Source organism: Telmatospirillum sp. J64-1 (genome assembly GCF_006980715.1).
In the GTDB taxonomy this organism is placed as follows: domain Bacteria; phylum Pseudomonadota; class Alphaproteobacteria; order Rhodospirillales; family Magnetospirillaceae; genus Oleiliquidispirillum; species Oleiliquidispirillum nitrogeniifigens.
This window is the reverse complement of record NZ_SBHN01000010.1, coordinates 54,064-111,220: the sequence shown is the minus strand read 5'-3', so window position 1 is coordinate 111,220 and position 57,157 is coordinate 54,064. Positions and strand designations below refer to the sequence as shown.

Genomic DNA, 57,157 nt, shown 5'->3' with positions numbered 1-57,157 from the left:
AACGGCACCACCATGCCGTCCGCCCCCACCAGCTCCCGCCGCGCCGCATCGAAGCGCCATTGGGCGAAGCAATAGGGGCGGCCGGTCCCGCCCTTGTCCTCGGGCCGCGCCGGAACGCCCTGCGCGCGGCGCAGGACGGCCTTGATGCGCGCCAGCAATTCGCGCGGATTGAAGGGCTTGGGCACGTAATCGTCGGCGCCCATCTCCAGCCCGACGATGCGGTCGGTTTCGTCGCCCATCGCCGTCAGCATGACGATGGGTATCTGGGAGGTGGCGCGCAGCCAGCGGCACAGGCTGAGGCCGTCCTCGCCCGGCAGCATCAGGTCGAGCACCACGAGGTCGAAGCGGCCGGTCTCCAGGGCACGGCGCATGGCCCTGCCGTCCTGGGCGCTGCTGACCCGCAGGCCGTGCTTGACCAGGAAGCGGCCCAGCAGGTCGCGGATCTCTCGATTATCGTCTACGACGAGGATATGCGGCGAAGTCTCCATGGGCCGATTTTACGCAGGCCGCCGTCGAGGCCATCATGAAAAGCGTGACAGAATGTTGCGCTGCGCGATCCTGACATACTTTGTCACACTTTTCCGTCCGGCAGACGCAACCCCGTGACATTTCTCCTGTCCCATGCGGCGCATCACGACGTCACGAAACTGGAGAAGTCCCGATGAAGACCCTGCTGTCCGCCCTGGCCCTGTCGTCGATGATGGCCCTGTCCCCCGCCGTCTTCGCCCAGTCGGCGCATCATCATGGCGGCGGTCATGCCGGTCACGGCACCGCCGCGACCCAGGACCAGGACGCCTCTCCCGCGGTCCGGGCCTACAAGGAAGCCAACGACCGGATGCATGCGGGCATGGATATCGTCTATAGCGGCGATGCCGACATCGATTTCGTGCGCGGCATGATCGCCCATCACCAGGGCGCCATCGACATGGCGCGCATCGCCCTGGAGCATGGCAGCGACCCGGAAATCCGCAAGCTTGCCGAAGAAATCGTCGCCGCCCAGGAAGGCGAGATCGCCTTCATGAAGGCGTGGCTGCAACGCAAAGGGCTGTAGGGCCGAACCATCCTCCGGACACGGTGTTTGCTGGCGAAACCGCCGCACCACCCACTTTCCGGAGGATGATATGTCCGTAGCCAAGATGATCGCGACGCATCCCGACGTGAAGGGCAGCACCAACGACGCCCTGATCCGCTGCATCGAGGAATGCGCCGCCTGCGCGCTGACCTGCGCGTCCTGCGCCGATGCCTGCCTGGCCGAGGAAAGGGTCGCCGACCTGCGCCAGTGCATCCGCCTGGACCTCGACTGCGCCGATCTCTGCACCCTCACCGCCGCGCTGGCCCTGCGCCGGACGGGATCGAACGAGGAAGTGATCCGCCGCACCATCGAGGCCTGCCGGACCGCCTGCCGTCTTTGCGCCGAGGAATGCGACAAGCATGCCGGAATGCACGAGCATTGCCGCATCTGCGCCGAAGCCTGCCGCCGCTGCGAACAGGTCTGCCAGGAGGCCTTGCAGAGCATGGGAGGCTGAAAAAACTTTCCTCTTTCTCCGCTCCCTTTCAAAGCCCTCGCCGTCGTTGCGAGGGCTTTTTGCATCGCAAAAACCTTTCTCTGCCTTGCCCCCACATCCCAGGGCGGAACCGCAGTCCCCTGCCCTTTATCCCGGCGAAAAGCAGCGTGACGCGGCGCAGCGAAAGCGGCACCGCCTCTATTTTCCATAGGAAAATGCCACTTAAGACTCGCCTATGACCATTGGCAGTAGTGTCATGAAAAGCACTTTCAGGATGTTGACAGGCTCCGCCGACGGGGACTAGGCTGAGAACTATCAGAAAACGCTTTTCACACTGTGAAAACGAGGTGACGATGGCAAAGGGGCAAACCAAGGCAACGGCTCAGACCGCCGATGTCCAGCCCGTCGGGGCCGCTCTCCCCGCCGGCCCCGAAGAAGGCGCCAAGCGCCAGCCCAACAAGGGCATCCAGTCGGTGGACCGCGCGCTGGACATCCTGGAAGCCCTGGCCAGCAGCCGCAATGCCGTCGCGCTGACCGAGCTAGCGGCCAAGACCGGCCTGAACTTCTCGACCTGCCATCACCTTCTCGCCACCCTGGCACGGCGCGGCTATGCCACGCAAGAACCCGAGACCCGCCGCTACCTTTTGGGCAACCGGGTCTTCGAATTGGCGGAGGGACGGTCCCGCCAGCTTCATCTGGTCACCTTCGCCATGCCCGCGCTGGAGGAACTGAACCGCGTCACCAGCGAATCGGTGCATCTGGCGGTGATCGAGGCCTTCGACCTGGTGACCCTGGCCAAGCTGCCCTCGCTGCACGCGGTCAAGGTGGACAGCGACGTGATGGGCAAGTCCAAGGCCGCCCATGCCACCGCCACCGGCAAGGCGATCCTGGCCCATATGAGCGAGAACGTGCTGGCCGAATTGCTGGCCCGCCACGGCCTGCAGCGCTTCACCGACCACACCATTTGCTCGGTCGAGGAGCTGAAGCGCGAACTGGCCAAGGTGCGCGAACAGGGCTGGTCCGAGGATTGGGAGGAGTTCCAGCCGGGCGTTGTCTGCATCGGCGCCCCGATCTACGACCGCACCGGCAAGGTGGTGGCGTCGGTCAGTTCCTCGACCCCCACCATGCGCGCCACCGACGAGGCCCTGGCCCGGACCCGCAGCAAGGTCGCCGAATGCGCGGCCACCATTTCCCGGCAACTCGGCTGGGCGAACGCCGCCTAGCCCCATGAACACGGCGCTGGCCTGCGGCTTTTTCACCGCAACGCGCCGAAAACAATTTTCATAATGCGAAAACAGGAGGAGTCCGTCAGATGGACGATTTGGTACTCAACAAGGACACGGCGCAGACCAAGACCTTCGAGATCCCCACCAAGATGAAGGCCTGGCAGTTGGGCAAGCCCGACGAACTGACCCTGGTGGAAAAGCCGGTGCCGCAGCCGGGCAAGGGTGAGGTGCTGGTCCGCATTGATGCCGTGGCCGTCTGCGCCACCGACCTGGAAATCATCTCCCACGGCCTGCCGGCCCAGATCCAGGGCGGTTCCCCCTTCGAGAAGGGCTTCACGCCGGGCCATGAATACATGGGCACCGTGGTCAAGCTGGGCCGTGGCGTCGACGAGTTCAAAATCGGCGACCGCGTCGCGGTGGAAATCCATGCCGGTTGCGGCCAGTGCGAACGCTGCCGCGAAGGCATGTATACCTCCTGCCTGAACTACGGCAAAAACTACGGCGACCAGGACAAGGGCCACCGCGCCAACGGCTTCACCACCGATGGCGGCTTCGCCGAATATGCCGTGAACCACATCAACACCCTGGTCCATGTCCCCGACCATATCTCGGATGCCGAGGCGACCCTGATCGTCACCGCCGGCACCGCCATGTACGGCCTGGACGCGCTGGGCGGCCTGATCGCCGGCCAGGCCCTGGTCGTCACCGGCCCCGGCCCGATCGGCCTGATGGGCGTCGCCGTCGGCAAGGCCCTGGGCGCCGACCCGGTGATCCTGACCGGCACCCGCGATTCTCGTCTGGAAATCGGCCGCAAGCTGGGCGCCGACCACACCATCAACGTGCGCAACGAGAATGCCGTTGAAGCGGTGCGCCGCATCACCGGCGGCATTGGCGCGCATTACGTCCTCGAATGCTCGGGCGCCCCGGCCGCGCTGAACGAAGCGGCCAGCATGGTCCGTCGCGGCGGCAAGATCTGCCTCGCCGCCTTCCCCGGCAAGCCCGTCGAGGTCGATGTCGCCGCCCTGGTGCGCAACAACATCTACCTCTACGGCATCCGCGGCGAAGGAAAGAGCGCCGTGCATCGCGCCGGTGCGCTGATGGCCATGGGCCGCTTCGACGCCAAGCTGCTGCACACCCACACCTTCCCGCTGGAGGAAGTGCCCACCGCCCTGCGCTATGCCCGCGAGCGCATCGACGATGCCATCAAGGTCGTCGTCACGATGAATCATTAATCCGGAACGCGGCAGGGAGAGGGCGATATGCTTCGCTGTGACGATTACTACCTGCCGGCGACGCTGGACGAAGCGTTCGATCTGATCGAACGCTTCCCCGGCGAACACCGGATCATCGCGGGAGGAACCGACCTCCTTCCGTGGGCGCGCGAAGGGCGGGCGGGGGATGTCCACATCCCCGTCCTCATCGACATCTCCCGCGTCGCCGAGATGCGCGGGCAGAAGGCGCAGGACGGCCGCATCCGCCTCGGCGCGAACACCACTTTCGCCGAATTCCTGAAGGACCCCTTCCTGAAGCGGCATCTGCCGGTGATGGCGCATGCCGCCATCTGGTTCGCCGACGACCAGCTGCGCGCCGCCGCCACGCTGGCGGGCAATCTGGTCAACGGCTCGCCCGCCGGTGACGGCATCCCGCCGATGGTGGCGATGGAAGGTTCGGTGGTGCTGGAAAGCCGCAAGGACGGCAAGCGCCACACCCGGACCGTTCCGGTGGCCGACTTCATCCAGGGTCCCGGCAAGACGCTGCTGGAACCGGGCGAATTGATGACCGCCATCGAATGCGACGACATGGAAGGCTGGGGCAGCGCCTTCGAGAAGGTGGGCCACCGCCGCTCGCTGGTGATCTCCACCTGCTGCGTCGCCGCCCTGGTCAAGGTCGATTGGGCCACCCGCCGCTTCGCCGATGTGCGCCTCGCCATCGGCGCTGTGGGGCCGGTGCCCTGCCGGGCGAAGGAACTGGAACAGTCGCTGATCGGCCAGCCGGTCACGGCCGAGACCATCCGCAGCCTGTCCGACCGCACCGCCGGCTTCGTCCGCTCGCGCAGCCGTCAGGAATACCGCCGCAAGGTCCTGGCCAGCTTCGTCGAACGTGCCTTGGGCGATGCCCTGGACGAACTCGGCATCGCCCCCGTCAGCCAACCCGTACACGGGGAGGAAAGGCTCCATGCCTAAGATCACCATCCAGACGACCGTCAACGGTCGTTCCGTCAGCAAGGACGTCGACCCGTCCCTGCGCCTGCTCGACTTCCTGCGCGAGGAACTCTACCTGACCGGCGCCAAGGAAGGCTGCGGCGCCGGTGAATGCGGCACCTGCTCCGTCTTCGTCGACGGCGTGCTGATGAAAAGCTGCCTGATGCCCGCCGGCAAGGCCCAGGGCACCACCATCGAAACCGTCGAGGGCTTGGCGGAACGCAACCGCCTGACCGTGCTGCAGCAGGCCTTCCACAAGACCGGCGCCAGCCAGTGCGGCTATTGCATTCCCGGCATGGTCATGGCCGCCACTTCCTGCCTGCGCGGCAACCCCCATGCCAGCCTCGACGAGATCAAGGAACATCTGGGCGGCAACATCTGCCGCTGCACCGGCTATTCCAAGATCTTTGAAGCGGTGGAACTGGCCCGCGATGTTCTGAACGGCTCCGTCCCGGCCACCGCCCTGCAGGAAGACGCCTTCAAGGACAGCTTCCTGGGCGCCAATGTGCGCCGCCTCGACGCCCCCAGCAAGGTCACCGGCGCGCTGAAATATGCCGGGGACATGACCATGCCCGGCATGCTGCACCTCCAGGTGCTGCGCAGCCCGCACGCCCATGCCCGCATCGTCAGCCTGGACACCTCCGAGGCCGAGCGCATGCCTGGCGTCGAAGCGGTGGTGACCAGCGCGGACGTGCCCGGCGTGGACGGCTATGGCGTGTTCATCCATGACCAGCCGGTCCTGGCCCGCGGCAAGGTGCGTTTCGTCGGCGATGCCGTCGCCGCCATCGCCGCCGAGACCGTCGCCCAGGCCCGCGACGCCCTCGAAAAGATCAAGGTGGTCTACGAGGAACTGCCCGCCGTCTTCGATGCCGAAGAGGCCATGAAGCCGGGCGCGCCGCTGGTCCATGAAGGCAATACCGACAATATCTGCCAGCACATCCCGATCCGTAAGGGCAATATCGAGGACGGCTTCGCCAAGGCCGACGTGATCCTGGAGGAAACCTTCCGCACCCAGCGCGTCGAGCATGCCTATCTGGAGCCCGAGGCGGGGCTGGCCTATGTCGAGCCCGACGGCACGGTGACCATCCACTCGCCCAGCCAGAACATCACCCACCACCGCCACATGCTGGCCCATATCCTGGCCATGCCGATCAACAAGGTCCGCATGATCATGAGCCCGGTCGGCGGCGGCTTCGGCGGCAAGGAAGACATGATCTACCAGGGCATCCTGGCCCTGGCGGCGATCAAGTCGCGCCGTCCGGTGCGCTATGTCTTCACCCGTGAGGAATCGATCCTGGTTTCGGCCAAGCGCCATCCCTTCGTGATGCGCCTGCGCATGGGCCTGACCAAGGACGGCCGCATCACCGCCACCCACATGCATTCGATCTCCGACGGCGGCGCCTATGCCCTGTCCACCCCGGGCGTGATGCGCAAGCATTGCATCCTGGGTGCCGGTCCCTACGAGATCGACAATGTCCGCATCGATGCCTACGGCATCTACACCAACAACACCCCGTCCGGCGCCTTCCGCACCTTCGGCGCCATGCAGAGCCTGTTCGCCACCGAATCCATGATGGACATGGCGGCCGAGAAGCTGGGCCTCGATCCCTTCGAGATCCGCCGCATCAACGCCATGCGCGACGGTGCCGTCACCCATACCCAGCAGAAGCTGGGCTCGGTGAGCATGCTCCAGGTGCTCGACACCCTGGAGAAGGGATCGCGCTGGCAGCCCGGCGTGCCCAACGGCCGGGGCGCCACCCGCGACGACCTTGGCGGTCCCGGCACCCGTGCCCCCTGCACCCTGGGCGTGCGGCTGCGCGACACCTCGGATGTGGCGGCGGAATAGGGAGAGAAAAAATGTATGACGACGGACGCAAGAAGCGGGGACGCGGCATGGCAGCCGGCTGGTACGGGATCGCCCGTACCGCCGCCATCGACCGGGCCGGTGCCTGGGCCGAACTGGACGATGGCGGCACCGCCAAGGTCGTCACCGGCGTGACCGAGATCGGCGAAGGCATCCTGACCGTACTGGCCCAGATCGCCGCCGAGGAGATGGGCATCCGCCCCGAGGACGTGACCATCGGCGATAACGACACCGCCCGCGCCCCGGAAGCCGCCCATGCCGGTGCCACCCGCCAGACCTATATGATCGGCAATGCCGTGGCCCTGGCCGCGCGCGAGGCCCGCAACCGCCTGGTCAGCGTGATCGCCGAGAAGTGGCAGGTTCCGGCCGAAAGCATCCAGACCCGCAACGGCGAGATGTGGGCGCCGGGCACCAATCTGCGCCTGACCATGGAAGAGGCCGTGGCGCAGTGCAAGGGCGTCGGCGTGGTGCCGGTGGGCAGCGCCTCCTTCACCGCCGACCATACCGCGCTCGACCCCGTCGACGGCAGCGGCCGCCCCTGGCAGGCCTATGTCTTCGGCGCCCAGGTCGCCGAGGTCGAGGTCGACACCGCCACCGGCGAGGTGCAGGTGCTGGGCATCTGGGCCGCCCACGATGTCGGCCGCGCCATCAATCCGCGCGGCGTCGAAGGCCAGATCGAAGGGGCCGTGGTGATGGGCGTCGGCCAGGCGCTGATGGAGGATTACCAGCTCGACGACCAGGGCCGCACCACCACGCCCGGCTTCGCCAAGTACATCCTGCCGACCGCGCTCGACGTGCCGCAGGTCACCTCCTTCATCGTCGAGGACCCCGATCCCTTGAGCCCGCTGGGCGCCAAGGGCATCGGCGAACCGGCCATGGTGCAGACCGCCCCGGCCATCCTGAACGCCATCTACGATGCCATCGGCGTGCGGATCACCACGCTTCCGGCGACGCCGGAACGGGTGCTCGAAGCGCTTGCCAGCAAGCGGGAGAAAGCCGCCTAGCACGAGACCCAGAGAAAAAAACTTCTTCAAAAAACTAAAAAAGAAGAAGAAAAAAGTAGGAGGCAACACGTGAATAACAAAAAGCGGCCCGCTTTTTGGCACCGGAACAAGCCATAACAAACGGTGCATTCAGGCGAAGCCGCCGGTCCCCACAAGGACCGTCAGCTTCGCCCTCTCGCAAGAGAGACGTATCTCGGCCTGAAACGAATCATTCGTTGACCAGCCGGCGAAGCCCAAAAAGAGCCGCCGGTAACCGGGAGGAAAGCATGAATATCAAGAAGACCCTGTCCGCCTTCGGTCTGTTCGCCGGAGCCCTGACTCTGTCTCTGCCTGCCACGGCGGCCGACAATTATCCCAGCCGTCCCATCGAGATGACCGTGCTGTTCGGTGCCGGCAGCTCCGCCGACCTGGCCGCCCGCGCCCTGGCCGACGGCCTGAGCAAGGAACTGGGTGTTCCGGTGCCGGTGGTGAACCGTCCCGGCGGCGGCGGTGCCGTGGGCTACAGCTATGTCCGCGACCAGCCCGCCGACGGCTATCACATCGTCTGGAATTCCAACTCCATCAGCACCGTCCACCACCAGGGCAACCTGCCCTTCGGCTACGAGGAATTCGATGCCGTCGCCCAGGTCAGCACCGAAAAGCCGGTCCTGGCGGTGCGCGAGAACGCCCCGTGGCAAACGCTTTCCGAATTCATGGAAGAAGCCCGTGAAGCCCCCGGCCGCATGAAGGTCAGCGTCTCGGGCCTGGGCAGCTTCACCCATATCGCCGGCGCCGCCATGTTCAATGCCGGCGAGGCGACCATGACGCCGGTTCCCTTCCCCGGCAACGAAGCCGTGCTGAACCTGCTGGGCGGGCGCGTCGACGCCACCGTGCAGCTTCCCGCCGCGCTGGTGCCTCATGTCAAGAGCGGCAAGGTCCGCATCCTCGGCGTCTCCAGCGACAGCCGCCTCGACCTGTTCCCCGACGCCCCGACCACCATCGAGCAGGGCGTGAACAGCAACATGGAAATGTGGCGCGGCATCGCCGTCAAGAAGGGTACGCCGCAAGAGGCCATCGCCCGCCTGGACGCCGCCATCAAGAAGGTCACCGAAAGCGAGGACTTCCAGAAGGTCGCCGACAACCTGGCTTTCAGCGTCTCGTACCTTCCCCATGACCAGTTCGCCCAGGTGATCGCCGAGGACGATGCACGCATCGCCGAATTGATGGCCCAGATGGCCAGCTCGAACTAAGGGGGCGACATCATGAATGCCGGCAAATTCAGTCGCGGGCTCGGCATCGTCCTGACGCTGTTCGCTGCCGGCTGGGTCGCAACAGTGCTTTATACGATACCGGAAAGCCATATTCCGGGTACTCCCGGTCCTCGGACTTTCCCGCTGCTGCTGGGCACCATCCTCGGCTTTCTCGGCCTTGTGCTGGTGTTCAGCCCGGCGAAGCTGTGCTTGGACGTTCCCTCCGCCATCACCAACCGCGAGGTCAAGGTGGTGGGGGGAACCTTCCTGGTCCTGTTCGGCTATGCCTTTCTCCTTGGCAAGATCGGCTTCGTCCTGGCGACCCCGCTGGTGGTCATCCTCGTCTTCAAGGTGATGATGGGGATCCGCTCATGGACCAAAACACTGGCGACGGCCATCATCATCCCGGCCGTGTGCTGGCTGATCTTCGTTCAGGGCTTCGAGGCGAACCTGCCTCGCGGCACCTGGCTTAATTTGCTCTGAGGAAGCCGTCATGGAAACAATCCTGTCCGGTCTTCAACAGGCATTGTCGATGGAAGCCCTGCTGGCGGTCTTCATCGGTTCTGTCCTCGGCCTGATCTTTGGCGCCATCCCCGGCCTGACCTATTCGCTGGTCCTGGTGCTTCTTCTACCGCTGACCTTCGCCATGCCCACCGAGGCGGGCATGGGCCTGCTGCTCGGCTGCTATCTGGGAGGCATGACCGGCGGGTCCGTTTCCGCCATCCTACTCGGCATTCCCGGCACCCCCTCCGCGGCGGCGACGGTCATGGACGGCTATCCCATGGCGCGGCGCAACGAAGCGGGCAAAGCCCTGGGAACGGCGCTGTTCGTCTCCGTCTTCGGCGGCCTGTTCAGCCTCATCATCATGGTCTTCGTCGCCTCCTACATCGCCGACGTGGCGCTGGCCTTCGGCCCGGCGGAAATCTTCGCCCTGGTGCTGTTCGGCCTGTCCACCATCTGCGGCCTGTCCGAACGGAGCCTGACGCTGGGCTTGGTGGCGGGCGTGCTGGGGCTGATGCTGATGACCATCGGCCTCGACCCCCTGACCGGGGTGCAGCGCCTGACCTTCGGCTTCACCGACATGATGCAGGGCGTCAATCTGGTGGTCGCCATGATCGGCCTGTTCGCCATCCCGCAGCTGGTCGACACCTTCCTGTCCAAGGACGGCAACAAGGTCGACCTGGGCAAGTTCGGCAAGGTCCGCTGCACTCTGCCGACATGGCAGGAATGCCGCCAGAATCTCGGCCTGGTGACGCGCTGCTCGGCCATGGGCACGGGCATCGGCGCCATTCCCGGCGCCGGCGGCCCCATCGCCGCCTTCCTGGCCTATGCCCATGCCAAGCGCTTCTCGAAGAATCCGGAGAATTTCGGCAAGGGCGAGATCGCCGGCGTGGCCGCGCCCGAAAGCGCCAACAACGCCGTCACCGGCGGCACGCTGATCCCGCTGTTGAGCCTGGGCATCCCCGGCGATCCGGCCACCGCGATCATGCTGGGCGGCCTGCTGATCCACGGCCTGCAGCCCGGCCCGCTGCTGTTCCAGACCAATCTGGACACCGTCTATGCCATCTACGCGATGGTCGCCATCTCCTATATCGCCATCTTCGCCGTCCAGCTTTGGGGCATCCGGCTGTTCGTGAAGGTCCTGGCGGTGCCCGGCGAGTATCTGGCGGCCTCGATCCTGGTGCTGTGCGCCATCGGCGCCTTCGCCATCCGCAACAGCATGTTCGACGTCTACATGATGATCGGCATGGGTGCCTTCGGTTACGTGCTCAAGCGCCTGGGCATTCCGATCGCCCCCGTGGTGCTGGGCATGGTTCTGGGCGAGATCCTGGACACCAACTACCGCACCGCCCTGATCATGTCGAACAACAGCCATGCCACCTTCTTCGAGTCGTGGACGGCCATGATCCTTCTCGGCCTGACCGCCCTGACCATCATCACGCAGGTCGTCAAGCGCTGCCGCAATCCGGCCATTCCGGCCAATGACGAAACGACCATCCCGAATGCAAAGAACGCCGACGGCGCTTCGGCCCACTGAACCAGACTTGGGGCAAGAATCATGAACCAAAACGCACAACCCATTGTTGCCGACAAGAAACCGGTCACGCAGGACTCCTCGTCCCAGGAAGCGCAGATCCGCCAGCGCGCCCGGGCCGTGGTCGAAGCCGGCAGCGTCGAGGCCGCCATCCGCCAGGGCCTGCTGCCCAAGCTGGTCGAAGTGAGCCTGTCCGAAGGCCTGATCCTGGGCCTGCTCAAGCAGGATGTCCGCACCTTCCTGGCCATCTTCGGCCATGGCTCGACCGATATCGGCGAGGTGCTGCGCATCTATACCGAGGAAGGCGCCACGCGGACCTACAACTTCCGCAACGAAGTGGAAATGGCCCATGTCGGCACCGCGCTGAAATGGATGACCGGCGAGACCTGCGCCGTCGTCACCTCGATCGGCCCGGGGGCCTTGCAGGCCATGGCCGGCTCGCTGGTCGCGGCCTGCAACAATGTCGGCCTCTATCACATCTATGGGGACGAGACGACCCATGGCGAAGGCTTCAACATGCAGCAGATCCCGAAGCACGAGCAGGGATTGTATGGCCGCCTGACCGCCTTGATGGGCGAGTCCTACGTGCTGCACACCCCCGAGGCCCTGCGCGACGCCCTGCGCCGTGGCGCCCTGAAGGTGGGCCATCCCTACAAGAAGGGCCCCTTCTTCCTGATGCTGCCCATCAACACCCAGCCCGAACGGCGTGTTTTCAACCTGGACGCCCTGCCCGGCCCGGTGCAGCTGCCCGTCCAGGCGGTGGGCAGCGAGGACAGCCTGCGCAAGGCCACCGCCCTGCTGCGCCGCTATCACCGCATCGTCATCAAGGCCGGCGGCGGTGCCCGCTTCGCCGCCGATGAACTGCGCAGCCTGGCCGAGCGGATCGGCGCCACCGTGGTGCTGTCGCCGGGCGCCAGCGGCGTGCTGCCCGACGAGCATCCCCAGAACATGCATGTCGGCGGCTCGAAGGGCTCGATCAGCGGCAATTTCGCCATGGAAATGGCCGACCTGCTGATCGTCATCGGCAGCCGCGCCGTCTGCCAGTCCGATTGCTCGGGCGTCGGCTATCCCAATGTGGAAGCGGTGATCAACATCAACGGCGATTTCTCCGACGTCGCCCATTACAACCACACCATCGCCCTGCCCGGCGATATCGGCGTGGTCATCAGCCAGTTGCTGGCCCATATCGAGCAGGAAGCCGATTTCGACCTGACGCCCAAGCGCAGTTGGCTGCAGCGTTGCGCCGAGAAGAAGCAGGAATGGATCGAGTTCCGCGATGGCCGCACCTATTCCAAGACCCTCCATGATCCGGTCTGGGGCCGCCCGGTGCTGACCCAGCCTACCGCCATCCGCGTGGTCGCCGACTTCGCCAAGGAGGTCAATGCCGTCAAGTTCTTCGATGCCGGCGACGTCCAGGCTAACGGATTCCAGGTGGTCGCCGACGACCGTCCTGGCGACACCTATACCGATACCGGTGCCTCCTACATGGGCTTCGCCTCCAGCGCCCTGACCGCCCTGGCCCTGTGCCCGCCGGACAAGCGCCGCTACGGCATCGCCTTCTCGGGCGACGGCTCGTTCATGATGAATCCCCAGGTGCTGATCGACGCCGTGGAACATGGGGCCCATGGCACGCTGGTGGTCTTCGACAACCGCCGCATGTGCGCCATCACCAGCCTGCAGCACGCGCAATACGGCGTCGAGTTCCGCACCAATGACAGCGTCGCGGTGGATTACGTCCAGCTCGCCTCCTCCGTGCAGGGCGTGGCGGCCTTCTATGGCGGCCACAGCGAAGCGGAACTGAGGGAAGCCCTGGCCAAGGCCCATGCCCATCCCGGCCTGTCCTTCATCCATGTCCCGGTCTATGCCGGCGAGAACAGCGAAGGCGGCATGGGGGCCTATGGTTCCTGGAATGTGGGCAATTGGTGCGAAGACGTGCAGTCCCGCTACCACAAGCAATCCCTGTAACGGCCCTTTGGTGAAAGGAGAGAAGACTGATGTACGACAGATATGGCCTTCACATCAAAGGGGAATGGCGCGCTGCGAAGGATGGCGCCACCCGGCCCGTGACCGATCCGGCGCGGGAATCGGAACTGGGCCATATTCCGGCTGCCGGTCCCGCCGATCTTGACGACGCCCTGGTGGCGGCCGAGACCGGCTTCCACGTCTGGCGGCGGACCTCGCCCTGGGAGCGTTCCGCCGTGCTGCACCGTGCCGCCGCCCTGATCCGCGAACGCACCGAGGACATCGCCGCCCTGATGAGCGCCGAGACCGGCAAGCCGCTGGCCGAGGCCAGGGGCGAGACCGGCGCCGCCGCCGACCAGTTCGAATGGTATGCCGAGGAAGCCAAGCGCATCTACGGCCAGACCATCGAGGGCCGCAGCCCCGACAGCCGCATGATGGTGAAATACGAACCCGTCGGCGTGGTCGCCGCCTTCTCGGCCTGGAACTTCCCCGCCCTGCTGCCGGCCCGCAAGATGGCCGCTGCCCTGGCGGCGGGATGTTCCGTCATCCTCAAGCCGGCGGGCGAGACCCCCGGTTCGGCCATGGCGCTGGTCCAGGCTTTGGCCGATGCGGGCCTGCCCGACGGCGTGATGAACCTGGTCACCGGCAATTCCGACATGATCGCCCGCCACCTCATCGCCTCGCCCATCGTGCGCAAGGTCTCGCTGACCGGTTCGGTGCCGGTGGGCCGCGAGATGCTGCGGCTATGCGTGGACGACTTCAAGAAGGTGTCGATGGAACTGGGCGGCCATGCCCCGGTGCTGGTCTTCGAGGATGCCGATCCCGTCGCCGCCGCCACCGCCGCCGCCACGGCCAAGTTCCGCAATTGCGGCCAGGTCTGCATTTCCCCCAGCCGCTTCTATGTGCATGAAAGCATTGCCGAGCCCTTCACCGAAACCTTCGCCAATTACGCCAAGGGCCTGAAGATCGGCCGCGGCCTCGATGCCGGGGTGCAGATCGGCCCGATGGCCAATCCGCGCGGCCTGCAGAACGCCCTGAACCTGATCGAGGACGCCAAGTCCCGCGGTGCCCGCGTCGTCACCGGCGGTGGCCGTCCGCCGGGTATCAACAGCGGCTATTTCATCGAACCCACGGTGCTGGCCGACGTACCCGACGAAGCCCGCATCATGAACGACGAACCCTTCGCCCCGGTTGCGCCGATCACCAAGTTCCGCAGCTTCGACGAGGTCATAAAGCGCGCCAATTCCACGCCTTTCGGACTGGCTGGCTATGTCTTTACCAATTCCCTGCGGACTGCCACCCTGGCATCCGAAGCCCTGGAAGTGGGCATGGTCGGCGTCAACGAGATGCTGCTGGCCAGTGCCGAGATGCCCTTCGGCGGCATCAAGCATTCAGGGATGGGCCGTGAAGGTGGCTCGCTCGGCATCAAGGAATACCTTGAGCCGAAATTTGTAAAAATGAAGATCTGACCTTAAATAGGCCCCAGTCTACCCATAACAAAAAAGGATTTGAGGAAAATGACGAATAAGGGAAAGGCAGAAGGTTTTGCTAGGGGGCTGACGAATTACGGGGATCGCGACTTCGCGCTCTATCTCCGTAAGTCCTTCGCCAAATCCATGGGCTATTCCGATGAAGCGCTGGCCAAGCCCGTCGTCGGCATTGCCTATACCCCGTCCGGCTTCAACAATTGCCACCGGCACTTCCCGGAAATGCTTGAAGCCGTCAAGCGCGGTGTCCTCGCCTCTGGCGGCCTGCCGGTGGAATTTCCCACCGTCTCGCTGGGCGAAGTCTTCCTCAATCCCACCAGCCTGATGTTCCGCAACCTCATGTCCATGGACACCGAGGAGATGATCCGCGCCCAGCCCATGGACTCGGTGGTCCTGATGGGCGGCTGCGACAAGACCGTGCCCGCCCAGCTGATGGGCGCGGCCTCGGCGGGACGTCCGGCGGTGCAGATCGTCGCCGGTCCCATGATGACCGGCAGGCACAAGGGCGAACGCCTTGGCGCCTGCACCGATTGCCGCCGCTTCTGGGGCAGTTTCCGCGCCGGCAGCATCTCCGAGGAGGAAATCAACGTGGTCGAGGGCCGCCTCGCCACCACGGCGGGCACCTGCGCGGTGATGGGCACCGCCAGCACCATGGCCTGCCTGACCGAGGCCCTGGGCATGTCCCTGCCCGGCACCGCGGCCATTCCCGCCGTCCATGCCGACCGCCTGCGCGCCGCCGAAGCCACCGGCGCCCTGGCCGCGCGCATGGCCGTCGAGGGCGGACCGACGCCCGACCAGATCATCACCCGCGCCTCGGTCGAGAACGCATTGCGCGTCCTTCTCGCCATCGGCGGCTCGACCAATGCCATCATCCACCTGACCGCCGTGGCCGGGCGCCTGGGCATCGAGATCGATCTGCCCTGGCTCAACCGCCTCAGCGACGAGACGCCGGTACTGGTCAACCTGAAGCCGGTCGGCAAGCATTACATGGAAGACCTCTATGCCGGCGGCGGGCTGGGCGCGATCCTGCGCGAGTTGAAGCCCCTGCTCAATCTCGACTGCATGACCGTCACCGGCGAGACGCTGGGCCAGCGCCTGGAAGCGCCCATCGACCATGTGGACCGCGAGATCATCAGCTCCTACGACAATCCCCTGGAACCCCAGGGCGGCCTCGTGGCCCTGTTCGGCTCACTGGCCCCGCGCGGCGCCATCCTCAAGCGTTCCGCCGCCGATGCCAGCCTGTTCGAGAAGGAAGGCCGGGCCGTCGTCTTCAACAGCCTGGAAGACCTGTCCGAACGCATCGACGATCCCGATCTGGACGTCACCGCCGACGACTTCCTGGTGCTCCAGAATGCCGGTCCGACCAGCCCGTCCGGCATGCCCGAGGCCGGTTACCTGCCCATTCCCAAGAAGCTGGCGCGTGCCGGCGTCAAGGACATGGTACGCATCTCCGACGCCCGCATGAGCGGCACCGCCTTCGGCACCATCGTCCTGCATGTCGCCCCCGAAGCGGCGGCCGGTGGCCCGCTGGCTTTGGTGCGCAACGGCGACCGCATCCGCCTGTCGGTCAAGAACAAGCGCATCGACCTGCTGGTGCCGGAAGACGAACTCGCCCGCCGCCGCGAGGAACTCGTTCCCACCGCCGTCCGGCCCAAGCGCGGCTATGCCAAGCTCTATGCCGACACGGTCACCCAGGCCGACCAGGGCTGCGACTTCGATTTCCTGCGCGCCGAACCGCAGTCGTAATCCGGAGAACTGGAAAGGGCGCGGAGGCTTCGGCTTCCGCGCCCTTTTGTTTTTGGGGCTGTCTTTTTTGAATTTTCCCGTCATTCCCGCGTAAACGGGACTCCATGCCGCCGCAGCGCCTTTCTGGATCGCCATGGCCTCCTGCTTCCGCGGGAGTGACGAACGAACCGGATCACCCCATCACCAGCCGGACCGCCAGGGCCAGCAGCACCACGCCGAACAGGCGCTTCAGCAGATTGCGAGGCAGGCGGTTGCAATAGGCCGCGCCGAGGGGGGCGAAGGCCAGGCTGGAAAGGCCGAACGCCAGGGCCGCCATCAAGTGGACATGGCCGATCATCCCTGCCGCCTGGACGTTCTCGGACAAGCCCTGGGCGATGAAGGCCGCCGAACCGAAAATCGAAATTGGCAGACCCAGGGTCGTTGCGCTGGCGACCGCGCGGGCCATGGCGACACCGCGATGGACCAGGAAGGGGATCATGAAGAAGGCCCCTCCCGCCCCGACCAAGCCGCCCAGGAATCCCATGGTCAGCGATCCCAGGCGCTGGGCCGTCGGACTGGCATAGCTTGCCAGGGCCAGCGCCTCTTTCTTTTCGGGCCAGAGGATCTTGACCGCCGTCAGGGTCAGGAAACCGGCGAAAAGAAGCCGCAGGAAATCGCCCGGCACCAGCCCCACCACCACGGCCGCGACACCGACGCCGATCACGCTGGGCAGGAAGCCCCGGCGCACCATGGTCCAGTCGATATTACCCAGCCTGCCATGGGCATAGATCGAGGAAAGCGAGGAAATTGCGACCACGGCCATGGAGGTGCCGATGGCCGCCTTGGGTGCCAGACCGGGGTCCACGCCCATCTGGGGCAGCAGCAGGATCAGGACCGGCACCGCCAGGACGGCCGTGCCGATGCCGATCAGCCCCAGAAGAAAGCCGCCGACAGCCCCGCAGAGGATAAGGGCGATCATCTCGCACAAGTTCAGAGCCTTTTCATGATAAGAAATAACCTTTCTTAACTTGGAAGCATAGAGAAGCGAAATAAAGACCTCTACAGACCAAAAAGCATATGTTTTGGGCACCAATGTTGACAGACCGAGTATGCCTGTCAATAATATTAGAAAATCATTTTAATAATATGAAAACAGGAGGTTCACGAACATGAAGGTCGCAATCCCCAAGGAGCGGAGATTGGGCGAGTATCGTGTTGCGGCCACACCCGACACGGTCAAGAAACTGAAAGCCCTGGGATACGACGTCGCGGTCGAGGCCGGGGCGGGAGTCGAATCGCGCCTATCCGACCGCGCCTTCGCCGAGGCCGGCGCCACCATCGCCCCCGATCTGGCCGCCTGCCTGCGGGATGCCTCGGTCGTTCTCAAGGTCCAGCGCCCGCTTCTGGCGTCGGAGGGGGGGATTGACGAATTGGCCGCCTTCCCGCGCGGCGCCGTGCTGGCTGCGATCCTGCAGCCCTATTCTTCGCGCGAGCATCTGGCCGCCTATGCCGAAGCGGGCATCACCGCCATGGCGATGGAACTGGTGCCGCGCATCAGCCGCGCGCAGAGCATGGACGTACTGTCCTCGCAGGCCAACCTGGTCGGCTACAAGGCGGTGGTGGACGCGGCGTCCGAATACCGCCGGGTCTATCCGATGATGATGACCGCCGCCGGCACCGTGCCGCCCGCTCGCTGCTTCATCATGGGCGTCGGCGTCGCCGGGCTTCAGGCCATCGCCACCGCCAAGCGCCTGGGCGCCATCGTCTCGGCCACCGACGTACGCCCGGCGGTCAAGGAACAGGTCAAATCCCTGGGCGGCACCTTCATCGCCGTCGAAAACGAGGAATTCAAGCAGGCCGAGACCGCAGGCGGCTACGCCAAGGAAATGAGCGATGACTATAAGCGCCAGCAGGCCGAACTGATCGCCGAGACCATCCGCAAGCAGGACATCGTCATCACCACCGCCCAGATCCCCGGCCGCCGCGCCCCCATCCTGGTCACCCGCGAGATGGTCGCCAGCATGAAGGACGGCGCGGTGATCGTCGACCTGGCGGTCGAACAGGGCGGCAATGTGGAAGGCTCGGTAGCCGGAGAGACGGTGCTGACCGACAACGGCGTCACCATCATCGGCCATACCAACTATCCCAGCCGCGTCGCCGTCGATGCCTCGCTGCTCTATGCCAAGAACCTGCTCTCCCTGCTGCAATTGCTGCATGACAAGGAAAAGGGCGGCCTGTCCATCAATTGGGAAGACGAGATCGTCAAGGGCATCACCCTGACCCATGAGGGCAAGCTCATCCATCCCAATTTCAGCAATTCCTCGGCCGCGGCCGCGTAAGGAGGGCAACAAGAAATGGAAAGCAACGATTTCTTCCTGACCGGCCTGACGGTTTTCGTGCTGGCCGTCTTCGTCGGCTATTACGTCGTCTGGCGCGTCACCCCGGCCCTGCATTCGCCGCTGATGGCGGTGACCAACGCGGTGTCCTCGGTGGTCATCGTCGGCGCGCTGATCGCCGCCGGTCCGGCCGAAACCACCAGCTCGAAGGTCATCGGCATGATCGCGGTGGTGCTGGCGGGCATCAACATCTTCGGCGGCTTCATCGTCACCCAGCGGATGCTGTCCATGTTCAAGAAAAAGCCCGTGAAGCAGGAGGCCTGAGCATCATGGATGGATTCTCCGTACTCGCCTATCTGGTGGCCGCCGTCTGCTTCATCATGGCCCTGCGCGGCCTGTCCTCGCCCGAGACCGCACGGGCGGGCAACACCTTCGGCATCATCGGCATGGTGCTGGCCATCGGCACCACCCTGTTCCAGCCGGTGGTCGAGACCTATACGATGATCATCGTCGGCCTGGGCGTCGGCGGCATGATCGGCGCGCTGATCGCCAAGCGCATCGAGATGACCGCCCTGCCCCAGCTCGTCGCCGGTTTCCACAGCCTGGTCGGCCTTGCCGCCGTGCTGATCGCCGTCGCCGCCTTCCTCAATCCCAGCGCCTACGGCATCGGCGCGGCGGGCGCCATCGGCGCCGGTTCGCTGGTCGAGATGAGCCTGGGCACCGCCATCGGCGCCATCACCTTCACCGGCTCGCTGGTCGCCTTCGCCAAGCTCCAGGGCCTGGTCAGCGGCAAGCCGCTGGTCTTCCCGATGCAGCATCCCCTGAACGCCTTCCTGGCCCTGGTGACGGCGGCCTTGGTGGTGTGGCTGGTGGTCAGCAACGATCCCGCCGCCCTGTGGTGGATCATCGTCCTCTCGCTGGCGCTGGGCCTGCTGCTGATCCTGCCCATCGGCGGCGCCGACATGCCCGTCGTGGTGTCCATGCTCAATTCCTATTCGGGCTGGGCCGCCGCCGGCATCGGCTTCACCTTGCAGAACAACCTGCTGATCATCACCGGCGCGCTGGTCGGGGCCTCGGGCGCGATCTTGTCCTACATCATGTGCAAGGGCATGAACCGTTCGATCTTCAGTGTGGTCCTGGGCGGCTTCGGCGCCGAGGCGGCCGTGGCCGGAGCGGGCAGCGACGGCGTCGAGCGCAATGTCAAGCAAGGTTCGCCCGAGGATGCCGCCTATATCCTGAAGAACGCCTCCAGCGTCATCGTCGTCCCCGGCTACGGCATGGCCGTCGCCCAGGCCCAGCATGCCCTGCGCGAGATGGGCGATTTGCTGAAGCGGGAAGGCGTCGAGGTCAAATACGCCATCCATCCCGTCGCGGGCCGCATGCCCGGCCATATGAACGTGCTGCTGGCCGAGGCCAATGTCCCCTATGACGAGGTCTTCGAGCTGGAAGACATCAACCGCGACTTCTCGCAGGCCGACGTGGCCCTGGTGATCGGCGCCAACGACGTCACCAATCCCTCGGCCAAGACCGATCCGCAAAGCCCCATCTACGGCATGCCCATCCTGGATGTGGAAAAGGCCAAGACCGTGCTGTTCATGAAGCGCTCGATGGGCGCCGGCTATGCGGGCGTGGAGAACGAGCTCTTCTTCCGTCCCAACACCATGATGCTCTTCGGTGACGCCAAGAAGGTGACCGAGGAACTGGTCAAGAACCTGGACTAAGAACCCAGACGTCAAACCGGGAGGCAGGATCATGAAAATCAGGAATATTCTGGACAAGAAGGGCACCCATGTCGTCACCATTCCCGTGCACAGCCTGGCCAGCGAAGCCGCCGCCATGCTGACGGGACACAATATCGGTGCCGCCGTGGTGGTGGACGAACGCTCGCGCATGGTGGGCATCCTGTCGGAACGCGACCTGGTCCGCTGCTTCAGCGAACGCGGACCCGCCATGCTTTCGGCCCCTGTCTCCTGGATGATGACCCCGGAGCCGCAGACCTGCGACCCCGAGGACGATCTGCAAGACGTGCTGCGGATCATGAACCGCGGCCGCTTCCGCCACATGCCGGTCCTGGAGGAGGGGCGCTTGGTCGGCATCGTCAGCATGCGCGACCTCTTCGCCGAACGGCTGGTGGATGTGGAACGCGAGGCCCGGGAACTCCATGCTTATGTGGTCGGGGCCGATTGGCCGACCTCGACGGGAGCCCATGCCTGACCCATAATACCGGCGGCGGCATCCTTGCGGTGCCGCCGCTTTGTTTTACCTGACACAAGGGAGGCCCCATGATCTTCAGCGCTGTCCCTGTGGAACAGGCCGAGGGCCTGACCCTCGCCCATAGCCAGACTCTTCCCGGCCGCCGACTGAGAAAGGGAACCGTCCTTTCCGCCGAGGATGTGCAGGCCCTGCGCCTAGCAGGTATTTCCAGCGTCACCGGTGTCCGCTTCGACGAGACCGACCTGCCCGAGGACGAGGCCGCCGCCGCCATCGCCCAGGCCGTTGCCGGTCCCGGCACGACCCTTGGGCCCGCCACCACCGGACGGGTCAACCTCTTCGCCGAACATCGCGGCCTGCTGATGATCGACACGGCCGCCGTGGACGCCATCAACCTGAAGGACGAGGGCGTGACGCTGGCCACCCTGCCCGCCTTCAGCGTCGTCCAGCCCCGCCAGATGATCGCCACCGCCAAGATCATCCGCTTCGCCGCCGACCGTTCCATCATCGAGGACTGCACCGCCCTCGCCCGGGATGCCGGGCCGGTCCTGCGGGTCCTGCCCTTCCGCGCCCTGAAGGCCGGGCTGATCCTGACCAGGACGCCGGGCATGAAGGACAGCATCCTGTCCGGCACCATCGCCGTCACCGCCGCCCGGCTGGAGGCCCTGGACAGCCATCTGGTCTTCGAGCATGTCTGCACCCATGACGAAAGCGCCATTGCTTTGGGCATTTCGGCGGCGCTGGCCGAAGGCTGCGACCTGATCCTGATCTCCGGCGCCTCGGCGACCGGCGACCGCGCCGATGTCGTCCCCAGTGCCATCACCGCCGCGGGCGGAAGCATCGATCATTTCGGCATGCCGGTCGATCCGGGCAACCTGCTTCTGCTGGGCCGCCTCGGCGCCGTGCCGGTGGTCAACCTGCCCGGCTGCGGGCGCTCGCCCAAGCTCAACGGCCTGGACTGGGTGCTGCGCCGCATCGCCGCCGGGGTGGAGATCACCTCGGAAGACATCATGCGCATGGGCGTCGGCGGCCTGTTGATGGAAATTCTCGACCGTCCCTCGCCCCGCCAGAAGGAAGAGGCCAAGGCCGCCCCGCGCATCGCCGGTCTGGTTCTGGCCGCCGGACGCAGCAGCCGCATGGGCCGCAACAAGCTGATGATGGAGGTGCGCGGCAAGCCCATGGTCGCCCATGCCCTGGACGCCGCCCTGGGCAGCAACCTCTCGCCCGTGGTCATGGTCGCCGGGCACAGCTTGGCCGAAGTCAGCCGCATCCTGCCGCCGGGCGTGGCCCTGGTACGCAATCCCAGCCCTGATTTGGGCCTGTCCTCCTCGCTGATTACCGGCCTTCAGGCCCTGCCCGAGGATGTGGACGGCGTGCTGATCCTGCTGGGCGACATGCCGCTGGTCGCGCCGCGCCATGTGCGGCGGCTGATCGAGGCCTTCGATCCCACCGAGGGGCGGGCCATCTGCGTGCCGGTCTGGCATGGCCGCCGGGGCAATCCGGTCCTGCTGGCCCGCCGCTTCTTTCCCGAATTGCTGGGCCTGACCGGCGATTCCGGTGCCCGCCGCCTGATCGCCGATTATCCCGAAGCCGTCTACGAAGTCGAGATGGACGACAACGCCATCCTGACCGACGTGGATACCGTCGAAGACCTGGTGGGAGTGTAGGGACATGGAACTCCGCCGCCACTTCCCCCTGCTCGACGAACAGGGCATCGCCTATCTGGACAATGCCGCCATGGCCCAGATGCCCGATCTGGTCCAGCGCAGGCTGGCCGAGACGGAAGCGGCCCTGCGCGCCAATGTTCAGCGCGGCAGCCACGACCTGGCGGAACAGGCCGACAGCCGGTTCGACGCCGCCCGCGCCGCCGTCGCCGCCTTCCTCTCCGCCAAGCCGGAAGAAGTCATCTTCACCGGCGGCTGCACGGCGGCCCTCGACCAGGCCTGCCGGATGCTGGCCCCGCGCCTGAAAGAAGGCGATGCGGTGGCGGTCAGCGTACTGGAACATCATTCCAGCCTGCTGCCCTGGGTCCGCCTGGCTCAGGAAAAGGGGCTGGAGCTGCGCCCGATCCCGCTGACGCCGGAGGGACGGCTGGACCTTACGGACATCGAGCGGATCGTCGATAAACGCTGCCGGGTGGTCGTCTGCACCCATGCCTCCAACGTCACCGGCGCCGTCACCGACATGGCGCTCCTTTCGGCCGCGGCCAGGGCGGCGGGCGCCCTGCTGGTGGTCGACGGCGCGCAGATGGTGCCCCACGGCAAGGTCGATCCCCGCGCCTTGGGTGCCGACCTCTACGCCTTTGCCGGACATAAATGCTATGGCCCGACCGGCGTGGGCGTGTTGTGGGGCCGGTCGGAATTGCTGGAGGACCTGCCCCCGGCCCTGGTCGGCGGCGGCATGGTCTTCACCGCCGGATTCGAGGGCTTCCGCCCCCAGCCCCCGCCCCAGCGCTTCGAGGCGGGCACGCCGCCCGTTGCCCAGGCGGTGGGCCTGGGCGCGGCCCTGGACTGGCTGGGCGGGCTGGACGAAAACCCGACCGCCGCCCATCTCGAAACCCTGACCGGCCGCCTGCTCGACGGCTTGAAGGCCATCAAGGGGCTGCGCCTCGCCGGACCCTCCGGGACCGTGGCGCGCGTGCCGGTGGTTTCCTTCACCATCGACGGCATTCACCCCCACGACATCTCCCACATCCTGGGCGAGGCCAAGGTGGCCGTGCGCGGCGGCCATCTCTGCGCCCAGCCGACCATGGCGGCCCTGGGCGTCGGTGCCGTGACCCGCGCCAGCCTCGCCCCCTACAACAATGCAGAAGACATCGACCGCCTGCTGGCCGGGCTGGAACGTGCGGTGAGGATCCTGGGGTAGCAGCCCCTCCTCAGTTCGGTTTGTCCTGCCGGGCTTCCGTCAGGGCCCGAGGGTTTCCGGCGGAAAGATGGCTGACGCAATCCCATAGGGCGGAGGAGGACAAGGGCTTGTGCAGCAGGACATAGCCCGCCTCATGGGCCTGGATGATGCTGTCCGCCGAGGTTTCCCCGGTCAGGATGATGCTGGGGATGGCATGGTCGTAGGCCCTCTGCAGCCGGTCGATGACCGCCCGCCCCGTCAATCCGTTGCGCAGGCGGTAATCCGAGATGATGAGATCCGGCACCTGTCCCTTCAGGGCCGTCAGTACTTCCTGGTCGTCGGCCCCGGAAATGATGCGGAAGCCCCAGGCCGCCAGTTGCAAGCTCAGGGCTTCGCGCACGCCCTCCTCGTCCTCGACCACCACCGCCAGGCCCTCGCCCTGTTTCTCCTTCCTCGTCACCTGCTCGATCTGGGCGACCGGCTGCGAGGCGGCCAAGGGAACGGTAATGGCGAAACAGGTTCCCTTGCCCAGGCGGCTTTTCAGGCTCACCGGATGGTCGAGGAGATGCGAAAGCCGGCGCACGATGGAGAGGCCCAATCCCAGTCCCTTGCTGCGGTCCCGTTCGGGATTGCCCAATTGATGGAATTCCTCGAACACGGCCTCGATCTGGTCGGCTGGAATGCCGATCCCGGTGTCGTAGACCTCGATCCGGACTTGGCTGCCGACACGGCGGCAACCGACCAGGATGCTGCCGTTTTCGGTGTATTTGATCGCGTTCTCGATCAGGTTGCGCAGCATCCGCTCCAGCAGGCCGGGATCGCTGCGCAGCCACAGGCTGGACGGCACCACCCGCAATGACAGGCCCTTCTCCTCGGCATGCAGGCGATATTCCGAGGCAACGGTGCTCAAGAGTTCCTGGATGCAGAAGCCGCGCATGTCGGGCTCGACGACCCCGGCATCCAGGCGGGAAACGTCCAGCAGACCGTCGAGCAGGTTCTTGAGCGCAAGCGTCGCGCGCTCGATATGGCCGACGATGCTCCTGCCGGGATGGTTCTCCAGCTGCATGGACAGGGCCGAGGTCAGCAGCATCAGCGACTGCACCGGCTGGCGCAGATCGTGGCTTGCGGCGGCCAGGAACTGGGACTTGGCCATGTTGGCGTGCTCGGCCTCTTCCTTCGCCGCCTCGGCCCGCCTTTCCGCCTCCTTCAGCGGCGTGATGTCCATCCAGACGAAGCTGAAGCATTGCCGCCCCTCGTACAGAAGCGGCGAGCCGGACACCAGGATGTCGATGATCCGCCCGTCCTTGGTCCTTTGGCGGCTCGCGAAGGCTTCCTGCGGCTGCTCGCGCCGGACCAGGCGATCCTCGATTTCCAGCATCTCTTCCAGTTTGAAGCCGACATCGATATCCAGCACGGTCAGGGATGCGAATTCCTCGGCCGTATAGCCCAAGGCTTCATGGGCCTTGGCATTGAATTTCAGGAAACGGAAGCTCTCGCTCTCAACGATGGCGACGCTGGCCAGTACGGTGTCGAACAGAGTACGGAACAACTCCTCGCTCTGACGCAACGCTTCTTCGGCATGTTTGCGCTTGGTAATGTCCTGAAAATAGGCAGCAAGGCCACTCTGCGTAGGACAGGCCCTAACGAGATACCATCCCTGCAACGGTGGATAATAGGTTTCGAATTCCGCCGCCTCCCGCGTGAACAGCACCCGTTCATATTGGGTAAAGACAGAGGCGTGCTGCACCCCCGGAAATACGTCCTGAAGAGCCTTACCGGTAACATCCCGGCCACCAAGAAGCAGATCCCGCGCCCTCTGATTGATGAAGACAATCCGCCAGGACCGATCCAGTTCAAAAACCCCGTCAGTAGTCGAGGCATAGACCTCGGCCAGGCGCTGCCCTGTCGCTCGGGCCGCCTCGGCCGCTCGCGTGCGGTCCCACCAGCGCAGGAAAAAGATCAGGATCGACACCGCCAGGAAGGCGGCAAGCCCCCCTCCGGCCCAGACGATCTGGCGTAAGGGCTGATAGGGGGCCTCGACCAGAGCCACGGGCGCCGCCACCGCCAGATTCCAGCCGGCCACCGGAACAGGGTACAGGATGCCGTAAGACGGGATGCTCTCAAGAGTGCGAGCCCAAAAGATCGATCCATAAGGCTGCCTCAGGCCGTCGCGGTATTCAGGCCTCATCGGACGACCAATAATCCCGTCAGAACGAGCGATGATGACATTGTTCCGATCGATGACAGCCACCATCCAACCGGATGGCAGGCCATGATCGTTGAACAATTGCACGAAGCTACTGGCAGCTATCGAGGCTGCTACGGTGTGGGTTACTGTACCATTGCGTACGACCGGCACCCGCACGACGACATAGGGCTGTCCATAGCGTTCGGAACTGTTGACCAGATTGCCCACCCAGGCCTGTTGCGTCGTCCAGACCCATTCCAAGCTTTCGGGAGAAGTGACTTCCTCTGCCTCGGAACGCAGGTTGATCAGAAGGCTGTCCCGGTCGCTTAGGGAAATGCTCAGCCAATGCGTCCTGACATCAAGCAGACGCTCGGCCTCTTGACTGAAGTTTTCGAAATCGCCCGCATCCAGGGTGGTCGACGCTGCCAAGCCCTGCAAATGAGCGATTTCCTCACGCAGCTGCTGCTCAACCGCATTGGCCGCGCTGGCAGATGTCTGCCGCAACAGGTTATGCGCCGCCTCGATCTGTTGGCCTTCGAACAGCCGCAACATGACGAAGGCGAAGACCAGCAGCGGGAGCAACGCAATAAGTACGAGCCCGAACCTGCGGGTCTTGCGGGATGTCAAGGATACCTCTCTAAAAAAGATCACTCCTGAGATAATCGGCTCCGCTTCTTTCACCATCCCGCTCCGGTATCTACCTCATGGGCAATAAACCCAGCAGTAATGATCATTACTGCTGCTTTGCACCCCGCCCGGCAGGGTTGGGAATTTCCCACAAAGACCGAGAAAGCGACACAGCTTTTCATCGCAAGTCGTGACGCTTGGCACTTCCTCCCCTGTCTGAAGGCGATCCCGCCTCTCGCTCCGGCAGCGGCCGGCATCTCCTCTTCCACACGAATTTAACATTTCATGCATGTTGTTTATGTAATTTTATACCTCCCGAGATGTTATTTGATCTTGACCAACGGCCCGGGAATGAAAAATACTCCCGAAGATAACTGGAAGGCTGAGAGGATAGATCCCCCCATGACAACGCAGATCGTGACCGCCAACCGCCTGCATGACGGGCTCGTTGTGTTCCGCGTGGGGGAAAGCTGGACCCAGTCACTGAGCGAGGCGCAGACCTACACGCCCGAAGAAGCCGCCGCCCTGGTCGCCCGCATCGAAGCGGAGGAAAAGACCCAGGTCGTCGGCGTCTACGCCGTCGAGATCGACGACGCGAAAGTGCCGACCAAGGGGCGGGAGCGCATCCGCGCGCTCGGCCCCACCGTGCGTCCAGACATCAGCAAGCAGGTGGAGGCCTGAGCATGTACCGCTACGACGAATTCGATGCCGCCATCGTCCGCACGCGCGTCGAGGAATTCCGCGATCAGGTGGAACGCCGCGTCTCCGGCGAATTGACGGAAGAGCAGTTCCGCCCCCTGCGTCTGATGAACGGCGTCTATCTCCAGCTCCACGCCTATATGCTGCGCGTCGCCGTCCCCTATGGCGAACTGTCCAGCACCCAGATGCGCAAGCTGGCCCATATCGCCCGCACCTACGACAAGGGCTACGGCCACTTCACCACGCGCCAGAACATCCAGTTCAACTGGCCGACCCTGGTGGACATCCCGAAGATCCTGGACGAACTGGCCGAGGTCGAGATGCATGCCATCCAGACCAGCGGCAACTGCATCCGCAACGTCACCTCGGACCCCTATGCCGGCGTCGCCGGCGACGAAGTGGACGATCCGCGCCCCTGGGCGGAAATCCTGCGCCAGTGGTCGACCTTCCACCCGGAATTCACCTATCTGCCGCGCAAGTTCAAGATCGCCATCTCGGGCGGCGCCGAGGACCGCGCCGCCGTGCGCTTCCATGATATCGGCCTGCGCGTCGTGCGTGGCGAAGGCGGCGATATCGGCTTCCGCGTCTGGGTCGGCGGCGGCATGGGCCGCACCCCGCGCGTGGGCCGCGAGGTCCGCTCCTTCGTTCCGGCTGCCGACCTGATGAGCTATCTCGAAGCCATCCTGCGCGTCTACAACCTCTATGGCCGCCGCGACAACAAGTACAAGGCGCGCATCAAGATCCTGGTGGACGAACTAGGCCTGGCCCGCTTCATCGACGAGGTCGAGGCGGAATGGCAGAAGTCCCGCGCCAGCGCCACGCCCCTGCCGGAAGAGGAAATCGCCCGCATCCGCGCCTATTTCGCGCCGCCGCCCCTGGCTTCCCTGCAAGACAATCCGGCCGAGCTGGCCGCCGCGCGCAAGGCCGATCCGGCCTTCGACCTGTGGATCAAAACCAATGTCTTCAGCCACAAGGTTCCCGGCTATGCCGCCGTCACCGTGTCGCTGAAGCCCATCGGCGGCATTCCCGGCGACGTGACGGCCGATCAGATGGACATGATCGCCGACCTGGCCGACCGCTTCAGCCAGGGCCAGCTGCGCGCCACCAAGGAACAGAACCTGGTCCTGCCCTATGTGCGCCAGGACCAACTGGCCGCGCTGTGGCGCGCCCTCGACATGCAGAACCTGGCGACGGCCAATCGCGGCTTGGTCTCGGACATGATCGCCTGCCCGGGCCTGGATTACTGCGCCCTGGCCAATGCCCGTTCGATCCCGATCGCCCAGGAGATCAGCAACCGCTTCGCCGATCTGCGCCGCCAGCACGACATCGGTTCGCTCAGCCTGAACATCTCGGGCTGCATCAATGCCTGCGGCCACCACCATGTGGGCAATATCGGCATCCTGGGCGTCGATAAGCGCGGCGAGGAAGCCTATCAGTTGGTCCTCGGCGGCGATGCCGGCGAGGGCGATGCCGCCATCGGCCAGATCACCGGCCCCGGCTTCTCGGCCGAAGGCATCGTCGATGCTACCGAAAAGGCCGTGGCGGTCTATCTCGCCAACCGCCGCGACGCGGACGAATCCTTCATCGAAACCTATCGCCGCATCGGCATGGCTCCCTTCAAGGAGGCTCTCTATGACGCTCGTTGAGATCACGCAGGACGGGAAAGTGCTGACGACCGAGCTTTCCGCCGCCCCCGAAGCGGATCTGGAACTCGGCCCCGACGCCGACCTGGATGCCGTCGCCGAGTCCCTGGCCTCGGCGAAACAGGTGGCCGTGCGCTTCCCCGCCTTCTCCGATGGCCGCGGCTATTCCATCGCCCGGCGCCTGCGCAACCAGTACGGCTATCGCGGCCGTCTCCTGGCGGTGGGCGACGTGCTGGTCGACCAGGTCCACCTGATGGCCCGCGTCGGCTTCGATGCCTTCCTCCTGAAGGAAGGCCAGAAGCCGGAAAAAGCCGCCCAGTCCCTGGCCCGCTACCAGTCCGTCTATCAGGCCTCCGCCGATGGCCAGCGGCCCGTCTGGGAATTGCGTCGCCGCAACAAGGCAGCCTAGGGGGAGCATCATGACAGCTGAAGCCAAACAGACTTCCGCCGCGGCACGGCTCGATGCCTTGCGCCATGCTTATGGCGATCTGGGGAGCGTCGAGCTGTTGCAAGCGCTGATCGCCAAGGAATTTCCCGGCAGCATCGCCGTGACCTCGTCCTTCGGCGCCGAATCGGCCGTGCTTCTGGACCTGGTGGCCCAGGTCGCCCCCGACACGCCGATCCTCTTCCTCGACACCGATGCCCTGTTCGACGAGACCATCGCCTACCGCGAAAAGCTGGTCCGCCGCCTCGGCCTGACCGACATCCGAATCATCCGCCCGCGCCTGAAAGACGTCCAGGCGACGGAAGATGTCTGGCGTACCGATCCCGACCGCTGCTGCTATCTGCGCAAGGTGGTTCCGCTGGAACGCGCCACCGCCGGTTTCGCCGCGCTGATCGACGGCCGCAAGGGCTTCCATGGCGGCGAGCGCGCCAACCTGCCGACCATCACCCTGGGCGCCAACGGCGTCTTCAAGGTCAGCCCGCTGGTGCGCTGGACCGAGCAGGAAATCGAGCAGGCCTTCACCGAACGCAAGCTGCCGCGCCATCCGCTGGTGGCCCAGGGCTACCGCTCCATCGGCTGCTGGCCCTGCACTCGTCCCACCGCGCCAGGCGAATCGCCGCGCGCCGGACGCTGGGCCGGACGGGGCAAGAGCGAATGCGGCATCCATAGCAACACCTTCTCGGAAGGAAGCGGCATCTGACCGCTTTCTCCCGTTCCAATTTCCTTCCGTATCTCTTCACCTTAGCGAATAAAGAAAGACCCCGATGCTGGCACACCTCAAGCAACTCGAGGCCGAGAGCATCCACATCATCCGCGAGGTCGCTGCCCAATTCTCCAACCCGGTCATGCTCTATTCGATCGGCAAGGATTCCTCGGTGATGCTGCATCTGGCGCGCAAGGCCTTCTATCCCGCGCCGCCGCCCTTTCCGCTGATGCATATCGACACGACCTGGAAATTCCGGGAAATGATCGCCTTCCGCGACCGCATGGCGCGCGAGGCCGGAATGCAGCTGATCGCCTATACCAATCCCGAAGGACTGGCTCGCGGCATCAATCCCTTCGACCACGGTTCGGCGCTCTATACCGACATCATGAAGACCCAGGCCCTGAAGCAGGCCCTGGATGCCTACGGCTTCGATGTCGCCTTCGGCGGGGCGCGCCGCGACGAGGAGGCCTCGCGCGCCAAGGAGCGCGTCTTCTCCTTCCGCACCCGCGCCCATCGTTGGGACCCGCGCAACCAGCGCCCGGAATTGTGGCGGGTCTATAACGGCCGCGTCGCCAAGGGCGAAAGCGTACGCGCCTTCCCGCTGTCCAACTGGACCGAACTGGATATCTGGCAGTACATCCACGCCCAGGACATCCCCGTCGTGCCGCTCTACTTCTCCGCCCCTCGCCCGGTGGTCCAGCGCGACGGCCAGTGGATCATGGTCGATGACGACCGCCTGCCCCTGCAACCGGGCGAAGTGCCGCAGATGCGCAAGGTCCGCTTCCGCACGCTGGGATGCTATCCTCTGACCGCCGCGGTGGACTCCGAGGCCGAGGACTTGGCCGGGATCATCACCGAGATGATGGTCTCGCGCACCTCCGAACGCCATGGCCGCCTGATCGACAAGGACCAGGCCGGGTCGATGGAGAAGAAGAAGCAGGAAGGTTATTTCTGATGACCCTACAGTCCCGCGCCACGGCTGAACTGGCCGCCTATCTGGAACAACAGGGCGATCTGGGCCTGCTTCGCTTCATCACCTGCGGCAGCGTCGATGACGGCAAGAGCACCCTGATCGGACGGCTGCTCTACGACTCGAAGATGATCTTCGAGGACCAGCTGGCGCAGCTCGAAGCCGACAGCCGCCGAATCGGCACCACCGGCGGCCAGATCGACCTGGCGCTGCTGGTGGACGGCCTGCAGGCGGAACGCGAACAGGGCATCACCATCGATGTCGCCTATCGCTTCTTCGCCACCAACCGCCGCAAATTCGTCGTCGCCGACACGCCCGGCCACGAACAATATACCCGAAACATGGCGACCGGCGCCTCGACGGCCCAGCTGGCCGTCATCCTGGTCGATGCCCGCAAGGGCGTGCTGACCCAGACCCGACGCCATTCCATGATCGTCGGCCTGCTGGGCATCCGCCATGTGGTGCTGGCTGTCAACAAGATGGACCTGGTGGAATACAGCCAGGCGCGCTTCGAGGAAATCGCCGCCGAATTCGCCGAATTCGCCAAGCAGGTGGGCATCCCGAACGTGCAGCCCATCCCCATGTCGGCCCTGACCGGCGACAATGTGCTGCAGCAGAGCCGGAACATGCCCTGGTATGACGGGCCGACCCTGCTCAGCCATCTCGAAACCGTCGATGTCACCAGCGACGACACCGCCAAGCCCTTCCGCATGCCGGTCCAGTGGGTCAACCGCCCCAACCAGGATTTCCGCGGCTATGCCGGCACCGTGGTCGGCGGCAAGGTGCGTCCGGGCGACCGCATCGTCGTCCTGCCCTCGATGCGCCAGAGCAGCGTCCAGCGCATCGTCACCTTCGACGGCGATTTGGACGAAGCCGTCGCCGGTGATGCCGTGACCCTGACCCTGGCCGACGAAATCGACATCGCTGCCGGCGACGTCATCGCCCTGGCCGACCAGCCCGCCGAGGTCAGCGACCAGTTCGCCGCCCATCTGCTGTGGATGGGCACCGAGCCCATGCTGCCCGGCCGTCAGTACCTGCTGCGCATCGGCGCGGTGACGGTCCCGGCCGAGGTGACCGAGCTCAAATACAAGATCAACGTCAACACGCTGGAACATCTGGCGGGCAAGGCGCTGGACCTGAACGAACTGGCCTTCTGCAACCTGGCCCTCGACCATGCCGTCGCCTTCGATCCTTACGAGCAGAACCGCGACATGGGCGGGTTCATCCTGATCGACCGCTTCACCAATGCCACGGTGGGCGCCGGGATGATCGCCTTCGGCCTGCGCCGCGCAACCAACCTGGCCTGGCACAAGCTGGACGTGGACAAGGAAGCCCGCGCCAAGCTGAAGGGCCAGTCGCCCTGCGTGCTGTGGTTCACCGGCTTCTCGGGCTCGGGCAAGTCCACCATCGCCAATCTGGTGGAGAAGAAACTCCACGCCCTGGGCCGCCACACCTATGTGCTGGACGGCGACAATGTGCGCCATGGCCTGAACAAGGATCTGGGCTTCACCGAGGCCGACCGTGTAGAGAACATCCGCCGCATCGGCGAGGTCGCCAAGCTCTTCGTCGATGCCGGGATGATCACCATCACCGCCTTCATCTCGCCCTTCCGGGCGGAACGGCGGATGGCCCGCGAATTGATGGGCGAAGGCGAATTCATCGAGGTGTTCATCGACACCCCGCTGGAGGAATGCGAAAAGCGCGACCCCAAGGGCCTGTACAAGAAGGCCCGCGCCGGCAAGCTCGCCAACTTCACCGGCATCGATTCGGCCTACGAACCGCCGGAGACCCCGGAATTGGTCATCCGCACCCAGGAAATCTCGGCGGAAGACGCCGCCGAGAAGGTGGTCGCGATGCTGCGGGAACGCGGCTACATCTGACAGGCTGGAAAAACTCCTGTTTCCATCGGGATTCCCGCAGCAGCGATATTAAACGGTTCGCATCTCCACCGGCCCCGACCAAGCCTGCTCCACAAATTCTCCTTCTGCCGCCCCTAGCGCATTCCCAGCCGCTAGGGGCTTTTTTTTCTGTCTTGCAAGGACAGGCTGCTCCTCCGGAAGAGACTCCCGAAGGACTTAATCTGTCGTCCTTTTCGTATAGTTCTGTAAGAATCCTGAAACGATTTAGCGGAGAGCGTGTTTATCTGGCACATCTTATGGATTCGAATCCGAAGCCGATGAAGAGAAGAGATTTCCTTTTCAGCGCTTCCGCCTGTGCCCTCATGACAGCCTTTCCTGCTTCCGTCGGCAAAGTGCTGGAAGGGCAGGATGCCGCCGCATTCCCGCTCGATACCGAGGGATTGAGCGACATCTTTCTCGACCCTCTTCAGGCCATTCATCTCGGGCGGCATTACCTCGACCAGCATGAGGGCAAGGCAAAACCGCCCCTGGAATGGGCCGCCCTGCCCCTCGGCCAGCAAAGCCCGCCCTCGCGTCTGGCCGAATATTTCGCCAAGACCTCGCGGCGCGACCTTCAGGGGGGCAAGGTCCAGCTTGTGGACGGCTGGGTCATGACCCCGACGGAAGCGGGCGCCTGCGTCTGGGCCGCCCTGTCCGTTCGGGCCATCTCATGATTTCCGATCTCCGCACCCGCGACAGCGACCAGCCGATCCTCGCCGACATCTGCATCATCGGCGGCGGGGCCGCGGGGATCACCATCGCCCATGAACTGATCGGCAGCGGCCTGTCGGTCTGCCTGCTGGAAAGCGGCGGGGTGGATTACGACCCGCCGACTCAGACGCTCTACGAAGGCATAACGACCGGACAGCCCTATTTCCCCCTGGACGCCACGCGACTGCGCTATTTCGGCGGTTCCACCAATCATTGGAGCGGCTGGTGCACGCCCTTGATGGACATCGACTTCAAGCCCCGCCCCTGGCTCAAGGACAGCGGCTGGCCCTTCTCCGCCGAGCATCTGCATCCCTTCTATGAGCGGGCGCAGCATCTCTGCCGCCTGGCCAGCTATGCCTACGACCGGGCGCCATGGCCGGAAGACCCGCCGCTCCCGGCCTTCGACCCCGCCCTGATCCAGCGGCGTTTCTGGCAGGTCAGCCAAGTAGAGCCCTGGGACATGCCGGTCTCCTTCAGCACCGCCTATCGTCCGGCCCTGGAGCTGGCCGACAATGTCGAGGTCATCCTCCACGCCAATGTCACCAGCATCGAGGCCACGGAAAATGCCCAGGCCGTCGATCACCTGAGGGTGTCCACCCTGGAAGGCAAGACCGCCCGGGTCCAGGCGCAATATTACATCCTGGCCTGCGGCGGCATCGAGAACGCCCGGCTGCTGTTGTTATCGGACAGCGTGGAGACGGCGGGGCTGGGCAACCGCCACGATCTGGTGGGACGCTATTTTCAGGAACATCCGCATATTCCGGTCGGCGAGGTCTTCGTCGGCAGCCTGCTGCACGATCGCCTGCAAGGACTGCAACCCCATGAGCATGAGGAAGTCGTCTTCCTGGCAGGGCTGTTTCCGGCGGAAGACTTCCAGCGGCGCGCGCGGATCCTCAATACCAGCATCATGCTCGGCGACATCCTGCCCATACAGGCGGAGCACCCCATCCCCTTGCCCGGCCGGTTGCTCCGCTATGGTCCGGGCCCCCTGTCCCTGACCCATTCGGCCCCGCTCTTCGCCCGCAGCGAACAATTGCCCGATCCCGAAAGCCGCATCCTGCTCAGCCATGACCGCGACTCCCTGGGACTGCGCCGCCCGCATCTGCACTGGAAGCTCAACGACATCGATTGCGAGACGATCTCGGTCTTTACCAAATTGGTCGGTGCCGAGATCGCCCGGCTGGGACTGGGCCGGGTGCGCGTCGCCGACTGGCTGCGCGAGGAACGGCCCAGCTTTCCGCCGGATCTATATGGCGGCAACCATCACATGGGCACGACACGGATGTCGGAAGATCCGAGAAAGGGCGTGGTCGACGCCGATTGCCGCGTCCATTCGGTCCACAACCTCTTCATCGCCGGCAGTTCGGTCTTTCCCACATCGGGCGCGGGCAATCCCACCTTCACCATCGTCGCCCTGGCTCTGCGCTTGGCCGATCACATGAAGGACCTCTTCACCCTCGATCACGCCTATTACTCGCGCTGACCGGAGGAATCGGGCTCTTCCCGCCGCAGAGTGAAGAAGAAGGGACGCTCCATGCCGCGCAGGTCCATCACGCCCAGCAGAGTGTTCCGGTCGATCCTGCGGAAGAGATCGCAGATGGGCAGGTCGTCATAGATCATCGCCGCCGTGACCACGCCGCGATGCTCCATCATCCGCAACCGCGCCTTGGGCCGGGATGTCCGCAGCAGGCGGCGCGACACAGCGAAGGCAGCCTGGATCCCCCGCCCCTGGGCGAGGCCGGGCGCCAATTGCGCCAGGCTCACCGGCATCAGGGCGGGATTGAGCGGGAAGACCGCGCCGTCCCTGCCCTGGAACAGCAGCGGATGGACCCGTTCCGCATCCAGCATCTCCTTGCCGTACCAGCCCAAAGCCTCCAGCAGGCCGTCCATGGGATGGCCGGTATGCAGTCCGCCCCCACGCCAGCGGCCGAGACAGTCCGCGATCCGGGCGGGCGGCTGCGCATCGAAGAAATCCAAGGCCTCGGCCGAGGCGACGCCCCGCCTTTCCCTCTCTAGCAGCCATTGCGTCGCGGAAGACCTTTCGCCGTCCATTTCGCCCTCGATTCCCACTCTGGCGATGGCACCCTTCTTGACCTAATGTGCCGCCATGACATCCCGCCATACCCATCTCGATACCCTTGCCGTTTCCATGATGGTCGCGCTTTGCGCGGCCTGGGGGCTGCAATCCGTCGCCATCAAGTTCGCCATGGCCGAGGCGCCGCCGATCTTCCAGGCGGCCGTGCGGTCGATCGGCGCAAGCCTTCTGGTCCTGTTCTGGGCCAGGCTGCGCGGGCAGAACCTGTTCAGCCGGGACGGCAGCCTGTGGCCCGGCTTATGGGCGGGCGTGCTGTTCGGTGTGGAATTCCTGCTGCTCTATTCCGGCCTGAACTACACCTCGGCCTCGCGCGCCATTCTCTTCCTCTACACCTCGCCTTTCGTGGTGGCGCTGGGGGTTCACCTGCTGGTGCCGGGCGAGCAGCTCGACCGCATCCAGGCCGTGGGGCTGGTCTGCGCCTTTTCCGGCGTCGCCGTCGTCTTCGCCGACGGCCTGAGCCTGCCGACCTACGACCAGATGTTCGGCGATGCCCTGATCCTGCTGGCCGCCGTCTTCTGGGGCGCGACCACCATCCTGATCCGGGCCTCGCGCCTGTCCGTCATTCCGGCGTCGAAGACCCTGTTCTATCAGCTCGCCGTCTCGGCACTGATCCTGCCACCGGCCTCCCTTTTGGTCGGCGAAAGCTGGCCCCAGGCGCCTCTGGACCTGGCGCCCGTCACTTGGCTGGCGATCGTCTATCAGGTCGTCGGCATCGCCTTCATCAGCTATTTCTGCTGGTTCTGGCTGATCGGCCGCTATCCCGCCGGGCGTCTTGCCGCCTTTTCCTTCCTGACGCCGCTTTTCGGCATCATCGCCGGCGCCCTGCTGCTGGACGAGCCGGTGACCCTGAAGCTGCTGGCAGCCTTCCTGCTGGTCGCCCTCGGCATCCGTCTGGTCAACCGCACTTCCTGCAAGCGCCGTACCGACCGGAAGGAAGCCGCCCCACTGGAGGAGGAACGCTCTTCTTCATCAGGGGCCTCCTCCTGAGAAAAAGGATGAGGTCCTCTCGCCCAGGAACCCACCACCATGCTTTCGGGTTAGTCGGACGGATGGCTAAAACACGGGAGCATTTTCATGAACATCAACTCCGCCCAGGACCTTCTGATGCTTGAACTGCGCGAAATCTACAGCGCCGAGAAGCAGCTTTCACGGGCCCTGCCGCGCCTGACGAAATCCGTGCATACCGACAAGGTCAAGGAGTGCCTGCAGGAACGGGTCGAGCAAAGCCGCCGCCTGCTCGAAGACGTGGATCAAGTCTTCGAGGAATTGAACCTGTCCAAGGGGCGCCAGAAGAACCTGGCGATGGAAGGGCTGATCGAAGACGCGCAGCAGCTGGCCGAATCCATCAAGAGCACCGAAGTGATGGACACGGCGCTGATTGCCGCGGTGCAGAAGTTGGAACATTACTGCATCGCGGCCTGGGGCACGGCGGCGGCCCTCAGCCGCAGCCTGGGTCATGATTCGGCGGAAAAAGTGTTCCAGAAGGCCCTGCAAGAGGGCAAGAACTTCGACAAGATGATGACCGACCTGGCGGTGAATGAAGTCAATCCGACCATGGTGGAAAAGACGGCCCACTGACGGCCCGTCCTTTCCTGAAATCCCAAGCAGGACAGCCGCCCGGGGAGGACCGCCCCGGGCGGTTTCTTCCTTAACCCCGACCTCCGCCGAATCTCGCGAACCACTGCCCTTCCCACGGGGTTCTTCCTAAGTCCCTTCCCTGTACGCGGGACCCGGCTCGGAAAAGAAGACGGCATCGGCCATGGAGGATGCAGTGCGACTCAAGCCTCTTACGGAACAGACCATCGTCATCACCGGGGCAAGCAGCGGCATCGGCCTCGCCACGGCACGGGAAGCCGGTGCGGCGGGCGCCCGCGTGGTCGTCGCGGCGCGCAACGAGGCGGCCCTCGACCAACTGGTCGCCGAGATCGAAGCCGCCGGCGGATCGGCCCTTGCCGTCAAGGCGGATGTCAGCCACGAGGCGGAGGTCCGCCACATCGCCGAACAAGCGGTCATACGCTTCGGCGGCTTCGATACCTGGTTCAACAATGCCGGCACGACGATCTTCGGCAAGACCGAGGAGGTCAGCCTGGCCGATCACCGCCGCCTGTTCGAAACCAATTACTGGGGCGTCGTCCACGGCTCTCTGACCGCCTTGCCCCATCTGCGCCAGCGCGGCGGGGCCTTGATCAACATGGGCAGCATGCTCAGCGACATTCCCGCCCCGCTGCACGGCCCCTACAACGCCACCAAACATGCCATCAAGGCCTTCACCGAGACCCTGCGCATGGAATTGCAGCATGACGGTGCGCCGGTTTCCGTGACCCTGGTCAAGCCTGCCGCGGTCGATACGCCGCTCCAGGAACATGCCACCAATTACCTGCCGGTCAAACCCATCCTGCCGCCGCCGGCCTATCTGCCCCGGCTGGTGGCGCAATCGGTCCTGCAAGCGGCGCAGCAGCCGATGCGCGAGCTGCTGATCGGCGAGGTGGCGCAGATGTTCTCGCTCGCCGGGCGGCTGTCCCTTCCGGCCACCGAGCAATTGCTGGAAGCCAGCATGTTCCGCCTGCAACAAAGCGATCAGCCGGACCTCAACCGCCACCCCAATCTCTATAACAGCACCACCGGCGGCCAGGAACGGGGCGACCATCCGCTGGTGATCGGCGACAGCCTCTATACCCGCTTCGTCTCCACCCCCGCCGTCAACAGCGCTGGCAATCTGGCCAGCAGGATGGCGAATACCCCCATGGCTTTCGCGGGCTATGCCCTGGCCAGGACGATGGAGGGCTTCATTCGCCGCCCGCACTAGCCGCCGCCCCACCATGAGAAAGAGACTCTTTTAATCTACTTATGAGAGAATAGGCTTTCTTCCTCATGGCGTGGACGGAGCCGCTCATGGACGACATTCCCGGCAGGTCAAGCCTTTCCCCCGCATGGAAGGGGCGGCTATACCCGACTCATGGCCATCCCCTTTGGGGGCCGCTTCCCATCCCTTCGCCCCGCGCCGGGGAAGGCCCGGGAATAAGATTCCCTGGCGATAGGGTATAGGTGCCTTCCTCTCTTGCCCAATGAGGAAAGCTGTTTGGCACAAGGCGGCAGTGCTATGCTATGAGCAGAAGAGCTCGGAAAATTAGGAATGACACTGGGGGCTCTGTGACACCGGGGGCAAGCTGGACGGCATCTCTGGCCACTTTGGTGGTTGCGGCTGTCGCTCCGATCCTCGTCTCTGCGACAGCCGCCGTCTTCGTCCTGGTCGAACGCCAGCAGACGATGATGGAAGACGAGTTGCAGGCCACCACCCGCGCCGTCCTGACCGCCGTGGACCGCGAGCTTGAGAAGCAGATCCTGCTGGTCCAGGGGCTGGCTTCCTCGCCCTATCTCGATACCGGCGACTTCCCCGCCTTCTATCAGGTGGCGCTGCGCTTCCAGGCCCTGGAAAGCAGTTGGGGCAATGTGGTAGTCACCGATCCCCAGGGGGAACAGCAATATGTCAACACCCTCTATCCGCTGAAGCCCGACCCGCTGTTCTTCCATATCGAGGGGGACAGCATCCGTCAGGCGGCCGAAAGCCAAAGGCCGGTCGTCGGCCCCATGGTGCAGCGCGGACGCTTCTTCGAGGCCATCTCGATCCCCGTGCGCGCGCCGGTGATCATCCGGGACGAGGTCCGGTATGTCGTCTCGGCCACCGTGCGCCCGGAGAAATTCATCCAGATCCTGCAGGACCAGGAACTGCCCTCGGGGCGCCTCGTCAGCATCTTCACGCCCGATTTCTCCATCGTCGCCGATTCGACGAATAACGACCTGATCGGCCAGCCTGCCAATTCCTCGTGGTGGCACAAGGCCACCTCCTCCCAGCCGGGGGTGACGCCGGTCTTCCTGGGCGACAACCGCGAAGTCCTGGCGGTATTGCAGCAATCGCCCGATACCGGATGGTGGGTCGCCATGGGGACGACCCCGACCGCCTTCTGGGCTCCGCTGCGCCAGAGCATCGTCGTCGTCGGCATCGTCGGCCTGCTGGCCTCGAGCCTGTCCCTGGTCCTGTCCCTGGGCATCGCGCGCAGCATCCGCAGGCGCGCCCTGGCCGAAAAGCGCGCCAAGGACGAGGAGATGCATATCAACCAGGAACGCTTCATCACCGCGCTGCATCTGCGCGGCATCTCGGTCGCCAGCTTCGACACCGACCTGCGCTACACCTGGTTCTATCATTCCAATTCCGGTCGTCACCTGCCCGAACTGGCGGGCAAGACCCATTACGATTTTTACGAGGACGAAAGCGCCGACCGCATCCGGGACTTCCTGCGGAATGTCCTGCAGACCGGCAAAAGCGGGCGGATCGAGATTTCCCTGCAGCCCCGGGGCCGCAAGGTCTGGCATCACTACGACTTGGTCGCCGCCCCACTGACCGACGCCACGGGGCGGCTGATCGGCCTGACCAGCGCCGCCGCGCGGATCGACGCGGAAGTGGAGGCGCGGCGCAAGCTGCAGGAGGCGGTGGCGACCGCCACCCGCGCCGATACCGCCAAGTCCCGCTTCCTGGCCGCCGCCAGCCACGACTTGCGCCAGCCCTTCCAGGCGATGAACCTCTATCAGCAGGTGCTGGAACTCAGTTCCCTGCCGCCCAAGGCTGCCCAGGCCCTGGAAGGATTGAGCAAGGCCATGAAGGCCGGCGAGGAATTGCTGACCTCCTTGCTGGATGTCTCCTCCTTCGAGGCAGGCACCATCAAGATCCATTCCTCGGTCTTCCCCCTCGACGTGCTGATCGAGGAAATCGCCCAGGAATATTACGAGATGGCCGAGCAATCGGGCCTGCGGCTGAAGATCCACGGCCTGCCCGTCATGGTCGAGACCGACCGCGTGCTGCTGAAGCGCATGCTGCGCAACCTGGTCAACAACGCCTTCCGCTACACCAACCGGGGCGGCATCCTGATCGGCTGCCGCCAGAGCGGTGGCAATGTCCTGATCCAGGTCTGGGATACCGGCAGCGGCATCCCGGACGACAAGCTGGACATGATCTTCGAGGACTTCTACCAGCTGGGCAATCCCGAGCGCGACCGCACCAAGGGGCTGGGGCTGGGCCTGTCGATCGTGCAGCGCATGGCGCACCTGCTGGGCCTGCGGATCACCGTGGCCTCGCGCCTGGGACGCGGCTCGGTCTTCACCATCGTCCTGCCGGAAAATGCCCTGCACACACCCGCCCCGCCCAAAAGATTAGCGGCGGCGGGAGCGTGAGCGGGGCTCGATCGTGATGCGCTTATGCGGGTCTCAGTCTGCAAAGCGGCCATGCTTCGAGACGGCCCTGCGGGCCTCCTCAGCATGAGGTTTAACATGTTGAGATATTTATCGAATTAGCCTCATGCTGAGAAGCCGCCCTGGCGGCGTCTCGAAGCATGGGGCGGGCCCGGCGAGGGCAAGATATAACAGGCCGCGGAGACATTCCTGCTTCCATCGTCATTCCCGCTCTCGCGGGAATGACGATGGAAGCAGATAGAGCCGACTTTTTCCGCAGCCTGATAAAGCTAGACCCGCCTGATTTCGAAGCTCTCGCAGTTGATGGCCTTGGCCAGCTTGTCGAAACGCTTGTCCGAGATATCGGGCATGAAGGCGGGGTCGTCGCCGGGCACATCGAGGACCAAGCTTTTGCCGTCGACATGCAAGACCGTGCGGCGCAGCAGATGGGGCAGCCCGCCCGAGACGCTGTGGCCCAGGCGCAAGGCCATGCCGACCAAGCGGGCGCGCCGGGTCGCCTCCTCATCGAGCAGGCGGCAGGCCTGTTTGGCGACCGCGCTGTCCTCGCTGCCGGCATAGCGGAAATAGACCGACAGGGCCAATTCCGCCCGGTCGCGATGGTCCAGCCCCATGAAGGGGAGACGCAGCAGCCGCAGCAAGGCCTGTTCGGCCCGATAATCGGGATGCTCGTTCCAGAAGATGTCGCCCAGCAGGCAGGCGGCCAGGCGCAGGCGGCGGTGGTTGGGCTCTTCCTCTTCCGGGAAGAGCGGCGCCATCCAGGACAGGATTTCCCCGCCATGCTCGGAAAAGCGCCCGGCCTCGCGGGCCATGGCGACACAGGCGGAAAGCAGCGGGTCCTGCGAGCGCATCTTGCCCGGCAGGCGCTTGAAGAACTGCCCCTCGCGCATGCCGTAGACCGAAAAGACCAGCTTTTCCGGCTCGATCGCCAACAGCACCTTTTCCAGCAGCAGGGCCGCCAGCGGCAGGGTCGGCACGCGCTTCTTCGGCACGCCGGGGATCTTGTCCAGCGACTTGATGCTCTGGCGCGAGATCAGGTCGATGATGCGCAGCGCCTCGGCCCGGTCCAGCATGAAATTGTCCAGGACCAGCAGCGGATGGCCGGTCTGGGCGATGCAGATGCGCGCGATCGCCCGCCATGCCCCGCCCGAGGCATAGAGCATCTTCGCCTTGCCCGGCACCAGCCAGGGCAGCGAGGCGAGATGCCGGTCGATATAGTCGCTGGCCTTGGCGCGGTTACCGCCCGAGGCCTCCTGAAGGCGCAGCACGCCCAGCGGCAAGGTGGCATGCCTGCCGAAACTGCCGTCATGCACCTCGACCAGTTCGACGCTGCCGCCGCCCAGATCGGCGACCATGCCTTCGGCCTCGGGATGGCCGCAGATCACGCCCAGCGCCGCCAGCTTGGCTTCCTGCCCGCCCGACAGCACCTTCACATGGACGTCGTATTCCTTTTCCACCCGCTCGACGAAGTCCCGCCCGTCGCTGGCGTCGCGGACCGCCGCCGTCGCCAGGATGTCCAGGCTTTCCACCTTCATCGCCCGCGCCAGCCGCACGAAGCGCCCGATGGCCGCCAAGGCCGCCGGTACGCCCTTGGGACTGAGACGCCCGCTGGCCCCCATTCCCTCCCCCAGGGCGCAGACGGCCTTTTCATTGAAGATCGGAACCGGCGTCCGCGAATAGCCGTCATAGACCACCATGCGGATGGAATTGGACCCGATATCGACGACGGCCACCGGCTTCTGGCGGCGTTCCCCCCTGACCCGCACCATGCGCCTCAGGATGCCGGCTGCTGTGGACGGCGCGCCGAACGCACCCGTTCACCCGCACTGCCCATGCCCGACAAGCTGGGATTGGTCATGAAATAGACATGGGCGCTGAAGGAATCGTCGTCGCGCGGCATGCGGGTGAAGGTGCCGTCGGGGCCCAGCACCCAGCTTTGCGCCACGTCCTTGAGATTGGCGACCATGATTTCTTCCAACACCTGGCGGTGCACCGTCGGATTCTCGATGGGCACCAACGCCTCGACCCGCCAGTCCATGTTGCGCGGCATCCAGTCCGCCGAGGAGATGAAGACCTTGGCATAGCGCGACGGCATCTTGTAGCCGTTGCCGACGCAGAGGATGCGCGAATGCTCCAGGAAGCGCCCGACGATGGACTTGACCCGGATGTTCTCGGACAGGCCGGGCACGCCGGGACGCAGGCAGCAGATACCGCGCACGACCAGATCCACCTGCACGCCGGCCTGGCTGGCCTCGTAAAGCGCGTCGATCAGTTTCGGGTCGACCAGCGAATTCATCTTCGCCCAGATCGAGGCCGGGCGGCCCTGGCGGGCGAATTCGATCTCGCCCTTGATGCAGGACAGGATGGTGTCGCGCAGGCTGATCGGCGCGATGCGCAGCTTCTCCAGCTTCTCGGGTAGCGCATAGCCGGTCATGTAGTTGAAGGTGCGCTGGGCATCGCGGCACAAAGCCGGATCGGTGGTGAAGAAGGACAGGTCGGTATAGACCTTGGCCGTGATGGGATGGTAGTTGCCCGTGCCGAAATGGACGTAGGAGCGCAGCCCCCCGCCCTCGCGCCGCACCACCAGAGAAATCTTGGCATGGGTCTTCAGCTCCATGAAGCCGTAGACCACCTGGCAGCCCGCCCGTTCCAGGTCGCGCGCCCAGCGGATATTGGCCTCTTCGTCGAAGCGCGCCTTCAATTCGACCATGGCGGTGACCGACTTGCCGGCCTCGGCCGCCTCGATCAGCGCCTTGACGATGGGGCTGTCCTGGCTGGTGCGGTACAGCGTCTGCTTGATCGCCACCACATTGGGATCGCGCGCCGCCTGCCGCAGGAATTGCACCACCACGTCGAAGCTTTCGAAGGGATGGTGGACGATGATGTCCTTCTTGCGGATCGCCGCGAAGCAATCCCCGGCGAAATCGCGGATGCGTTCGGGGAAGCGGGCGTTATAGGGCACGAATTGCAGGTCGGGCCGCTCGTCCGTGATCAGTTGCTTGACGTCGACGATGCCCAGCAGCCCGTCCACCATGAAGACGTCGCCCTCGTCCACGCCCATGGCGTCGACGACCATCTTCAGCAGGTCTTCCGAGATGTCCGCATTCACCGTCAGGCGGATGCAATGGCCCCGGCGGCGGCGCTTCAGCGCGCTTTCGAAGACGCGCACCAGGTCCTCGGCCTCTTCGTCGATTTCCATCTCGCTGTCGCGGATGACGCGGAACATGCCCATGCCGTCGACCTTGAAGCCCGGGAACAGGCGGTCGAAGAACAGCTTGATCATGTCCTCCAGCAGCACGTAGCGGATTTCCTCGCCCGGCAGGCGGATGAAGCGCTGCACCTGCTGATGGATCGGCACCAGGGCGCGCAGCACCTCGCCATCCTCGAGCCGGGTCAGATGCAGCACGATCGCCACGCCCAGATTGGGGATGAAGGGGAAGGGATGGGCCGGGTCGATGGCCAGCGGCGTCAGGACCGGGAAGACATGCTCCATGAAGCGCGTCTCCAGCCATTTGCGGTCCGAGCGGCTGAGGTCATCGATCTCGGCCACCCAGATTCCGGCCTCGCACAATTCCTGGCGCAGGTTGCGCCAGCACTTCTTCTGCTCCTGCAGCAGTTCCGCCGCTTCGCGGTGGATATCGGCCAACTGCTGGGCAGGGGTCAGCCCTTCCTGGCTGCGCGAGACCACGCCGGCCATGACCTGGCCCTTCAGCCCGGCCACGCGCACCATGTAGAATTCGTCCAGATTGGCCGCCGAGATGGACAGGAAACGCACCCGCTCCAGCAGGGGATGGCTCCGGTTGTAAGCCTCTTCCAGCACGCGGGTGTTGAAAGCCAACCATGACAGTTCCCGATTGATGAATCGCTCGGGCGAAGACATATCGATGGTCGGGGTCTGGGCGGGCTCGGCTGCGGTCACGTCTGTCTCCGGCACAATGTCCATGGCTTGATGCAAGTCATTTATATATGCTCGCCCCTCCAATGTCATGGTCGCCGGGTTCCGGAAATATGAAGCTTCTGTATCTGCTACGCCACGCGAAATCCAGCTGGGACGATCCCAGCCTGGACGACTTCGACCGCCCGCTGAATCCCCGGGGACAAAAGGCGGCGCGCACGATGGCGCGATACATCGACCGCAACCGGATCCGCCCGGCCCTGATCCTGTGCTCGGGCGCGCAACGCACCCGCGAGACCCTGGCCGCCGTGAAGACCGTGCTGCCCGAGACGGAAATCCTGATCGAGGACAGACTCTACGAAGCCGCCTGGAGCGACCTGCTCGACCGCCTGAGCGACCTGCCCCAGGCCGTGGATTCCGTCATGCTCATCGGCCACAATCCCGGCATCGAGCGTCTGGCCTCCAGCCTCGCCAATTCCCGCGACAGCGACAAGACCGCGCTTGCCACCCTGCGCGAGAAATATCCCAGCGGCGCCCTGTCCGTGCTGGAACTACCGATTGCCACCTGGCGCGACGTGAAACCCGGCTGCGCCAGGCTAGCCTCCTTCGTGCGGCCACGGGACCTGGAATAAAGGCGGGAGACGGCGGGCTGCCGCCCGGCCCCGAACCCCATGAGAGGGGGCGATCAGGCCGCAAGATCTATCACTGGCCTGGGTGCCCGTTTCACTCCACGCCTCCGTGAGGGAGCGACCAGGGTTGTCCTGCCATTCGCGGTGCATGAGGTAGTTTCAATCCACGCTCCCGTGAGGGAGCGACCGGACCTTCAGGCGCAGGAAGTCGATGGCCTCGTTGTTTCAATCCACGCTCCCGTGAGGGAGCGACACAAGGCCTCGGCCAGATTGGCGTCATGGGAATCGTTTCAATCCACGCTCCCGTGAGGGAGCGACCACGGCCATCTCTCCGGCCCCGTCCACTGCAGGGCGGTTTCAATCCACGCTCCCGTGAGGGAGCGACCGCCAAGTACGGTTTCCGGGAGGGCGTCGATTATGTTTCAATCCACGCTCCCGTGAGGGAGCGACCAAGCGCTGAGCGGACCAGGATCGAGAGGGATAGTTTCAATCCACGCTCCCGTGAGGGAGCGACTGGAATGCCTTCTCGGCGGCGGCCACCGCATCCTCGTTTCAATCCACGCTCCCGTGAGGGAGCGACCTGCGGCTTGGGCATAGGCCGCGCTGATGGAACCAGTTTCAATCCACGCTCCCGTGAGGGAGCGACCTCCTGAGCATAGTTCTGCCCGTAGATGGACGTCGTTTCAATCCACGCTCCCGTGAGGGAGCGACTCCCCACAGCTTATCTTCTTGGTTCCACTAAGAAAACAGCGCCTTTCCCGCAGACGTCCCCATGCGGATCGCAGTCTGTCGGAGGAACCGCTTTCCTGAACCTGGAAAAGCCAGGATTTCCGGAAAAAGGGCGAAGCGCGAATGGCCCCGGGAATCCATGGGAGCTTGCGGTTCGCGCAGGAGGAATCTTCTGGGGGTTCGGGGCCTCCAGGCCCCGAGCGGGTGCGGGCGGCGGCCCGCCCCTTCAGCACCAGGGCAAACGGGCCTGCCGTTCGTCTTCCTCGCGGTCGAGCAATTCGCGCAGGAAGGGCACCGTCACCGCACGATGGGCGGCCAGGGCGGCGGAATCGACATGGGCGACCAGGGCGCGCGCGGCGGCGAAGGAGCGTTCCATGCGGGTAGCGAGATAGGCCACCACATCCTGTCCGACCTTGAGCTGACGATCGGCGAAGAGCTTGACCAGCAGGGCCTCCATCATGCGGTCGTCCGGCGGACGGATGCGCACGGAATGGGCGGCGAGCAGGCGCGAGCGCAAATCGGGCAAGGCGATCTGCCACAGGCCGGGGGCGAGCCGTCCGGTCAGCAGCAGATGAGCGCCGCATTCCTTGGCGGCGTTATAGAGGTGGAACAGCCCCACTTCGTCCACGCCCAAATCGGCGTCCTCGACCACGGCGGCGGCGGCGGTTTCGAACAGGCGGAAGGGATCGACCGCGCCCAGTTGCGCCGGGTCGAGCATCCTGGCGCCCGAGCGCTGGGCGAAGATGCTGGCGAGATGGGTCTTGCCGCAGCCGTCCGGGCCATGCAGCACCAGCGCCGGTCCCGGCCAATGGGGCCAGCGGTCGAGCCAGGCGGCGGCCTCGGCATTGCAGGACGAGATCAGGAAATCCGCCCCGCCCAAGGCCGGGCGGTGGCCCAGGTCCAGCGGCAATTGCGGTTCGATCACGGCGGCGTCTCCGAAGGCGGCAAGGGCGCCTGCACCGTGCGTCGGCTGTAGAAGGGCGAGGCGAGATAGCGTTGCAGGGCAAAGCGCGCCAGCACGCCGATCACCGCCGCCACCGGCACGGCCAGCAGCAGGCCGGTGAAGCCGAACAGCCCGCCCCCGGCCAGCAGGGCGAAGATCACCCAGACCGGATGCAGGCCGATCCGCTCGCCTACCAGCTTGGGCGTCAGGAAATTGCCTTCCATGATCTGGCCGGTGAAGAAGATCCCTGCGGCCAGGACCGGCAGCACCCAGTCGGGGGCCTGGAGGATGGCGAGGCCGACGCTGGCGACGAAGCCGAAGATGCTGCCCAGATAGGGCACGAAGGACAGCAGGCCCGACAACAGCCCGACCACCAGCCCCATTTCCAGCCCCACCGCCGTCAGGCCGATGGCATAGAAGCTGCCCAGCACCACGCAGACCAGGGCCTGCCCGCGCACGAAGCCCGACAGGCGGTCGTCGATCTCGCGCAATTGGGCGCGGATGGTGTCGGCATGGTCGCGGGGCAGCCAGCCGTCCACGGCCTGGGTCAGCCGGTCCCAGTCGCGCAGCAGGTAGAAGGCCACGATGGGCGTGATGAAGAACAGGGTCAGCACGTTGACCAGGGCCGCCCCGCCGGCCAGCAGCGAACGCAGCGTGCCGACCAGCCAGCCCGCGACCGTACCGGCATATTCGGCGGCGGTGGCCCGCAAGCGGGCGACTTCCTCCGGCCCCACCTGTTCCAGCAGCGCCGCCACCATGGGCTCGGCCCGCGTCACCAGGCGGTCGGCATAGGCCGGAACGCTGTGCGCGAAGGAGAAGATCTGCGCCTGGATCAGCGGGAACAGCAGCACCAGCGCCAGGATGACGATCAGGAAGAAGCTGGCGGTGATGACCACCGTCGCCCAGATGCGCGACAGCCCCAGCTTTTCCAGCCGGTCGGCCAAGGGGTCGAGCAGATAGGCCACGGCCATGCCCGCGACGAAGGGCATCAGCACCCCGCGCAGGACGTAGAGCAGCAGGAAGGTGACCAGCGCGCCGATCAACCAGAAAGCCACATGGGATTCGCGTTTCATGGGTTTTCCGTCCGGCAGGCGCGCTTATGAGCCACGCTTGGCATGTCGATCCGTGTCGGCAAGTCCGCTTACCGCAGCGGCGGCAGCTGGGATTGCTCGGGCTGGTTCGCCGATGGCGGCAGCAGCGCCGGGAAAGGCGAATTGCCCGCGCGGCGCAACTGCCAGAAACCGCCCTCCCAGTGCAGCGCCCAGCCGTTGCTGGCCAGAAGCTGCTCCAACTGCTGGCGGTCGCCGGTATGGTGCAGCACCAAGGCGGCTTCATCCCGGCTGAGCGACACCACCTCGAAACCGCGCACCAGGGCGAGCCGGTTCAGCATGTCGCGCACGGCCAGCCAGTCGTTCAGCCCTTCCAGCGGCACCAGCGCCGACAGGCTGGACAGGTTTTCCTGCCGGGGCGTCGCCATTTCCTTGTAGGTGTTGTTCAGCGCATCGGCGACATCGCGGGTGATGCGGTCGAACATCGCCCGCAATTCCTCGCCCTCCTGGGCGGTATAGCTGCGGCGCTCGAACAATTGCGGCACGGCGGGGCCATAGGGGACCATGCGCACTTCCACCCGCGCCGGGCCGTCGCCCTCGGTATTGGTGGCGTCGGCCACGGCCACCAGCACGTCGGCGGTGCCGTAGCGCTGGGCCAGGGCGGTCAGGCGCTCGATATTCCCGGCCAGGGCCTGGGCGGCGTCCAGCGTGACCACGTCCGCCAAATCGCCCATCGGCACCACCAGCGGCACCAGCCCGCCCGAAGGACGGGCAGCCCAGGCGGCGCGCCAGGGATTGGGATCGTCCCACAGCACCGGCGCGCGGCCGTCGGCGGAATAGACCGGCAGCACCAGCAGCGGCCGCGCCTGGGTGTCGGTGAAGGCCACATTGGCCTCGCGCAGCACCCGGCGCACGCTTTCGGGGTGGAATCGGAAGGTCAGTTGCGCGATATAGCGGACCGCCGAGGCCCGCTCCTCGTCAATCGTGAAGTCACGCACCAACTCTGTAATCTGGGCATCGGACAACTGGCTCAGGCGCTGCGCGGCCTCGGCCGAGGCCAGACGCTCGATCAGGCGCTTGAAGGCCTCGCGCTGGCCGGTCATCAGGGCCTCTTCGCGGGCGGCCACCGCATTGGCGGCGCGCACGTCGACAGGCACCTCGGTGACGGTGAAGGCATCCGCGTCCTGAGCCCGCACGGGCGCTGAAGACAGCGCCAGCACGGCCCCAAGCAAGAGGATGACGGCCAGCGGAAGGCGGAGATGAAGCATTGCAAACCGTCCCGGAATAGATAATCTTCGGCGCATCTAAATTCGCGCCGTACTCTATCACGTTCAAGCGCACGAGGAAGCCATTACCACCCCCGACACCCGAAAGGGCCTGACCTACAAGGATGCAGGCGTCGATATCGATGCCGGAGAATCGCTGGTCCAGGCCATCAAGCCGCTCGCCAAATCCACCGCCCGCGCCGGCGCCGCCGCCGGACTGGGAGGATTCGGCGCGTTGTTCGACCCGCGCGAAGCCGGTTTCAAGGACCCCATCCTGGTCGGCACCACCGATGGCGTGGGCACCAAGCTGAAGGTCGCCATCGAGGCCAACCGCCACGACACGGTGGGCATCGACTTGGTCGCCATGTGCGTGAACGATCTGGTGGTCCAGGGGGCGGAACCCCTGTTCTTCCTGGATTACTTCGCCACCGGCAAGCTGGATGTGGAGGCCGGCAAGGCCATCATCTCCGGCATCGCCGAAGGCTGCCGCCAGGCGGGCTGCGCGCTGATCGGCGGCGAGACCGCCGAGATGCCGGGCATGTACGCCCAGGGCGACTACGACCTCGCGGGCTTCTCGGTCGGCGCGGCGGAACGCGGCACCATCCTGACCGGCGAAAACGTGGCCGAGGACGACGTGGTGCTGGGCCTTGCCTCCAGCGGCGTGCATTCCAACGGCTATTCCCTGGTGCGCCGCATCGTCGAGCGCTCGGGCCTGGCCTGGGACGCCCCGGCGCCCTTCGACGAGGGCCGCGCCCTGGGCGAGGCCCTGCTGACGCCGACCCGCATCTATGTCCGTTCCTGCCTCGCCGCCGTCCGTGCCGGCAAGGTCAAGGCGATGGCCCATATCACCGGCGGCGGGCTGGTCGAGAACCTGCCCCGCGTCCTGCCCGAAGGCGTGACCGCCGAACTGGAGGCCAAGTTCTGGCCGCTGCCGCCGGTCTTCGGCTGGCTGGCCAAGGAAGGCGGCGTGGTGCCGTCCGAAATGGCCCGCACCTTCAATTGCGGCATCGGCATGTGCGTCGTGGTCGCGGCGGAGGATGCCGACGAGGCCGAGCGCATCCTGGCCGAGGGCGGCGAAAGCGTCTATCGCATCGGCCGCATCCGCGCCCGCAAGGGTAACGAGGCGCAGACCCTCGTCCTCGGCGCAGACGAGGCCTGGGGAGCGTAACCGTGGCGGCACGTCTGAAGGTCGGCGTCCTGATCTCGGGGCGCGGCAGCAATCTGCAAGCGCTCCTCGATGCCTGCGCCGACCCCGCCTTCCCGGCGGAAATCGCGCTCGTCCTGTCCAATGTGGCGGGCTGCTACGGCCTGGAACGGGCCGAGCGCGCGGGCGTGCCCACCCATGTCATCAGCCACCGGGATTACGCCAGCCGCGAGGATTTCGACGCCGCCATGGACAAGGTCCTGCGCGGCGCCGGAATCGAATTCGTCTGCCTGGCAGGCTTCATGCGGCTGCTGAGCGCCGGTTTCGTCGAATCCTGGCGCAACCGGATGATCAACATCCACCCGTCCCTGCTGCCCTCCTTCAAGGGCTTGCATACCCACGAGCGGGCCATCGAGGCCGGGGTCCGCTTCCACGGCTGCACCGTCCATTTCGTCACGCCCGATCTGGATGACGGCCCGATCATCGCCCAGGCCGCCGTGCCGGTCCTGCCCACGGATGATCCCGACGCCCTGGCCGCCCGCGTGCTGGAAAGCGAGCACCGCCTCTACCCCCTGGCCCTGCGCCTGGTGGCCGAGAACAAGGCCCGCGTCAGCGGCAGCCGCGTGGTGTTGACCGAAGACACGCCGTCAGCGAGCGTGTCGGTGCTCAATCCGGCGGATTGAGCAGGGTTGCGGGCGGCCGCCCGCACCCGCTCGGGGCCTCGGGCCCCGAACCCCATTCCTGATTCGGCCTGTGTGCTTGCATTCGGCGGCAAGACGGCATACCTGTTACATGTAACATGGAGGTGCGTCATGGCTTCTAGCGTTGCCCGCCGCGTCAAGCATCACCGGGAGAGCCTGAGAGCCGCCGGGCTGCGTCCCTTGCAGATATGGGTGCCCGACACCCGCCGTCCGGGCTTTGCCGAGGAGTGCCGCCGTCAATCCAGGTCATTGCGCGATGATCCGCATGAACGCGAGACGCTGGAATGGTTGGAGGATGCCGCCGATAGCGAGGATTGGCAGTGAGGCGTGGCGACTTGGTGACGATCGCCCTGAAAGGCGATTATGACAAGCCCCGCCCTGCTTTGGTCATCCAGTCGGACCTGTTTGCCGACCATCCGTCTGTCACGATCCTGCCGGTAACCAGCGAGTTGCGGGAAACCCCGCTGTTCCGGCTGACGATCGAACCGACTTCGGAAAATGGCCTGCGCGCGACTTCGCAGATCATGGTGGACAAGGCCCAAACTGTCCCGCGCGAGAAAGTCGGTTCGGCCTTCGGCAGAATCGACGACAGCACCATGGTCGCCGTCAACCGGGCGCTTGCCCTCTTCCTCGGCTTCGCCTGAGAAACAAAAAAGGCGGCAGGCTTTCGCCGCCGCCTTTTCCGGAACGATCTTTAAACTCAGCCGACGATTTCGGTCTGGGCGAAGAAGAAAGCGATCTCGATCTGGGCGTTTTCCAGCGAGTCGGAACCATGGACCGAGTTGGCTTCCACGGATTCGGCGAAATCGGCGCGGATGGTGCCCGGCGCGGCATTGGCCGGGTTGGTGGCACCCATGATTTCACGATTGCGGGCGACGGCGTTCTCGCCTTCCAGGCACTGAACCACGACCGGGCCCGAGATCATGAACTCGACCAGGTCGTTGAAGAACGAGCGCTCGGCATGCACGGCATAGAACTGCTCGGCCTGCTCGCGGGTCAGACGCACCCGCTTCTGCGCGACGATCCGCAGACCGGCTTCCTCGAAGCGGGCGTTGATCTTGCCCGTCAGGTTACGGCGGGTAGCGTCGGGCTTGATGATCGACAGAGTGCGTTCGGTGGCCATATCTGAAATCCCTTCGGCTTCAATCAGGTGCGCGTTTCGCCCCAAAAAGCCAACCCCCTGGAGGTAACGCGCGCAAACCCATCCGCGCCGGGCGGATAGGCGGGCGGGGTTATACCGTGAGCTTGACCGCAAGGCAACTACGACGAAGGCCAAGGCCCGAAAGTAGAAGCCCTTCTGTCCGTTTTTCCGGGATTTCCGCCAAAGGAAGAGGAAGGAAACGCCGGGGCGTGCTCGCGTGTAGACAGAGCATGAGCATTCTGGTCGCCTGCTGGGCTGTTCTTTTCGCGGCCATCCACATCTTCATCGGCCGCCTGGCTTTCCTCGACGCGATCCCGCGCAGCCGGTGGCTGTCCTTCGCCGGCGGCGTGGCCGTCTCCTATGTCTTCGTCCATTTGCTGCCGGAACTGGCCGAGCATCGCACCGTCCTGCACGAGCGGGGCTTCATCGGCGGCGAACTCTCGGCCTATCTGCTGGCCTTGACCGGCTTGTCCGTCTTTTACGGGCTGGAAAGAACCGTCCGCATGTCACGAGGAAGGCGGCGGACGCATGCGGCGGAGGAGAAGGAGCCGGTCTCCTTCGTCTTCTGGCTCCATATCGGTTCCTTCGCGCTTTACAATGTCCTGGTCGGCTATCTTCTGGTCCATCGCGAAGAGGTCGGTTTCGTCAGCCTGCTGCTATACGGTGTGGCCATGGGACTTCACTTCGTGACCAACGATTTCGGCCTCAGAAGCGACCACCACCGAGCCTACAACCATACCGGCCGCTGGATTCTGGCCGCCTCCGTCCTGTTCGGCTGGCTTCTGGGGCTGTGGGTGACCGTGCCGGAGGCCGGAATCTCCCTGCTCTTCGCCTTCCTGGCGGGTGGCGTGGTGATGAACGTCCTGAAGGAGGAACTGCCCGAGGAACGGCAAAGCCGCTTCCTGCCCTTCGCCTTCGGAGCGGCCATCTACGCGCTGCTCATGATGTTTTAGAGGCTTCCTTTGCCGCCTGACGGCGGCTGTGCTAATTACCGCTCATGCTGCATATAAACGATCTCGTCTTCCGCTTTGGCGGCCGCGTCCTGTTCGACGGCGCCACCGTGCATGTGGCCGCCGGACAGCGCGTCGGTCTGGTGGGGCGCAACGGCACCGGCAAATCGACGCTGCTGCGCCTGATCCTCGGCGAACTGGCGCCCGATAGCGGCGAGATCACCATCCGCCCCCGCGCCCGCGTCGGCCGCGTCGCCCAGGAGGCGCCGGATGTGGATGCCAGCCTGATCGATGCCGTGCTGGCCGCCGATACCGAGCGCACCGCCCTGATGGCCGAGGCCGAGACGGCGACGGACGGCCTGCGCATCGCCGAGATCCACGAGCGCCTGAACGCCATCGACGCCCATACCGCCCCCGCGCGCGCCTCGGCGATCCTGTCGGGCCTGGGCTTTGACAGCGAAGCCCAGCTTCAGCCCGTGCGGTCCTTCTCGGGCGGCTGGCGGATGCGCGTGGCCCTGGCCAGCGCCCTGTTCGCCCGGCCCGATCTGCTGCTGCTCGACGAACCGACCAACCACCTGGACCTGGAAGCCACCATCTGGCTGGAAGGTTACCTTGCCTCCTATCCCGGCACGCTGCTGGTCATCAGCCACGACCGCGAGATCCTGAACAAGGTGGTGGGGCGCATCATCCATCTCGACCAGGGCAAGCTGGTGGCCTATCAGGGCAATTACGACATCTTCGAGCGCACCCGGCGCGAGAAGATGGAATTGCAGGCCAAGGCCGTCGCCAAGCAACTGGAACAGCGGCGCAAGATCCAGTCCTTCATCGACCGCTTCCGTGCCAAGGCCACCAAGGCGCGCCAGGCGCAAAGCCGCATCAAGATGCTGGAGCGCATGGAGGCGGTGGTGCCGATCGTCGAGGAACGCGGCATCAGTTTCGACTTCCCGGACCCCGAGCCCCTGCCCCCGCCGGTCATCGCCATCGAAGCCGGACAGGCGGGCTACGAGCCGGGCAAGCCGGTGCTGCGCAACCTCTCCCTGCGCATCGACATGGACGACCGCATCGCGCTGCTGGGCGCCAACGGCAACGGCAAGTCCACCCTGGCCAAGGTGCTGGCCGGACGCCTGAAGCTGCTGGAAGGCGACGTCCTGCGCTCGCCCAAGCTCCAGGTCGGCTATTTCGCCCAGCACCAGACCGAGGAGCTGAATGTCGAGGGCACGCCCTTCAGCCATATGCTGGCCCTGATGCCCCAGGCGCCCGAGTCGAAGGTCCGCGCCCATCTCGGCCGCTTCGGTTTCGAGCAGGACCGCGCCGACGTCAAGGTGGCGCAATTGTCGGGCGGCGAGAAGGCCCGCCTGCTTTTCGCCCTGATGAGCCGCAACGCGCCGCATCTGATGATCCTCGACGAACCGACCAACCACCTGGACATCGATTCGCGCGAGGCGCTGGTGCAGGCCCTGAATGCCTATGAAGGCGCGGTGGTGCTGATCAGCCACGACCCGCATCTGATCGAACTGGCTGCCGACCGCCTGTGGTTGGTGGATTCCGGCAAGGTTATCGCTTTTGACGGCGACATGGACGATTACCGCCGCCTGCTGCTGGACAAGGCGCGCGAGGAACGCCGCGACAAGGCCGGGGCCGCCCCCTCTTCCGCCGCGCCCAGCCGCAAGGACGAACGCCGCGCCGCCGCCGAATTGCGCGCCCAGCTCGCGCCCTTGCGCAAGGCCGCCCAGCAGGCCGAGAAGAAGCTCACCGACCTGATGGCCAAGAAGAAGCTGGTCGAACAGAAGCTGGCCGATCCCAAGCTCTATGACGGCCCCGCCGAGAAGGTGACGGCCCTGCAGATCGAGATGGGCGAGCTGGACCGGGCCATCGCCGAGGCCGAGGCACTCTGGCTGGAAGCCGCCGAGGCCCTGGAAAACGCCGAAGCCGAGGCCTGAGAGGGATGCAGCCTTTCCACGCCTCGGACAAGCATCACGCCATGCAGGCCGCCTATGGATTCGGCCTCTTTCCGATGCCGGGCTACCGTCCGGCCAGGATCGGCGAGTGGAGCATAGCCTCGCACCTGCCCAGCGTCGCGCCGAGCTATCTCTCGCGCGCCGTGCTCGAAGCGCGCAACGTGCTGACGCGGGGCAAGGAAGTCTGGATGTGCGACGGGCTGCTGGAACAGGAAAGCCATGCCTGGCATGTCCATTGCGCCCGGGGCATCGTGGTCACGGCGGGTTTGGGCATGGGCATGTATGTCTATGCGGCGGCCATGAAGGAAGAGGTCGAGCTGGTCATCGCCGCCGACATTTCCCCCGACATCATCGCCCTGATGCAGCATTCCACCGGCTTCGCGGACTGGCCCTGCCGGGATAAGGTCAGATTCGTCGAGACGGATGTCCTGGCTCCGGATTTCGCGGCCAAGGTGGCGGCCATCACCCCTCGGCGGATCGATTACCTCTACGCCGATATCTGGCCCGACTTTCCCGCCGCCCAGGCACCGTCGCAAACGGCGGACATGGCCCGCGCCCTGTCGCCCAAGGCCGCCGGATGGTGGGGGCAGGAACTGTCCTTCGCCCAGTATTGCCGCCGTGCCGGATGCGCCGCCGATGAAGACGGCCTGCGCGCCTTCTTCCGCGAGACCGGCCTGCCCGCCCCCGATTTCACGCCGGGCTATGCCGCCTTCTGCCGCGACGCCATGACGGCCAACGGCATGGGCGAGCGCAAGCCGTTCTGGCAACGCCTGGGACGGATGTTCCGCCGCCAGTGACGCCGGGCCTCACGGGGATCGGGGCGCATAGAAGGTCCCCTCGACCTCCATGATGTCGTCCTGGTTCAGGCGGTCCACCTCGATGATGGTGCGCGGGGGATAGGGCGCACCGGCCCACAGCTCCTCCTGTACCTTGTTCACCAGCGGCCGGTAACGGTACATATCCGTCACATAGACCACGATCCGGACGGCATCGGCCAGCGAGGCCCCCTCGGATTCGGCGATATGCTGCATGTTCAGGAAGGCCTGGCGGATGCGCGCTTCGTCTCCTTCGACCAAGCTATTCGTGGCCGGGTCGATCCCGCGCATTCCGGCCACGAAGACGAAATCCCCCGCCCGGGTCCCGAGGCTCCATGTCCCCGTCGTCTGGATGGCCCCTTCGGGCGCCAGCGTCCTGACGCCATTCGGCGAGGCGGTTTCCTGGGCGGACGCATGGGCCGCAAGCAAGGCGACGGCGGTAGCGGCCAGAATGAAGCTGCGCATCGGCGAATCCTCCCTTTTCTTGTTCAACGCTCGACCACGGCCGTCCCCCGAAAAGCAATGAGGCCCCCGCGGAACGGGAGCCTCATGCAGATATCCGGTCTCGGGCCAGCCGCTTGACGATCAGACGACGGTCAGCATGCTGCCGGCGAAGGAGAGCCGGAATTCGGTCCAGCCGTCCATACGCTCCAAAGTGACATTTCCATCCACCTGCCGGCCGATGGCCTTGATGAGATTCAGGCCGGAGCCTTTCGTCATCACCTGGGCAGGGCCGACGCCGTTATCGCGGACGACCAATTCGCCTTCCTTGCCGATACGGGCCGGACGGAAGAACACGGAAATCTTGCCGTCCTGGCCGTGCGAGAAGCCATGCTTCAGAGCGTTGCTGATGGCCTCGACCGCGATCAGGCCTAGCGGCACGGCGGTGTCCAGGTGAATGCGGGCTTCCTCCACCTGGAAATCGACGGAGACGCGATCGGTGGCGTTGAAGCTTTCGACCATGGCATCGACCAGTGCCTGGAGGTAGCGGGAGAAGTCGATCTCGCTGGTCGATTCATGCTGGTACAGCGCCTCGTGAACCAAGCTCATGGCCGTGATCCGGCGCAGGGTGTCCTTGAAGGCCTC

At 65.2% G+C, this 57,157-nt stretch carries 50 protein-coding genes, 1 pseudogene and 1 CRISPR repeat array (2 of these 52 running past the window's edge); of the genes and pseudogenes, 39 read left to right on the top strand and 12 right to left on the bottom strand.

Annotated elements, in window-relative coordinates; genetic code table 11:
* Window positions 1-488, bottom strand: the 5' portion of a protein-coding gene (locus tag EPD66_RS11460) for a response regulator (protein WP_142848646.1). 238 nt of this gene lie to the left of the window's left edge; the window shows 488 of its 726 coding nt (coding positions 1-488); it begins with the start codon at window positions 486-488; the stop codon falls past the left edge of the window.
* Window positions 489-661: 173 nt separating this feature from the next.
* On the opposite strand from EPD66_RS11460, the gene EPD66_RS11455 reads away from it, so the two are divergent.
* From EPD66_RS11455 to EPD66_RS11395, 13 genes are all read left to right on the top strand, one after another.
* Window positions 662-1,051, top strand: coding sequence for a DUF305 domain-containing protein (locus tag EPD66_RS11455; protein ID WP_142848645.1), 390 nt, complete (start codon window positions 662-664; stop codon window positions 1,049-1,051).
* A 70-nt stretch (window positions 1,052-1,121) separates the two neighbouring features.
* On the top strand, window positions 1,122-1,526 hold the full coding sequence (locus EPD66_RS11450; protein ID WP_142848644.1) for a four-helix bundle copper-binding protein: 405 nt from the start codon (window positions 1,122-1,124) through the stop codon (window positions 1,524-1,526).
* 332 nt (window positions 1,527-1,858) lie between these two features.
* The gene (locus EPD66_RS11445; RefSeq protein WP_142848643.1) at window positions 1,859-2,728 is read left to right on the top strand and encodes an IclR family transcriptional regulator; all 870 of its coding nucleotides are present in this window, start codon (window positions 1,859-1,861) and stop codon (window positions 2,726-2,728) included.
* Window positions 2,729-2,817: 89 nt separating this feature from the next.
* On the top strand, window positions 2,818-3,963 hold the full coding sequence (locus EPD66_RS11440) for a zinc-binding dehydrogenase (protein ID WP_142848642.1): 1,146 nt from the start codon (window positions 2,818-2,820) through the stop codon (window positions 3,961-3,963).
* Between the two features lie 27 nt (window positions 3,964-3,990).
* Window positions 3,991-4,914, top strand: coding sequence for a xanthine dehydrogenase family protein subunit M (locus EPD66_RS11435; RefSeq protein ID WP_142848641.1), 924 nt, complete (start codon window positions 3,991-3,993; stop codon window positions 4,912-4,914).
* On the top strand, window positions 4,907-6,778 hold the full coding sequence (locus EPD66_RS11430) for a molybdopterin cofactor-binding domain-containing protein (RefSeq protein WP_142848640.1): 1,872 nt from the start codon (window positions 4,907-4,909) through the stop codon (window positions 6,776-6,778). Before EPD66_RS11435 ends, EPD66_RS11430 begins: the two co-directional genes overlap by 8 nt.
* Window positions 6,779-6,789: 11 nt before the next feature.
* On the top strand, window positions 6,790-7,800 hold the full coding sequence (locus EPD66_RS11425) for a xanthine dehydrogenase family protein molybdopterin-binding subunit (RefSeq protein ID WP_142848639.1): 1,011 nt from the start codon (window positions 6,790-6,792) through the stop codon (window positions 7,798-7,800).
* Window positions 7,801-8,066: 266 nt separating this feature from the next.
* Window positions 8,067-9,029: a tripartite tricarboxylate transporter substrate binding protein gene (locus EPD66_RS11420; RefSeq protein WP_142848638.1), complete on the top strand. Its 963-nt coding sequence runs from the start codon at window positions 8,067-8,069 to the stop codon at window positions 9,027-9,029.
* A 12-nt stretch (window positions 9,030-9,041) separates the two neighbouring features.
* Window positions 9,042-9,512: a tripartite tricarboxylate transporter TctB family protein gene (locus EPD66_RS11415; RefSeq protein ID WP_142848637.1), complete on the top strand. Its 471-nt coding sequence runs from the start codon at window positions 9,042-9,044 to the stop codon at window positions 9,510-9,512.
* A gap of 10 nt (window positions 9,513-9,522) precedes the next feature.
* A complete protein-coding gene (locus tag EPD66_RS11410) occupies window positions 9,523-11,067 on the top strand; it encodes a tripartite tricarboxylate transporter permease (RefSeq protein ID WP_142848636.1) in 1,545 nt (514 codons plus the stop codon).
* Window positions 11,068-11,088: 21 nt separating this feature from the next.
* The gene (locus EPD66_RS11405; protein ID WP_142848635.1) at window positions 11,089-13,029 is read left to right on the top strand and encodes a thiamine pyrophosphate-binding protein; all 1,941 of its coding nucleotides are present in this window, start codon (window positions 11,089-11,091) and stop codon (window positions 13,027-13,029) included.
* A 29-nt stretch (window positions 13,030-13,058) separates the two neighbouring features.
* Window positions 13,059-14,495: an NAD-dependent succinate-semialdehyde dehydrogenase gene (locus tag EPD66_RS11400; protein WP_142848634.1), complete on the top strand. Its 1,437-nt coding sequence runs from the start codon at window positions 13,059-13,061 to the stop codon at window positions 14,493-14,495.
* A 48-nt stretch (window positions 14,496-14,543) separates the two neighbouring features.
* Window positions 14,544-16,259, top strand: a complete 1,716-nt coding sequence (locus EPD66_RS11395) for an IlvD/Edd family dehydratase (protein WP_142848633.1) — start codon at window positions 14,544-14,546, stop codon at window positions 16,257-16,259.
* 172 nt (window positions 16,260-16,431) lie between these two features.
* On the opposite strand, the gene EPD66_RS11390 is transcribed toward EPD66_RS11395, so the two are convergent.
* Window positions 16,432-17,217 carry a sulfite exporter TauE/SafE family protein gene (locus tag EPD66_RS11390; RefSeq protein WP_142848632.1) on the bottom strand — a complete coding sequence of 262 codons (786 nt, stop codon included), beginning with the start codon at window positions 17,215-17,217 and terminating at the stop codon, window positions 16,432-16,434.
* Window positions 17,218-17,407: 190 nt separating this feature from the next.
* On the opposite strand from EPD66_RS11390, the gene EPD66_RS11385 reads away from it, so the two are divergent.
* The 6 genes and pseudogenes from EPD66_RS11385 (at window position 17,408) to EPD66_RS11360 (ending at window position 23,650) form a co-directional block, all read left to right on the top strand.
* Window positions 17,408-18,577 (top strand): Re/Si-specific NAD(P)(+) transhydrogenase subunit alpha, encoded by a 1,170-nt coding sequence (locus tag EPD66_RS11385; RefSeq protein WP_142848631.1) that lies wholly within the window; start codon window positions 17,408-17,410, stop codon window positions 18,575-18,577.
* 30 nt (window positions 18,578-18,607) lie between these two features.
* A pseudogene (locus EPD66_RS11380) lies at window positions 18,608-18,898 on the top strand (NAD(P) transhydrogenase subunit alpha); the annotation flags it as partial.
* Between the two features lie 5 nt (window positions 18,899-18,903).
* Window positions 18,904-20,295 (top strand): NAD(P)(+) transhydrogenase (Re/Si-specific) subunit beta, encoded by a 1,392-nt coding sequence (locus EPD66_RS11375; protein WP_142848629.1) that lies wholly within the window; start codon window positions 18,904-18,906, stop codon window positions 20,293-20,295.
* 31 nt (window positions 20,296-20,326) lie between these two features.
* Window positions 20,327-20,788, top strand: a complete 462-nt coding sequence (locus EPD66_RS11370) for a CBS domain-containing protein (RefSeq protein ID WP_142848628.1) — start codon at window positions 20,327-20,329, stop codon at window positions 20,786-20,788.
* 68 nt (window positions 20,789-20,856) lie between these two features.
* Complete coding sequence (locus EPD66_RS11365; protein ID WP_142848627.1) at window positions 20,857-22,452, top strand: NTP transferase domain-containing protein; 1,596 nt, start codon at window positions 20,857-20,859, stop codon at window positions 22,450-22,452.
* A 4-nt stretch (window positions 22,453-22,456) separates the two neighbouring features.
* A complete protein-coding gene (locus EPD66_RS11360) occupies window positions 22,457-23,650 on the top strand; it encodes an aminotransferase class V-fold PLP-dependent enzyme (RefSeq protein WP_142848626.1) in 1,194 nt (397 codons plus the stop codon).
* A 10-nt stretch (window positions 23,651-23,660) separates the two neighbouring features.
* On the opposite strand, the gene EPD66_RS11355 is transcribed toward EPD66_RS11360, so the two are convergent.
* The gene (locus EPD66_RS11355) at window positions 23,661-26,444 is read right to left on the bottom strand and encodes an ATP-binding protein (protein ID WP_185961372.1); all 2,784 of its coding nucleotides are present in this window, start codon (window positions 26,442-26,444) and stop codon (window positions 23,661-23,663) included.
* Between the two features lie 402 nt (window positions 26,445-26,846).
* On the opposite strand from EPD66_RS11355, the gene EPD66_RS11350 reads away from it, so the two are divergent.
* The 8 genes from EPD66_RS11350 to EPD66_RS11320 all read left to right on the top strand — a co-directional run bounded on the left by EPD66_RS11350 (window position 26,847) and on the right by EPD66_RS11320 (window position 34,999).
* On the top strand, window positions 26,847-27,125 hold the full coding sequence (locus EPD66_RS11350; protein ID WP_185961371.1) for a DUF2849 domain-containing protein: 279 nt from the start codon (window positions 26,847-26,849) through the stop codon (window positions 27,123-27,125).
* A gap of 2 nt (window positions 27,126-27,127) precedes the next feature.
* Window positions 27,128-28,789: a nitrite/sulfite reductase gene (locus EPD66_RS11345; protein ID WP_142848623.1), complete on the top strand. Its 1,662-nt coding sequence runs from the start codon at window positions 27,128-27,130 to the stop codon at window positions 28,787-28,789.
* Entirely contained in the window at window positions 28,776-29,195 is a 420-nt protein-coding gene (locus EPD66_RS11340; RefSeq protein ID WP_142848622.1) for a DUF934 domain-containing protein, read from the top strand. The genes EPD66_RS11345 and EPD66_RS11340 overlap by 14 nt, the downstream gene beginning before the upstream one ends.
* A gap of 10 nt (window positions 29,196-29,205) precedes the next feature.
* A complete protein-coding gene (locus EPD66_RS11335; RefSeq protein WP_142848621.1) occupies window positions 29,206-29,931 on the top strand; it encodes a phosphoadenylyl-sulfate reductase in 726 nt (241 codons plus the stop codon).
* Window positions 29,932-29,998: 67 nt separating this feature from the next.
* The gene (gene cysD / locus EPD66_RS11330) at window positions 29,999-30,892 is read left to right on the top strand and encodes a sulfate adenylyltransferase subunit CysD (protein ID WP_255448456.1); all 894 of its coding nucleotides are present in this window, start codon (window positions 29,999-30,001) and stop codon (window positions 30,890-30,892) included.
* Complete coding sequence (cysN, locus tag EPD66_RS11325) at window positions 30,892-32,787, top strand: sulfate adenylyltransferase subunit CysN (protein ID WP_142848619.1); 1,896 nt, start codon at window positions 30,892-30,894, stop codon at window positions 32,785-32,787. Before cysD ends, cysN begins: the two co-directional genes overlap by 1 nt.
* A gap of 341 nt (window positions 32,788-33,128) precedes the next feature.
* Window positions 33,129-33,479 carry a hypothetical protein gene (locus EPD66_RS24045; RefSeq protein ID WP_185961370.1) on the top strand — a complete coding sequence of 117 codons (351 nt, stop codon included), beginning with the start codon at window positions 33,129-33,131 and terminating at the stop codon, window positions 33,477-33,479.
* Window positions 33,476-34,999: an FAD-dependent oxidoreductase gene (locus EPD66_RS11320; RefSeq protein WP_185961369.1), complete on the top strand. Its 1,524-nt coding sequence runs from the start codon at window positions 33,476-33,478 to the stop codon at window positions 34,997-34,999. The genes EPD66_RS24045 and EPD66_RS11320 overlap by 4 nt, the downstream gene beginning before the upstream one ends.
* Here the strand turns inward: EPD66_RS11320 and EPD66_RS11315 are convergent.
* The gene (locus tag EPD66_RS11315) at window positions 34,987-35,568 is read right to left on the bottom strand and encodes a DUF4334 domain-containing protein (protein ID WP_142848617.1); all 582 of its coding nucleotides are present in this window, start codon (window positions 35,566-35,568) and stop codon (window positions 34,987-34,989) included. The genes EPD66_RS11320 and EPD66_RS11315 overlap by 13 nt on opposite strands.
* A gap of 55 nt (window positions 35,569-35,623) precedes the next feature.
* Here EPD66_RS11315 and EPD66_RS11310 point away from each other — a divergent pair, with 55 nt between their 5' ends.
* The 4 genes from EPD66_RS11310 (at window position 35,624) to EPD66_RS11295 (ending at window position 40,837) form a co-directional block, all read left to right on the top strand.
* Window positions 35,624-36,598, top strand: coding sequence for a DMT family transporter (locus tag EPD66_RS11310; protein WP_142848616.1), 975 nt, complete (start codon window positions 35,624-35,626; stop codon window positions 36,596-36,598).
* An 87-nt stretch (window positions 36,599-36,685) separates the two neighbouring features.
* Entirely contained in the window at window positions 36,686-37,189 is a 504-nt protein-coding gene (locus EPD66_RS11305) for a ferritin-like domain-containing protein (RefSeq protein ID WP_142848615.1), read from the top strand.
* 193 nt (window positions 37,190-37,382) lie between these two features.
* Complete coding sequence (locus EPD66_RS11300; RefSeq protein WP_221930961.1) at window positions 37,383-38,417, top strand: SDR family oxidoreductase; 1,035 nt, start codon at window positions 37,383-37,385, stop codon at window positions 38,415-38,417.
* Window positions 38,418-38,803: 386 nt separating this feature from the next.
* A complete protein-coding gene (locus tag EPD66_RS11295; RefSeq protein WP_185961368.1) occupies window positions 38,804-40,837 on the top strand; it encodes a PAS domain-containing sensor histidine kinase in 2,034 nt (677 codons plus the stop codon).
* Window positions 40,838-41,124: 287 nt separating this feature from the next.
* Here the strand turns inward: EPD66_RS11295 and EPD66_RS11290 are convergent, their stop codons facing one another.
* Window positions 41,125-42,621 (bottom strand): Ppx/GppA family phosphatase, encoded by a 1,497-nt coding sequence (locus EPD66_RS11290; protein ID WP_142848612.1) that lies wholly within the window; start codon window positions 42,619-42,621, stop codon window positions 41,125-41,127.
* A gap of 5 nt (window positions 42,622-42,626) precedes the next feature.
* The gene (locus EPD66_RS11285; RefSeq protein ID WP_142848611.1) at window positions 42,627-44,795 is read right to left on the bottom strand and encodes an RNA degradosome polyphosphate kinase; all 2,169 of its coding nucleotides are present in this window, start codon (window positions 44,793-44,795) and stop codon (window positions 42,627-42,629) included.
* A gap of 65 nt (window positions 44,796-44,860) precedes the next feature.
* Between EPD66_RS11285 and EPD66_RS11280 the strand changes: the two genes are divergently transcribed.
* Entirely contained in the window at window positions 44,861-45,379 is a 519-nt protein-coding gene (locus EPD66_RS11280) for a histidine phosphatase family protein (protein ID WP_255448451.1), read from the top strand.
* Between the two features lie 88 nt (window positions 45,380-45,467).
* Window positions 45,468-46,087: direct repeats of the CRISPR family, unit length 31 nt; unit sequence GTTTCAATCCACGCTCCCGTGAGGGAGCGAC.
* Window positions 46,088-46,331: 244 nt separating this feature from the next.
* Here the strand turns inward: EPD66_RS11280 and EPD66_RS11275 are convergent.
* From EPD66_RS11275 to EPD66_RS11265, 3 genes are all read right to left on the bottom strand, one after another.
* Window positions 46,332-47,030, bottom strand: coding sequence for a DnaA ATPase domain-containing protein (locus tag EPD66_RS11275; protein WP_142848609.1), 699 nt, complete (start codon window positions 47,028-47,030; stop codon window positions 46,332-46,334).
* On the bottom strand, window positions 47,027-48,121 hold the full coding sequence (locus tag EPD66_RS11270) for an AI-2E family transporter (protein WP_142848608.1): 1,095 nt from the start codon (window positions 48,119-48,121) through the stop codon (window positions 47,027-47,029). The genes EPD66_RS11275 and EPD66_RS11270 overlap by 4 nt, the downstream gene beginning before the upstream one ends.
* 68 nt (window positions 48,122-48,189) lie before the next feature.
* Window positions 48,190-49,365 (bottom strand): DUF2066 domain-containing protein, encoded by a 1,176-nt coding sequence (locus EPD66_RS11265; RefSeq protein WP_185961367.1) that lies wholly within the window; start codon window positions 49,363-49,365, stop codon window positions 48,190-48,192.
* A gap of 109 nt (window positions 49,366-49,474) precedes the next feature.
* On the opposite strand from EPD66_RS11265, the gene purM reads away from it, so the two are divergent.
* From purM to EPD66_RS11245, 4 genes are all read left to right on the top strand, one after another.
* Entirely contained in the window at window positions 49,475-50,530 is a 1,056-nt protein-coding gene (gene purM, locus EPD66_RS11260) for a phosphoribosylformylglycinamidine cyclo-ligase (protein ID WP_142848606.1), read from the top strand.
* Between the two features lie 2 nt (window positions 50,531-50,532).
* Window positions 50,533-51,189 carry a phosphoribosylglycinamide formyltransferase gene (purN, locus tag EPD66_RS11255; RefSeq protein WP_255448450.1) on the top strand — a complete coding sequence of 219 codons (657 nt, stop codon included), beginning with the start codon at window positions 50,533-50,535 and terminating at the stop codon, window positions 51,187-51,189.
* Window positions 51,190-51,318: 129 nt separating this feature from the next.
* The gene (locus EPD66_RS11250) at window positions 51,319-51,531 is read left to right on the top strand and encodes an antitoxin MazE family protein (protein ID WP_142848605.1); all 213 of its coding nucleotides are present in this window, start codon (window positions 51,319-51,321) and stop codon (window positions 51,529-51,531) included.
* The gene (locus tag EPD66_RS11245) at window positions 51,528-51,851 is read left to right on the top strand and encodes a type II toxin-antitoxin system PemK/MazF family toxin (protein WP_142848604.1); all 324 of its coding nucleotides are present in this window, start codon (window positions 51,528-51,530) and stop codon (window positions 51,849-51,851) included. Before EPD66_RS11250 ends, EPD66_RS11245 begins: the two co-directional genes overlap by 4 nt.
* 56 nt (window positions 51,852-51,907) lie before the next feature.
* On the opposite strand, the gene ndk is transcribed toward EPD66_RS11245, so the two are convergent.
* Window positions 51,908-52,330: a nucleoside-diphosphate kinase gene (gene ndk / locus EPD66_RS11240; RefSeq protein WP_142848603.1), complete on the bottom strand. Its 423-nt coding sequence runs from the start codon at window positions 52,328-52,330 to the stop codon at window positions 51,908-51,910.
* Between the two features lie 248 nt (window positions 52,331-52,578).
* Here ndk and EPD66_RS11235 point away from each other — a divergent pair, with 248 nt between their 5' ends.
* The 3 genes from EPD66_RS11235 to EPD66_RS11225 are packed head-to-tail and all read left to right on the top strand — an operon-like array spanning window position 52,579 to window position 56,053.
* The gene (locus EPD66_RS11235; RefSeq protein WP_142848602.1) at window positions 52,579-53,301 is read left to right on the top strand and encodes a hypothetical protein; all 723 of its coding nucleotides are present in this window, start codon (window positions 52,579-52,581) and stop codon (window positions 53,299-53,301) included.
* Window positions 53,302-53,345: 44 nt separating this feature from the next.
* A complete protein-coding gene (locus tag EPD66_RS11230) occupies window positions 53,346-55,238 on the top strand; it encodes an ABC-F family ATP-binding cassette domain-containing protein (protein ID WP_142848601.1) in 1,893 nt (630 codons plus the stop codon).
* A 5-nt stretch (window positions 55,239-55,243) separates the two neighbouring features.
* The gene (locus tag EPD66_RS11225) at window positions 55,244-56,053 is read left to right on the top strand and encodes a hypothetical protein (RefSeq protein ID WP_142848600.1); all 810 of its coding nucleotides are present in this window, start codon (window positions 55,244-55,246) and stop codon (window positions 56,051-56,053) included.
* 9 nt (window positions 56,054-56,062) lie between these two features.
* On the opposite strand, the gene EPD66_RS11220 is transcribed toward EPD66_RS11225, so the two are convergent.
* Both EPD66_RS11220 and EPD66_RS11215 read right to left on the bottom strand, forming a co-directional pair.
* Complete coding sequence (locus EPD66_RS11220) at window positions 56,063-56,536, bottom strand: RidA family protein (RefSeq protein ID WP_142848599.1); 474 nt, start codon at window positions 56,534-56,536, stop codon at window positions 56,063-56,065.
* A gap of 120 nt (window positions 56,537-56,656) precedes the next feature.
* Window positions 56,657-57,157, bottom strand: the 3' portion of a protein-coding gene (locus EPD66_RS11215; RefSeq protein ID WP_142848598.1) for an MEDS domain-containing protein. The gene runs 831 nt beyond the window's last position; 501 of the gene's 1,332 nt are visible here — the last part of the coding sequence; its start codon lies off the right edge, out of view; its stop codon occupies window positions 56,657-56,659.

Bases quoted from the DNA above. Each gene is read 5' to 3' on its own strand.
- EPD66_RS11455 (WP_142848645.1), top strand. From the start codon at position 662: ATGAAGACCCTGCTGTCCGCCCTGGCCCTGTCGTCGATGATGGCCCTG.
- EPD66_RS11450 (WP_142848644.1), top strand. From the start codon at position 1,122: ATGTCCGTAGCCAAGATGATCGCGACGCATCCCGACGTGAAGGGCAGC.
- EPD66_RS11445 (WP_142848643.1), top strand. From the start codon at position 1,859: ATGGCAAAGGGGCAAACCAAGGCAACGGCTCAGACCGCCGATGTCCAG.
- EPD66_RS11440 (WP_142848642.1), top strand. From the start codon at position 2,818: ATGGACGATTTGGTACTCAACAAGGACACGGCGCAGACCAAGACCTTC.
- EPD66_RS11435 (WP_142848641.1), top strand. From the start codon at position 3,991: ATGCTTCGCTGTGACGATTACTACCTGCCGGCGACGCTGGACGAAGCG.
- EPD66_RS11430 (WP_142848640.1), top strand. From the start codon at position 4,907: ATGCCTAAGATCACCATCCAGACGACCGTCAACGGTCGTTCCGTCAGC.
- EPD66_RS11425 (WP_142848639.1), top strand. From the start codon at position 6,790: ATGTATGACGACGGACGCAAGAAGCGGGGACGCGGCATGGCAGCCGGC.
- EPD66_RS11420 (WP_142848638.1), top strand. From the start codon at position 8,067: ATGAATATCAAGAAGACCCTGTCCGCCTTCGGTCTGTTCGCCGGAGCC.
- EPD66_RS11415 (WP_142848637.1), top strand. From the start codon at position 9,042: ATGAATGCCGGCAAATTCAGTCGCGGGCTCGGCATCGTCCTGACGCTG.
- EPD66_RS11410 (WP_142848636.1), top strand. From the start codon at position 9,523: ATGGAAACAATCCTGTCCGGTCTTCAACAGGCATTGTCGATGGAAGCC.
- EPD66_RS11405 (WP_142848635.1), top strand. From the start codon at position 11,089: ATGAACCAAAACGCACAACCCATTGTTGCCGACAAGAAACCGGTCACG.
- EPD66_RS11400 (WP_142848634.1), top strand. From the start codon at position 13,059: ATGTACGACAGATATGGCCTTCACATCAAAGGGGAATGGCGCGCTGCG.
- EPD66_RS11395 (WP_142848633.1), top strand. From the start codon at position 14,544: ATGACGAATAAGGGAAAGGCAGAAGGTTTTGCTAGGGGGCTGACGAAT.
- EPD66_RS11390 (WP_142848632.1), bottom strand. From the start codon at position 17,217: ATGATCGCCCTTATCCTCTGCGGGGCTGTCGGCGGCTTTCTTCTGGGG.
- EPD66_RS11385 (WP_142848631.1), top strand. From the start codon at position 17,408: ATGAAGGTCGCAATCCCCAAGGAGCGGAGATTGGGCGAGTATCGTGTT.
- EPD66_RS11375 (WP_142848629.1), top strand. From the start codon at position 18,904: ATGGATGGATTCTCCGTACTCGCCTATCTGGTGGCCGCCGTCTGCTTC.
- EPD66_RS11370 (WP_142848628.1), top strand. From the start codon at position 20,327: ATGAAAATCAGGAATATTCTGGACAAGAAGGGCACCCATGTCGTCACC.
- EPD66_RS11365 (WP_142848627.1), top strand. From the start codon at position 20,857: ATGATCTTCAGCGCTGTCCCTGTGGAACAGGCCGAGGGCCTGACCCTC.
- EPD66_RS11360 (WP_142848626.1), top strand. From the start codon at position 22,457: ATGGAACTCCGCCGCCACTTCCCCCTGCTCGACGAACAGGGCATCGCC.
- EPD66_RS11350 (WP_185961371.1), top strand. From the start codon at position 26,847: ATGACAACGCAGATCGTGACCGCCAACCGCCTGCATGACGGGCTCGTT.
- EPD66_RS11345 (WP_142848623.1), top strand. From the start codon at position 27,128: ATGTACCGCTACGACGAATTCGATGCCGCCATCGTCCGCACGCGCGTC.
- EPD66_RS11340 (WP_142848622.1), top strand. From the start codon at position 28,776: ATGACGCTCGTTGAGATCACGCAGGACGGGAAAGTGCTGACGACCGAG.
- EPD66_RS11335 (WP_142848621.1), top strand. From the start codon at position 29,206: ATGACAGCTGAAGCCAAACAGACTTCCGCCGCGGCACGGCTCGATGCC.
- cysN (WP_142848619.1), top strand. From the start codon at position 30,892: ATGACCCTACAGTCCCGCGCCACGGCTGAACTGGCCGCCTATCTGGAA.
- EPD66_RS24045 (WP_185961370.1), top strand. From the start codon at position 33,129: ATGACAGCCTTTCCTGCTTCCGTCGGCAAAGTGCTGGAAGGGCAGGAT.
- EPD66_RS11320 (WP_185961369.1), top strand. From the start codon at position 33,476: ATGATTTCCGATCTCCGCACCCGCGACAGCGACCAGCCGATCCTCGCC.
- EPD66_RS11315 (WP_142848617.1), bottom strand. From the start codon at position 35,568: ATGGACGGCGAAAGGTCTTCCGCGACGCAATGGCTGCTAGAGAGGGAA.
- EPD66_RS11310 (WP_142848616.1), top strand. From the start codon at position 35,624: ATGACATCCCGCCATACCCATCTCGATACCCTTGCCGTTTCCATGATG.
- EPD66_RS11305 (WP_142848615.1), top strand. From the start codon at position 36,686: ATGAACATCAACTCCGCCCAGGACCTTCTGATGCTTGAACTGCGCGAA.
- EPD66_RS11290 (WP_142848612.1), bottom strand. From the start codon at position 42,621: ATGGTGCGGGTCAGGGGGGAACGCCGCCAGAAGCCGGTGGCCGTCGTC.
- EPD66_RS11285 (WP_142848611.1), bottom strand. From the start codon at position 44,795: ATGGACATTGTGCCGGAGACAGACGTGACCGCAGCCGAGCCCGCCCAG.
- EPD66_RS11280 (WP_255448451.1), top strand. From the start codon at position 44,861: ATGAAGCTTCTGTATCTGCTACGCCACGCGAAATCCAGCTGGGACGAT.
- EPD66_RS11270 (WP_142848608.1), bottom strand. From the start codon at position 48,121: ATGAAACGCGAATCCCATGTGGCTTTCTGGTTGATCGGCGCGCTGGTC.
- EPD66_RS11265 (WP_185961367.1), bottom strand. From the start codon at position 49,365: ATGCTTCATCTCCGCCTTCCGCTGGCCGTCATCCTCTTGCTTGGGGCC.
- EPD66_RS11250 (WP_142848605.1), top strand. From the start codon at position 51,319: ATGGCTTCTAGCGTTGCCCGCCGCGTCAAGCATCACCGGGAGAGCCTG.
- ndk (WP_142848603.1), bottom strand. From the start codon at position 52,330: ATGGCCACCGAACGCACTCTGTCGATCATCAAGCCCGACGCTACCCGC.
- EPD66_RS11235 (WP_142848602.1), top strand. From the start codon at position 52,579: ATGAGCATTCTGGTCGCCTGCTGGGCTGTTCTTTTCGCGGCCATCCAC.
- EPD66_RS11230 (WP_142848601.1), top strand. From the start codon at position 53,346: ATGCTGCATATAAACGATCTCGTCTTCCGCTTTGGCGGCCGCGTCCTG.
- EPD66_RS11225 (WP_142848600.1), top strand. From the start codon at position 55,244: ATGCAGCCTTTCCACGCCTCGGACAAGCATCACGCCATGCAGGCCGCC.
- EPD66_RS11220 (WP_142848599.1), bottom strand. From the start codon at position 56,536: ATGCGCAGCTTCATTCTGGCCGCTACCGCCGTCGCCTTGCTTGCGGCC.